The organism is Streptomyces sp. NPDC041970, assembly GCF_055588985.1.
Genome location: NZ_JBVJCD010000023.1, coordinates 4344 through 58262, shown reverse-complemented (window position 1 = coordinate 58262; position 53919 = coordinate 4344). Strand labels below are relative to the sequence as shown.

General features: G+C 74.5%; 58 protein-coding genes (1 of these 58 cut by a window edge). 25 read left to right on the top strand and 33 right to left on the bottom strand.

Translation table 11 applies throughout. The features are described from left to right. The 7 genes from ACZ6EJ_RS14305 to ACZ6EJ_RS14275 all read right to left on the bottom strand — a co-directional run. Positions 1-575: the 5' portion of an FAD/NAD(P)-binding protein gene (locus ACZ6EJ_RS14305; RefSeq protein WP_469267208.1), read on the bottom strand. The gene continues 1387 nt to the left of window position 1, outside the view; the window shows 575 of its 1962 coding nt (coding positions 1-575); its start codon is at positions 573-575; the stop codon falls past the left edge of the window. 68 nt (positions 576-643) lie between these two features. Further along, positions 644-1540, bottom strand: coding sequence for a prephenate dehydrogenase (locus ACZ6EJ_RS14300; protein WP_469267206.1), 897 nt, complete (start codon positions 1538-1540; stop codon positions 644-646). After that, on the bottom strand, positions 1540-2457 hold the full coding sequence (locus tag ACZ6EJ_RS14295; protein WP_469267204.1) for a phytanoyl-CoA dioxygenase family protein: 918 nt from the start codon (positions 2455-2457) through the stop codon (positions 1540-1542). The genes ACZ6EJ_RS14300 and ACZ6EJ_RS14295 overlap by 1 nt, the downstream gene beginning before the upstream one ends. 50 nt (positions 2458-2507) lie before the next feature. Further along, complete coding sequence (gene hppD / locus ACZ6EJ_RS14290; protein WP_469267203.1) at positions 2508-3572, bottom strand: 4-hydroxyphenylpyruvate dioxygenase; 1065 nt, start codon at positions 3570-3572, stop codon at positions 2508-2510. Next, positions 3569-4855 carry a beta-ketoacyl-[acyl-carrier-protein] synthase family protein gene (locus tag ACZ6EJ_RS14285; RefSeq protein ID WP_469267201.1) on the bottom strand — a complete coding sequence of 429 codons (1287 nt, stop codon included), beginning with the start codon at positions 4853-4855 and terminating at the stop codon, positions 3569-3571. The genes hppD and ACZ6EJ_RS14285 overlap by 4 nt, the downstream gene beginning before the upstream one ends. Continuing rightward, on the bottom strand, positions 4852-6501 hold the full coding sequence (locus tag ACZ6EJ_RS14280) for a class I adenylate-forming enzyme family protein (RefSeq protein WP_469267199.1): 1650 nt from the start codon (positions 6499-6501) through the stop codon (positions 4852-4854). Before ACZ6EJ_RS14280 ends, ACZ6EJ_RS14285 begins: the two co-directional genes overlap by 4 nt. Before the next feature lie 163 nt (positions 6502-6664). Next, positions 6665-6928 carry an acyl carrier protein gene (locus ACZ6EJ_RS14275; RefSeq protein WP_469267197.1) on the bottom strand — a complete coding sequence of 88 codons (264 nt, stop codon included), beginning with the start codon at positions 6926-6928 and terminating at the stop codon, positions 6665-6667. An 18-nt stretch (positions 6929-6946) separates the two neighbouring features. On the opposite strand from ACZ6EJ_RS14275, the gene ACZ6EJ_RS14270 reads away from it, so the two are divergent. Then, entirely contained in the window at positions 6947-7615 is a 669-nt protein-coding gene (locus ACZ6EJ_RS14270) for a 4'-phosphopantetheinyl transferase family protein (protein ID WP_469267195.1), read from the top strand. On the opposite strand, the gene ACZ6EJ_RS14265 is transcribed toward ACZ6EJ_RS14270, so the two are convergent. Both ACZ6EJ_RS14265 and ACZ6EJ_RS14260 read right to left on the bottom strand, forming a co-directional pair. Continuing rightward, positions 7585-8925, bottom strand: a complete 1341-nt coding sequence (locus ACZ6EJ_RS14265; protein ID WP_469267194.1) for a class I adenylate-forming enzyme family protein — start codon at positions 8923-8925, stop codon at positions 7585-7587. The genes ACZ6EJ_RS14270 and ACZ6EJ_RS14265 overlap by 31 nt on opposite strands. 391 nt (positions 8926-9316) lie before the next feature. Next, the gene (locus ACZ6EJ_RS14260) at positions 9317-10396 is read right to left on the bottom strand and encodes an alpha-hydroxy acid oxidase (protein ID WP_469267193.1); all 1080 of its coding nucleotides are present in this window, start codon (positions 10394-10396) and stop codon (positions 9317-9319) included. Positions 10397-10546: 150 nt separating this feature from the next. On the opposite strand from ACZ6EJ_RS14260, the gene ACZ6EJ_RS14255 reads away from it, so the two are divergent. The 12 genes from ACZ6EJ_RS14255 (at position 10547) to ACZ6EJ_RS14200 (ending at position 21838) form a co-directional block, all read left to right on the top strand. After that, positions 10547-11191: a TetR/AcrR family transcriptional regulator gene (locus tag ACZ6EJ_RS14255; protein WP_469267191.1), complete on the top strand. Its 645-nt coding sequence runs from the start codon at positions 10547-10549 to the stop codon at positions 11189-11191. A gap of 49 nt (positions 11192-11240) precedes the next feature. Further along, positions 11241-12191: an alpha/beta hydrolase gene (locus tag ACZ6EJ_RS14250; protein WP_469267190.1), complete on the top strand. Its 951-nt coding sequence runs from the start codon at positions 11241-11243 to the stop codon at positions 12189-12191. Positions 12192-12199: 8 nt separating this feature from the next. Then, positions 12200-13531: an aminotransferase-like domain-containing protein gene (locus tag ACZ6EJ_RS14245; RefSeq protein ID WP_469267189.1), complete on the top strand. Its 1332-nt coding sequence runs from the start codon at positions 12200-12202 to the stop codon at positions 13529-13531. A 146-nt stretch (positions 13532-13677) separates the two neighbouring features. After that, positions 13678-14268: a TIGR03086 family metal-binding protein gene (locus ACZ6EJ_RS14240; protein ID WP_469267188.1), complete on the top strand. Its 591-nt coding sequence runs from the start codon at positions 13678-13680 to the stop codon at positions 14266-14268. Positions 14269-14354: 86 nt separating this feature from the next. Beyond that, positions 14355-14615, top strand: a complete 261-nt coding sequence (locus ACZ6EJ_RS14235) for a hypothetical protein (RefSeq protein ID WP_469267186.1) — start codon at positions 14355-14357, stop codon at positions 14613-14615. Positions 14616-14640: 25 nt separating this feature from the next. Further along, positions 14641-15606 carry a ferritin family protein gene (locus ACZ6EJ_RS14230; protein WP_469267184.1) on the top strand — a complete coding sequence of 322 codons (966 nt, stop codon included), beginning with the start codon at positions 14641-14643 and terminating at the stop codon, positions 15604-15606. 4 nt (positions 15607-15610) lie between these two features. Next, positions 15611-15934: a holo-ACP synthase gene (locus ACZ6EJ_RS14225; protein WP_469267182.1), complete on the top strand. Its 324-nt coding sequence runs from the start codon at positions 15611-15613 to the stop codon at positions 15932-15934. Beyond that, complete coding sequence (locus ACZ6EJ_RS14220; RefSeq protein ID WP_469267180.1) at positions 15931-16356, top strand: acyl-CoA thioesterase; 426 nt, start codon at positions 15931-15933, stop codon at positions 16354-16356. Before ACZ6EJ_RS14225 ends, ACZ6EJ_RS14220 begins: the two co-directional genes overlap by 4 nt. Then, positions 16353-17870: an AMP-binding protein gene (locus tag ACZ6EJ_RS14215; RefSeq protein WP_469267178.1), complete on the top strand. Its 1518-nt coding sequence runs from the start codon at positions 16353-16355 to the stop codon at positions 17868-17870. The genes ACZ6EJ_RS14220 and ACZ6EJ_RS14215 overlap by 4 nt, the downstream gene beginning before the upstream one ends. Before the next feature lie 151 nt (positions 17871-18021). Continuing rightward, positions 18022-18234 (top strand): hypothetical protein, encoded by a 213-nt coding sequence (locus ACZ6EJ_RS14210; protein ID WP_469267177.1) that lies wholly within the window; start codon positions 18022-18024, stop codon positions 18232-18234. Between the two features lie 173 nt (positions 18235-18407). Further along, positions 18408-20621: a HelD family protein gene (locus ACZ6EJ_RS14205; RefSeq protein ID WP_469267238.1), complete on the top strand. Its 2214-nt coding sequence runs from the start codon at positions 18408-18410 to the stop codon at positions 20619-20621. 104 nt (positions 20622-20725) lie between these two features. Continuing rightward, complete coding sequence (locus tag ACZ6EJ_RS14200; RefSeq protein ID WP_469267176.1) at positions 20726-21838, top strand: AI-2E family transporter; 1113 nt, start codon at positions 20726-20728, stop codon at positions 21836-21838. 88 nt (positions 21839-21926) lie between these two features. On the opposite strand, the gene ACZ6EJ_RS14195 is transcribed toward ACZ6EJ_RS14200, so the two are convergent. Continuing rightward, a complete protein-coding gene (locus ACZ6EJ_RS14195) occupies positions 21927-23042 on the bottom strand; it encodes an NADH:flavin oxidoreductase/NADH oxidase (protein ID WP_469267175.1) in 1116 nt (371 codons plus the stop codon). 140 nt (positions 23043-23182) lie between these two features. Between ACZ6EJ_RS14195 and ACZ6EJ_RS14190 the strand changes: the two genes are divergently transcribed. After that, a complete protein-coding gene (locus ACZ6EJ_RS14190; RefSeq protein ID WP_469267173.1) occupies positions 23183-23527 on the top strand; it encodes an ArsR/SmtB family transcription factor in 345 nt (114 codons plus the stop codon). 27 nt (positions 23528-23554) lie between these two features. On the opposite strand, the gene ACZ6EJ_RS14185 is transcribed toward ACZ6EJ_RS14190, so the two are convergent. The 3 genes from ACZ6EJ_RS14185 to afsA all read right to left on the bottom strand — a co-directional run bounded on the left by ACZ6EJ_RS14185 (position 23555) and on the right by afsA (position 26519). After that, complete coding sequence (locus tag ACZ6EJ_RS14185) at positions 23555-24244, bottom strand: ScbR family autoregulator-binding transcription factor (protein ID WP_469267237.1); 690 nt, start codon at positions 24242-24244, stop codon at positions 23555-23557. A 311-nt stretch (positions 24245-24555) separates the two neighbouring features. After that, a complete protein-coding gene (locus tag ACZ6EJ_RS14180; protein WP_469267171.1) occupies positions 24556-25458 on the bottom strand; it encodes an NAD(P)H-binding protein in 903 nt (300 codons plus the stop codon). Between the two features lie 122 nt (positions 25459-25580). Continuing rightward, entirely contained in the window at positions 25581-26519 is a 939-nt protein-coding gene (gene afsA / locus ACZ6EJ_RS14175; RefSeq protein ID WP_469267170.1) for a 2-oxo-3-(phosphooxy)propyl 3-oxoalkanoate synthase, read from the bottom strand. 152 nt (positions 26520-26671) lie between these two features. Between afsA and ACZ6EJ_RS14170 the strand changes: the two genes are divergently transcribed. Beyond that, the gene (locus ACZ6EJ_RS14170; RefSeq protein WP_469267169.1) at positions 26672-27310 is read left to right on the top strand and encodes a ScbR family autoregulator-binding transcription factor; all 639 of its coding nucleotides are present in this window, start codon (positions 26672-26674) and stop codon (positions 27308-27310) included. Between the two features lie 25 nt (positions 27311-27335). Here the strand turns inward: ACZ6EJ_RS14170 and ACZ6EJ_RS14165 are convergent, their stop codons facing one another. Beyond that, positions 27336-27947, bottom strand: coding sequence for a LysE/ArgO family amino acid transporter (locus ACZ6EJ_RS14165; protein WP_469267168.1), 612 nt, complete (start codon positions 27945-27947; stop codon positions 27336-27338). 66 nt (positions 27948-28013) lie between these two features. Here ACZ6EJ_RS14165 and ACZ6EJ_RS14160 point away from each other — a divergent pair, with 66 nt between their 5' ends. Together ACZ6EJ_RS14160 and ACZ6EJ_RS14155 are read left to right on the top strand one after the other, a co-directional pair. After that, positions 28014-28934 (top strand): LysR family transcriptional regulator ArgP, encoded by a 921-nt coding sequence (locus tag ACZ6EJ_RS14160; RefSeq protein WP_469267167.1) that lies wholly within the window; start codon positions 28014-28016, stop codon positions 28932-28934. A gap of 86 nt (positions 28935-29020) precedes the next feature. Further along, on the top strand, positions 29021-29875 hold the full coding sequence (locus tag ACZ6EJ_RS14155) for an endo alpha-1,4 polygalactosaminidase (protein WP_469267166.1): 855 nt from the start codon (positions 29021-29023) through the stop codon (positions 29873-29875). 35 nt (positions 29876-29910) lie between these two features. On the opposite strand, the gene ACZ6EJ_RS14150 is transcribed toward ACZ6EJ_RS14155, so the two are convergent. The 4 genes from ACZ6EJ_RS14150 to ACZ6EJ_RS14135 all read right to left on the bottom strand — a co-directional run bounded on the left by ACZ6EJ_RS14150 (position 29911) and on the right by ACZ6EJ_RS14135 (position 32881). Beyond that, positions 29911-30705 carry a VOC family protein gene (locus ACZ6EJ_RS14150; protein ID WP_469267162.1) on the bottom strand — a complete coding sequence of 265 codons (795 nt, stop codon included), beginning with the start codon at positions 30703-30705 and terminating at the stop codon, positions 29911-29913. Between the two features lie 410 nt (positions 30706-31115). After that, entirely contained in the window at positions 31116-31784 is a 669-nt protein-coding gene (locus ACZ6EJ_RS14145) for a lysophospholipid acyltransferase family protein (RefSeq protein WP_469267161.1), read from the bottom strand. A gap of 604 nt (positions 31785-32388) precedes the next feature. Then, positions 32389-32547, bottom strand: coding sequence for a hypothetical protein (locus ACZ6EJ_RS14140; RefSeq protein ID WP_469267160.1), 159 nt, complete (start codon positions 32545-32547; stop codon positions 32389-32391). Positions 32548-32674: 127 nt separating this feature from the next. Beyond that, positions 32675-32881, bottom strand: coding sequence for a hypothetical protein (locus ACZ6EJ_RS14135; protein ID WP_469267158.1), 207 nt, complete (start codon positions 32879-32881; stop codon positions 32675-32677). Positions 32882-33242: 361 nt separating this feature from the next. Between ACZ6EJ_RS14135 and ACZ6EJ_RS14130 the strand changes: the two genes are divergently transcribed. Beyond that, positions 33243-35264: an ATP-binding protein gene (locus tag ACZ6EJ_RS14130; RefSeq protein WP_469267235.1), complete on the top strand. Its 2022-nt coding sequence runs from the start codon at positions 33243-33245 to the stop codon at positions 35262-35264. Positions 35265-35337: 73 nt separating this feature from the next. Here the strand turns inward: ACZ6EJ_RS14130 and ACZ6EJ_RS14125 are convergent, their stop codons facing one another. The 3 genes from ACZ6EJ_RS14125 to ACZ6EJ_RS14115 form a co-directional block, all read right to left on the bottom strand. Further along, entirely contained in the window at positions 35338-36597 is a 1260-nt protein-coding gene (locus ACZ6EJ_RS14125; RefSeq protein WP_469267156.1) for an AAA family ATPase, read from the bottom strand. Between the two features lie 83 nt (positions 36598-36680). After that, a complete protein-coding gene (locus ACZ6EJ_RS14120) occupies positions 36681-37292 on the bottom strand; it encodes a hypothetical protein (protein ID WP_469267155.1) in 612 nt (203 codons plus the stop codon). A 4-nt stretch (positions 37293-37296) separates the two neighbouring features. Then, positions 37297-37824, bottom strand: a complete 528-nt coding sequence (locus ACZ6EJ_RS14115; RefSeq protein WP_469267154.1) for a hypothetical protein — start codon at positions 37822-37824, stop codon at positions 37297-37299. Between the two features lie 194 nt (positions 37825-38018). Here ACZ6EJ_RS14115 and ACZ6EJ_RS14110 point away from each other — a divergent pair, with 194 nt between their 5' ends. Beyond that, entirely contained in the window at positions 38019-38522 is a 504-nt protein-coding gene (locus tag ACZ6EJ_RS14110) for a GNAT family N-acetyltransferase (RefSeq protein WP_469267152.1), read from the top strand. A 92-nt stretch (positions 38523-38614) separates the two neighbouring features. Here the strand turns inward: ACZ6EJ_RS14110 and ACZ6EJ_RS14105 are convergent, their stop codons facing one another. Beyond that, positions 38615-39466, bottom strand: coding sequence for a PepSY domain-containing protein (locus tag ACZ6EJ_RS14105; RefSeq protein WP_469267151.1), 852 nt, complete (start codon positions 39464-39466; stop codon positions 38615-38617). Positions 39467-39637: 171 nt separating this feature from the next. On the opposite strand from ACZ6EJ_RS14105, the gene ACZ6EJ_RS14100 reads away from it, so the two are divergent. Both ACZ6EJ_RS14100 and ACZ6EJ_RS14095 read left to right on the top strand, forming a co-directional pair. Continuing rightward, on the top strand, positions 39638-39898 hold the full coding sequence (locus ACZ6EJ_RS14100) for a DUF6296 family protein (RefSeq protein WP_469267149.1): 261 nt from the start codon (positions 39638-39640) through the stop codon (positions 39896-39898). 42 nt (positions 39899-39940) lie between these two features. Beyond that, positions 39941-40375 carry a protein-tyrosine phosphatase family protein gene (locus tag ACZ6EJ_RS14095; protein ID WP_469267148.1) on the top strand — a complete coding sequence of 145 codons (435 nt, stop codon included), beginning with the start codon at positions 39941-39943 and terminating at the stop codon, positions 40373-40375. A 71-nt stretch (positions 40376-40446) separates the two neighbouring features. On the opposite strand, the gene ACZ6EJ_RS14090 is transcribed toward ACZ6EJ_RS14095, so the two are convergent. From ACZ6EJ_RS14090 to ACZ6EJ_RS14055, 8 genes are all read right to left on the bottom strand, one after another. Beyond that, positions 40447-41130: a class I SAM-dependent methyltransferase gene (locus ACZ6EJ_RS14090; protein WP_469267147.1), complete on the bottom strand. Its 684-nt coding sequence runs from the start codon at positions 41128-41130 to the stop codon at positions 40447-40449. 109 nt (positions 41131-41239) lie between these two features. Beyond that, on the bottom strand, positions 41240-41554 hold the full coding sequence (locus ACZ6EJ_RS14085; RefSeq protein ID WP_469267146.1) for a hypothetical protein: 315 nt from the start codon (positions 41552-41554) through the stop codon (positions 41240-41242). Positions 41555-41802: 248 nt separating this feature from the next. Continuing rightward, entirely contained in the window at positions 41803-42312 is a 510-nt protein-coding gene (locus ACZ6EJ_RS14080; protein ID WP_469267145.1) for a mycothiol transferase, read from the bottom strand. A 125-nt stretch (positions 42313-42437) separates the two neighbouring features. Next, positions 42438-42671, bottom strand: a complete 234-nt coding sequence (locus ACZ6EJ_RS14075) for a hypothetical protein (protein ID WP_469267144.1) — start codon at positions 42669-42671, stop codon at positions 42438-42440. Positions 42672-42677: 6 nt separating this feature from the next. Beyond that, on the bottom strand, positions 42678-43352 hold the full coding sequence (locus tag ACZ6EJ_RS14070) for a TNT domain-containing protein (protein ID WP_469267143.1): 675 nt from the start codon (positions 43350-43352) through the stop codon (positions 42678-42680). Between the two features lie 180 nt (positions 43353-43532). After that, positions 43533-44234, bottom strand: coding sequence for a DUF4230 domain-containing protein (locus ACZ6EJ_RS14065; protein ID WP_469267233.1), 702 nt, complete (start codon positions 44232-44234; stop codon positions 43533-43535). 110 nt (positions 44235-44344) lie between these two features. Then, a complete protein-coding gene (locus tag ACZ6EJ_RS14060; RefSeq protein WP_469267142.1) occupies positions 44345-45445 on the bottom strand; it encodes a winged helix DNA-binding domain-containing protein in 1101 nt (366 codons plus the stop codon). A gap of 153 nt (positions 45446-45598) precedes the next feature. After that, positions 45599-46180, bottom strand: coding sequence for a DinB family protein (locus tag ACZ6EJ_RS14055; RefSeq protein WP_469267141.1), 582 nt, complete (start codon positions 46178-46180; stop codon positions 45599-45601). 98 nt (positions 46181-46278) lie between these two features. Here ACZ6EJ_RS14055 and ACZ6EJ_RS14050 point away from each other — a divergent pair, with 98 nt between their 5' ends. Continuing rightward, positions 46279-47304, top strand: coding sequence for a helix-turn-helix transcriptional regulator (locus ACZ6EJ_RS14050; RefSeq protein WP_469267140.1), 1026 nt, complete (start codon positions 46279-46281; stop codon positions 47302-47304). Positions 47305-47327: 23 nt separating this feature from the next. Here the strand turns inward: ACZ6EJ_RS14050 and ACZ6EJ_RS14045 are convergent, their stop codons facing one another. Then, positions 47328-47966 carry a VanZ family protein gene (locus ACZ6EJ_RS14045; protein WP_469267139.1) on the bottom strand — a complete coding sequence of 213 codons (639 nt, stop codon included), beginning with the start codon at positions 47964-47966 and terminating at the stop codon, positions 47328-47330. Between the two features lie 98 nt (positions 47967-48064). Here ACZ6EJ_RS14045 and ACZ6EJ_RS14040 point away from each other — a divergent pair, with 98 nt between their 5' ends. Further along, positions 48065-48565 (top strand): tetratricopeptide repeat protein, encoded by a 501-nt coding sequence (locus tag ACZ6EJ_RS14040; protein WP_469267138.1) that lies wholly within the window; start codon positions 48065-48067, stop codon positions 48563-48565. A gap of 330 nt (positions 48566-48895) precedes the next feature. On the opposite strand, the gene rpmG is transcribed toward ACZ6EJ_RS14040, so the two are convergent. Next, positions 48896-49060, bottom strand: a complete 165-nt coding sequence (gene rpmG / locus ACZ6EJ_RS14035; protein ID WP_469267137.1) for a 50S ribosomal protein L33 — start codon at positions 49058-49060, stop codon at positions 48896-48898. Positions 49061-49392: 332 nt separating this feature from the next. Here rpmG and ACZ6EJ_RS14030 point away from each other — a divergent pair, with 332 nt between their 5' ends. Beyond that, positions 49393-50796, top strand: a complete 1404-nt coding sequence (locus tag ACZ6EJ_RS14030; RefSeq protein WP_469267135.1) for a PP2C family protein-serine/threonine phosphatase — start codon at positions 49393-49395, stop codon at positions 50794-50796. 112 nt (positions 50797-50908) lie between these two features. Here the strand turns inward: ACZ6EJ_RS14030 and ACZ6EJ_RS14025 are convergent, their stop codons facing one another. Continuing rightward, the gene (locus tag ACZ6EJ_RS14025) at positions 50909-52399 is read right to left on the bottom strand and encodes a DNA-binding protein NsdB (protein WP_469267134.1); all 1491 of its coding nucleotides are present in this window, start codon (positions 52397-52399) and stop codon (positions 50909-50911) included. A gap of 231 nt (positions 52400-52630) precedes the next feature. Between ACZ6EJ_RS14025 and ACZ6EJ_RS14020 the strand changes: the two genes are divergently transcribed. Beyond that, positions 52631-53767 carry an aminoglycoside phosphotransferase family protein gene (locus ACZ6EJ_RS14020; RefSeq protein ID WP_469267132.1) on the top strand — a complete coding sequence of 379 codons (1137 nt, stop codon included), beginning with the start codon at positions 52631-52633 and terminating at the stop codon, positions 53765-53767. Positions 53768-53919 lie beyond the last annotated feature (152 nt).

Below are 53919 nucleotides of genomic sequence, written 5' to 3'. Positions count from 1 at the left end.
CCCTGGGCCAGGACGACGGCGTCGAGTCCGTCGAGGAGGACGCCGTCGTCCAGCAGCACGCTCTGCGCGCCGCCCCCCTCCGGCTCCTCCTCGATCGCGACCGCCCTGGCCCGGTGGACGACCGCGGTCAGCCGGGCGGGAGCGGTCCTGACGACCCGCTGGAAGACCCACTCCAGGTAGTGGCCGTAGAAGGCGCGGGTCGGGTAGGAGTCGGGGCCGAGCGTCCGCGCCTCCTCCAGCACCCGCGGGTCGGGCTGCCGGTCGTCCATGGGGCCGACCAGGGTCAGGAAGCGCGCCCATTCGTAGAGGCTGGGGCCGGGGGCGAGTACGCCGTCGATCTCGACGCTCTCGTCCGTGAACATCGTGACCTGGCTGGCCACGGTGTTCATCAGCAGGTGCTCGGGCTGGTCGGTGCGCCAGACCTGCCCGGCCCCCGCCGGGTACGGGTCGACCACGTGCACGGTGATCGGCGTCCCGTCCTGCGCCGACGCGGCGTTCGCGCACAGCCGTTCCAGGACCGAGAGGCCGCGGGGCCCGGCACCGATGAGGCAGACGTCGAGCCGTCGGCTGGTCATAGTCAGTTGCTCCACTGAATCGGAAGTCGATGTAGGTGCGCGCCCGCGGGCGGCGGGGCGGCCGTGCCTCAGGGACCGGCGGTCGCGCCGCTCAGCCGCAGCCCGCCGGGGGCGCCGACCGGGATGCGGCCGCGGCCCTGAACGCCGCGGACCAGGGCCGCGGTGAGGTGCGCCCGACTGGCGCGGTACCGCTCCGGTGCGTCCGCGCCCAGGTCCAGCAGGGCGTCGACGAGCACGCGGAGGTCCTGCGCGACCTCGGCGAGCACCTCGGCGACGGCGCTCGCGTTGGAGCCGATGATGTCGGTCCACAGCTCGGCGTCCCCGGCGGCGATCCGGGTGGTGTCGCGCAGCCCCTGCCCGGCGAGTTCGAGTTCGCTCTCCTCGCCGTGCAGGAGGCGGGCGGCCAGCAGGCTCGCCACCACGTGCGGGGTGTGGGAGATCAGGGCCACCGCCCGGTCGTGCTCCTCGTGGCCCATCACGACCGGGCGGGCGCCGCAGAGCCCGGCGAGTTCCACCGCCCGGTCGTGGGCCCGCCGGCCGGTGGCGGCGGCGGGTGTGAGCACCCAGGGCCTCCCCCGGAAGAGGTCGCCGCGGGCGGCGAGAGGGCCGGACTGCTCCCGGCCCGCCATGGGGTGCCCGCCCACGTAGCGGCTGAGGTCGCAGCCGAGCGCGGCCGCCTCCGCCTGGGGGCCGGCCTTGACGCTCGCCGCGTCGGTGAAGTCGTGGGCCAGCCCGAGCCGCTGGTGCTCGTGCAGGGCTGAGGCCACGTGCTGCGGGGGCACCGCGAGGATCGCCAGGTCCACGGGCGCGGCCGGCACGGCCGCCACGCCGGCGCCCATGCCGGCCGCGGTGCGGGCCGCCTCCGGGTCCCGGTCGATCAGGTAGGTGGTCACGCCCCGGCCCCGCAGGGCCAGGGCGATCGAGGTACCGATCAGGCCGGTCCCCACCACTGCGGCACTGCGCATCAGCGGCTGCTCCACAGCACCGGCAGGTACTCGGGGTCGCTGTAGTCCGGGGCGCCCTCGGCGGTCCTGCGCACCAGCACGTCGTGGTTGTAGGCGACCTTCGTGCCGTCCGAGCGGAAGAACTCGCGGTAGCGGTTCTCGCCGTCCTGGAGGTGGAGGGAGATCGCGCGGCGGGGCCGGTCGCTCACGTTCGGGCCGCTGCCGTGGTAGGTGCGGCAGTGGTGGAAGTTGACGTGGCCCTTCGGGATGCGGACGGGTATCTTGCGCACCTCGACGCCGTTGTAGCGGGCGTTCTCCTCCAGCATGACCTCCAGCTCGTCGCGGTCCCGCTCGGCGAAGTGGAGGGTGGTGGCGTCGTTGTCCGCGGTCTCCTTCCAGGCGTGGCTGCCGTCCACCATGGTGATCGTGCCCATCTGCTCGTCGCAGTCGTGGAAGGGGATGAACGCGGTGAGCATCCGCTCGGAGGTGGACGTGGACCAGTAGTGGCGGTCGAAGTGCCAGGGCACGATGTTCGACGTCTCTTCCGCGACCGGCGGCTTGTAGATCAGCGTGGACTGGAAGATGCGGATCTCCGCGGCCTCGGCGAGCCGCGCGGCCACCGCGCCGAGCAGCGGCTTGCGCAGGATGCGGCCGATCGTGTCGTCCTCGTAGTGGATGTAGTCGTTGTGGCGCTGCACGTCGCCCTGGTCCGGCGTCCAGTAGGCGAGCTTGGCCGGGCGCGCCGGCAGCGTGCGGTCGCGGTGGCCGGCGTAGAAGCGCTCGCTGGCCGATTCGAGGAGGTCCACCTCCTCGTCGGTGAACAGCTTCTGCGAGAGGTACCAGCCGTGCTCGGCGTAGAAGAGGACGTCATCGTCGGTGGGGAGGAGCGCCTTCTCCTCCTCGGTCAGGGTGAAGGGCGCGGTTTCCTGTGCAGTCACGGTCTTCCTTCGGTGCGAGGGTGGTTGCGCGTACGGAGGCCGGGCGGAGGTCAGGCGGTCGCCTTCTCGCGGGCCACGGCCTCGTAGAGGGCCTTGATGTTGCCGCTGCCGAACGTGCGGGCGCCGTGCCGGTCGATGACCTCCCAGAAGAAGGTCTTCCGGACGTGGAGGGACTGGGTGAAGATCTGGAAGACCTGGCCCCAGTGGTCCTGGTCGACCAGGACGTTGGTGCGCCGGAGGTCCTCGATCGTGAGGTCGGGGCGGCCCATGCGGGCCTCCAGCTCCTCGTAGTACGTGTCGGGCGTCTCCAGGAACCGCACCCCGCGGGCCTCCAGCGCCGGCACGGTGGTGACGATGTCGTCGGTGAGCAGGGCCAGGTGCTGGACGCCGGCGCCGTTGTGGTTGGCGAGGAAGGTGTCGATCTGGCCGGGCTTGCGGTCGGTCACCGGCTCGATGAGGGTGAAGGTGACCTGCCCCGAGGGGCTCTGGACCACCTTGGAGTCCATGGCCTGCTCACCGACCTCGATGAACTCCTCGAAGATCTGCCGGAAGCCGAAGACCTTCTCGTAGAAGGCGACGGTGGGGCCCAACTGGCCGGCGGGCAGGCAGATCGCCGCGTGGTCCACGGTGCTCAGCAGTCCGTCGGTCCCGTCGGGGTCCTCGGCGAAGATGTCCATGACGCCGGGCAGGAACTGCTCGCGGTCGCCGGTGCGCTGCACGAAGCGGTGGGCGACGTCGCCGAAGCCGAGCACGGAGGCGGTGACCACCTCGGCGCCGTCCTTGCTGTACGTCCGCGGCTCGTCGACCGCGGTGGCGCCCCGCTCGACGGCGAGGGCGAACGCCTTGGCGGCGTCGGTGACCTCGAACGCGATGTTGGCGACCCCGTCGCCGTGCTGGGCCACGTACGCGGCGGCCGGGTGGCCCGCGGTCAGCGCGGAGGTCAGGACGACCTCGATCCCGCCCTGGCGCAGCAGCAGGGAGCGGTGGTCGGCCTGGCCCGTCTCGGGGCCCGCCTGGCCGCAGACGCGGAATCCGAACGCGGCGCAGAGGAAGAACGCCGACTGCTGTGCGTCCCCCACGTAGAACTCGACATGGTCGACGGCTCCGATGTTCACGGCTGTTGTCCTATTCTCTGGCGCTTCTCACGCGTGCTCGCGGCACCGAGCAGCAGGCTGACGTTGTGGCCGCCGAAGGCGAACGAGTTGGAGATCGCGGCGTCGATCCGCTGGTGCCGGGCCTCGCCCCGGACGTGGTCCAGGTCGCAGGCCGGGTCGACCTCGTCGAGGTTGTGGGTGGGTGGGAGCCGGCTCTGCGCGATGGCGAGGGCGCAGATGGCCGCCTCGACCGCGCCGGACCCTCCCAGCAGGTGGCCGGTCATCGACTTCGTGCTGCTGACGGCCGGCGCGTGGTCGCCGAAGACGGCGTGCACGGCCTTGGTCTCGGCGACGTCGCCCAGCTTGGTCGCGGTGCCGTGGGCGTTGACGTAGCCGACGTCCCGCGGGACGAGCCCGCCGGTGGCGAGCGCCCCGCGCATACTCTGCGCGGCGCCCTCGCCGTCCGGGCGCGGGGCCGTGGGCCGGTGGGCGTCGGTGGTGACGCCCCAGCCCAGGAGGTCGGCGTAGCCCGCTGCTCCCCGCGCGTCGGCGTGCGCGGCGCGTTCGACGACGAGGACGCCCGCGCCCTCGGCGAGGACGAAGCCGTTGCGCCGGCGGTCGAAGGGGCGGCTGGCCGCCTCCGGGTCGTCCCAGCCCTGGGCGAGCGCCCTGGCGTGGGCGAAGGCCAGCGCGGAGGTGGGGTTGAGGGGGGCCTCGGCCCCGCCGCAGACCACCACGTCGGCCTCGCCGTACCGGATCAGCCGGGCGGCCTCCGCCACGGCGTGGGCGCCGGCGGCGCACGCGGTGGCGATCGCCGAACTCCAGCCGCGGATGCCGTACTTGATGGCGATGCGGGCGGCCGCCATGTTCGGCAACATGCCGGGGAGGAGGTAGGGGCTGACGGCGGTGGGGCCGCGCCGGCTGCGGGCCTCGGCCTGCGCCTCGTACGTCGTCAGTCCGCCCGCGCCGCTGGAGACGACGACGGCGACCCGGTGCGGGTCGGCGTTCTGCCCGACGACGATGCCGGCGTCGAGCAGCGCGTCGTCCGCGGCGGCCAGGGCCATCAGGGCGTAGCGGTCGACGAGGCGGCCCTCGCTGGGCGGCAGCACCTCGCGGGCCTCGATGTCCGGGGCGATGCCCGCCACGTCCACGCTGCCGTGGAGGAGGTGCCCGACGGGGGGCCGGCGCAGGCCGGACTTGCCGTGGCAGAGGGCGTCGAAGGTGTCGGCCGCGCCGCGGCCGAGGGGGGTGAAGACGCCGAGTCCGGTGACGACGGCTCTGTTGTCCGCGGTGGGGCCGGTCATGCCGCCACCTGCCCGGCGGTGGCCGGGGCGGCGAACAGCTCGCCGTTCAGGAAGCGCTGGCGCAGCAGGATCTTGCGGACCTTGCCGGTGGCGCCCAGCGGGATGAGGTCCGGGCTGACGGCGACGACGCGCTCGACGGTGCTCGCGACGTGCGGGTCGAGGGCGGCCAGGACCTCTTCGGTCCGGTCGGCGTCCTGGTCGGCCTGCGGGTCGAGGAAGAGCAGGACGGAGGTGGCGACGCGGTCCTCGGTCCGCACGGCGACGACGGTGCATTCGAGCACGTCGGGGCAGTGGGCGAGGACCTTCTCCTCGCAGAGCATGGTGTAGAGCTTTCTGCCCTCGCCGAGGTCCACGGCGTCCACGGCGCGGTCGACGTGGTAGTAGTACCCCTCCTCGTCGCGGTAGACGAGGTCGCCGGTGAGGAAGTAGCCGTCCCGGCGGGTGCGGTAGGTGGTGACGGAGTCGTTCCAGTAGCCGAGCGAGAGGGTGGGGGCGTCGATGGCGAGCTGGCCCACCTCCCCCACGCCGAGCTTCTCCCCGTCGTCGTCGACGACGGCCACGTTCGAGAAGGCGTGCGGCTTGCCGATGCACCGGCCGTAGCGGACGGTCTCGGGGGCGTGGGTGATGAAGAACTGCGAGTGCCCCATCTCCGAGGAGCCGAGGCCGTCCACGAAGAACGAACCGGGGCGGCGGGCGCGGCCCTGGGAGGTGACGGTCTGGCGCGAGCCCGCGGCGATGAGCTTGCGGATGTGCGCCTCGTGCGCGCAGTCGCCGGTGTTCCACCAGGTGCTCACGGAGTCGAGGTCGCGCCGGGAGAGGTCCTCGCCGGCCAGTTCGGACCACGTGGCGGCGAAGCCGAGGACGCTGTGCGGCTGCCAGGACTCGATCGCGTCCAGCACCGGGCCGCCGGTCTGCTGGGAGAGGACGGCCAGTTGCGCGCGGTGGGTCAGCGCCAGGTTGACGGCGATGACGGTGGCCGCGTGGGCGGACGGGAGGGCGCCCAGCATCCGGTCGACGCCCTGCGCCTTGGGCAGCGTCAGGCGGTGGCGGATCGCCGCGAAGAGGCTGTGGTGCGAGTGGATGACGGCCTTGGGCAGGCCGGTGGTGCCGGAGGAGTGGGTGATGACGGCGGGCTCTTTGCCGTGGTGCCGGTAGGGCTTGGGCGCGTCGGCCGGGTCGCCCTTGCCGAGGTCGGCGGGGTCGGCGAGGACCGGGGTCGCGCTGCCGGCGGCGTCCAGGGCGTCGCGGTGCGGGCCGTCGGCGATGACGCCGACCGCGCCGAGCCGCTTGATGTACTCGGCGGCCTGGTCGGCGGAGAGCCGGCCGTTGACGAGGGCCGGGATCGCGCCGAGGCGGACCAGGGCCAGATAGCTGAGCACCTGGTCGGCGCCGGCCGTCACGAAGACGGCGACGGGGTCCCTCGGCGCGACTCCGAGGTCGTGCAGGGCCGCCGCCCGGGCCGCCACCCGCTCCCCCAGCGCGGCCAGCGTCAGGGGCTGCCAGGCCGGGTGGCCGTCGACCTCGGTGTCGAAGGTCAGCGTGGGCCTGTCCGGGTCGGAGCCGCGGGCGAGCAGCTCCGTCAGCACGTTGCCGACGCCCAGTCGCTGGTCCGCCGCGAGTTCGGCGCGCTCGTTCTTGGGATTCATTCCCCGATGTCCCTACTTCCTGGTTCGAACTCTCTGCGTACGGCGGGTGGTACGGCCGCCCGGCCCGCCCCGCGTCAGCGGCGCCGGGCCGCCCTTCCCCGCCCGTGCCCGAGGGCGCGCGGCCGGGAAGGGCGTGCCCGACGGGCCGGCGCCGGCCCTGGCGTCACTTGGCCGCGGCGGAGGCGGAGGCGCGTTCGACGATCTCCTTGACGAGGCCCGCGACGGTGAAGAGCGCGACGGTCTCCATCTCGTCCTCCTCGAACTTGACGCCGTAGGTGTCCTCCACCTGGATGGCGATCTCGGCGACGGAGAGGGACTCCAGGTCCAGACCGGCCGGGCCGAGCGGGGTGTCGCCGGTGACGTCGGTCACGTCGTAGTTCATGTTCTTCAGCGCCTCGATGATGAACTTCTCGACTTCGGTGGTCATTTGATTGACTCCTCTTTCATGGACATGCAGCCGGGAGTTGCCCCGGACACGGTGACGGTGCGGTGGTGCACCACGGAGGGGGACGAGCGGCGGAAGGCGCACACCTTGCTGGTGCGTACCGCGGCCGACATGCTCGGCGTCCCGGTCTCCGAGCTCTGGTTGGCGCATGAGGAAGGCGGCCGCCCGCTGCTGCGCGGAGCCGGGGAGGCTCTGCGGGTCAGCGTCACGCACGGGCGCGGAGCGCTGGCGGTCGCGCTGACCGGCGGGGCCTTCGTGGGGGTGGACGTGGAGGTCGTGCGTCGGCTGCGGGCCGAGGCGATGGCCAGGGCGTGGCTCGATCCGGTCGAGGCGGCCTGGGTGGCGGGGCTGGCCGAGGAGGACCGGTCGGCCGCGTTCCTGTGGTTGTGGACGCAGAAGGAGTCGGTCGGCAAGGCGCTCGGCCGGGGGCTGCGCCGGGGCGGTATGAGCCGGCGGGTCCCGCTGCCGGAGGCGTGGCCCCCCGGCGGCGGTCTCCCGCCGGTCCTACGGCCTCTGCCGGGCGAGAGGGAGGTGGCGTCCGCGGCCGTCCTCGTCGACGGCGGGCGCCGCGTCATCGGTGTGGCCCAGTGGGCGGGGCCGGGGGGCTGCGGGCCCTCCCCCGCGGCGCGGGTGGAGGTTCACCGGGTCTCCCCGGCGGAGTGCGCCTGAGCCGGTCGGGCGGCGGCCGCGGACCGCACGGCGGCGCGGAGGATCTCCGCGTTGCGCACCGGCTTGCCGGTGGCGGTGCGCGGCAGCTCCACCAGCAGGTTGAGGGTGCGCGGCCGCTTGTACGCCGCCAGACGGGCCGCGAGGGCGCCGGCGAGGCCGTCGAAGGCGGCCGGTTCGTCGACCGTCACGAAGCCCTCGATCCCGGTGCCCTGGACGACGACGGCCTCGCGGACGCCGGGCAGGGCGGAGAGGGACGCCTCGACCTCGGAGAGGTCCACCTTGAGCCCGCCGACGGAGACCTGGGAGTCGAGCCGGCCGCGGACGGTGAGCAGGCCGGCGGCCTCGTCGTAGTCGCCCGCGTCCTTCGTGTGCAGCCAGCCGTCGACGTAGCGGGTCGGGTCCGTCAGCCCCACGTAGGGGTTCTCGGGGAGGCCGAGCAGGATCTCCCCGTTCTCGACCCGGACGCGCATCCCCGGCGCCGGGGTCAGCCGGGGGCGGTCGGCGCCGGTGATGTCGGTGGCGATGACGCCGGCCTCGGTCATGCCGTACATGACGCCGAGCTCGGCCCCGTAGCCCTGGGTGAACCGCTCCCAGACCTCCGTCCGGACCAGTTCGCCGCCGGTGATCATCCGTCGCAGTTGGGGCAGCCGGGGCGGTGTCCGGGCGGCGGCGAGGACCGCCGCCTGGGAGGGGACCCCGAGGATGGTGGTCGGCTCGTCCCCCGCCGCGACGGCCTTGAGGATGCCGTCGACGGTCTGCCGGGCGGGCAGGACGACCTGCGATCCGGCGGCGAGTCCGTGGAGCAGCCCTCCGACCAGGCCGAGCACATGGACGATCGAGGCGAGGACGACGGTGCGTTCGCCCCGGCCGGGGAAGCCGTCCAGCCGCCCGTACCGCTCCAGCTCGGTACGCAGGCTCTCGGCGGTGCGGCCGATGACCTTGGAGGGGCCGGTGGAGCCGGAGCTCAACTGGAGCAGCACATGGTCCGTGGCGGCCGGCCGGCCGCCGTGCAGCGGGGTGACGCGGGTGTCGACCTCGAAGAAGCCGCGCAGTGTGCCGCTGACGTCGGCGACCGGTTCGAGGACCAGTTGCGGCGCCAGCCGCGCGATCGCCTTGCCGACCTCATGGGTCGTCAGCCGGTAGTCGAGCAGTGCCACCTGGGCTCCACTGCGCCATCCGGCGAGCATGGCGACGATGCAGCTCAGCGAGGGCGGCAGCCGGACGGCGACCGTGCCGCGGGCGACCAGGCCGGCCGCCGCGAGGCGCCGCTGCTGCTCGACGACGAGCCGGCGCAGTTCCGCCCGGCTCACCGGCCCGTCGAGGTGCAGGACGATGTCGCGTCCGTCCCCCCTCAGTAATACGTCGTCGACCCAGGCGCCCTCGGCGCAAACGGGCCCGTCAGGCGCCGTTTCCCCCACCGGAATCCCCACCCATCCAAGTTCTCGAAAAGATCCGACGTGCCGCCGGACAACCCTGTCCCCGACGTATCGGCCATTCATTGCCGCGCTCGTATTTCCGCGCCGGCAGATCCATCGTCACGCACTACCCTCCGGTAATCAAGCGAAAACCTGTGCCACTTCATACTTACGAGTAGCACCCGGATCAGAAATACCGGATTCCGCTTGCGGGCCAGGCGAAATCGCCGCCCATCGACAGAGGGACGGCGATTGCGAATCGGCCCGGATCACATGGGGGTCGAATTCACGAATGAACAATTCCTGAACTCTGGAAATTCTCGACGCGCGGGGCGCCCATGAGCGCCATCACCTCGGCGAACTCGTCCAGCACGGTCCGCAGGACGGCCGACACCCCGTCGGCGCCGGAGTGCGCCAGCCCCCAGAGCGCGGGCCTTCCGACGAATACCGCGTCCGCGCCCAGACACAGCGCCTTCGCGATATCCGCGCCGTAGCGGACGGACCCGTCCAGGACCAGGCGGCACCGGCCCGCCACCGCCTCCGCGATCTCCGGGAGGGCGTCGGCGGCGGGTCTCGCGCCGTCGAGCTGCCGGCCGCCGTGATTGGAGACGACGAGCCCGTCGACCCCGTATTCGACGGCGAGCGCGGCGTCCTCGCCGCTCAACACGCCCTTCAATACGAGCGGCAGCGACGTGCGCTCCCGGAGCCACGCGAGATCGGCCCAGGTAATGGAGGGGTCGAACTGCTCCCTGGAATGCCGCGCAATAGCCGACTCCCCCGCCTTTCCCTCGTGCGAGGCGGACATCACGGAAGCGTCGAGGTTGACCGCCCGGATTCCCTCCGGGAGGGCGAAACCGTTCCGTGCGTCACGCGGCCGGTACGCCACGCGGGGCGCGTCGACCGTCAGGACCAGCGCCCGGTAGCCGGCGTGCTCCGCCCGGCGGATCAGCTCCAGCATCGGCTCCCGGCGCCTGAGCCAGTAGAGCTGCAGCCAGAGGGGTCCGGTCGCGGCCGCGGCGATGTCCTCCAGCGTCCGGCTGGCGAACATGCTCACGGTCAGGAGCAGGCCCGCCGCGCCCGCCGCGCGCGCCGTCGCCACCTCGCCCTCGGGGTGGGCGAGCCGGTGGTAGGCCATGGGCGCGATGCCCACCGGCGCCGCCAGCCGCGCCCCGAGGAGCGAGACGGCGGGTTCGCACACCGAGACGTCGACGAGGCACCGCGGGCGCAGCCGCACCCGGTCGAGCGCCTCGCGGCCCGCCGACAGCATCGACTCGGTCCCGCTCCCGCCCGCCAGGAAGTCCCACACCGGGCGGGGCAACCGCTCCCGCGCCGCAGCCTCGTACTCGTCAAGCGTCAACGCCGCCATCCCGCTTCCCCCGCCGATCGTCGAACCCGCGCGCCAAGCTAACCGCACGACCGTACGCTTACCGTACTCTCGCACAATGACAGCACGGTCGTCCACTTAGTACAGTGACCGCGCCCCGCCACGGGCGCCTGGGAAGACGGAGGAGGTCGCGTGAGTGCGACGCGCACCGACGGACGGATCGAACGCGGCGATCGGACAAGGCGGTTGATCCTGCGGCACGCTGTCGACGTCGCCTCGGTGGAAGGCCTCGAGGGACTGTCCCTGGGCCGACTGGCGAGCGATCTGAACATCAGCAAGAGCGGGGTGTTCGCCCTGTTCGGCTCCAAGGCGGCGTTGCAGCTCGCCACCGTGCGCACCGCCATCGAGGTCTACATCCAGCATGTGGTGCAGCCGGCCCGAGGGCTGCCGGCGGGGCTCGGACGGGTCTGGCTGCTGTGCAGCAACTGGCTCGTCCACTCCGAGCGGCGCGACTTCCCCGGCGGCTGCTTCTTCTACTCGGTCTCGGCCGCGTACGACACCCATGACGGCAAGGTCCACGATACGGTCACCGGAGCGCACGGCAGTTGGTTCGCCCTCCTGGAGCGGACGATCGACGACGCCCGGCGGGCGGGCGAGGTGCGGGACGAGACCGACATCCCCCAGCTCGCCTTCGAGATCGTCGCCCTCCTGGAGATGGCCAACGCCGAGTCCGTTCTGCACGGCGACCACACCTGCTACGGCCGGGCGGCCGGCGGCATTCTGAACCGCCTCAGAGGCGTCGCGACCGACCCCTCGCTGCTGCCCGACACCCCCTGATCCCTTTCGTCGCGGTCCGGTCGACCGCGCACCACGGCCCGGAGACACCATGCCCTTCGATCCACAGTTCCAGGCGCTGTACGACCGGCGCGCGGCCCAAGACGTCCGGCCGCTCTACACCATGACGCTCGAGGAGGCGCGGGCCGCCGACCTCGCCGCCATCCAGGCCGGCGCGGGGACCCCCGAGCCGGTGCGACAGGTCGTCGACGTGTCGATACCCGGCCCCGGCGGGCCGCTCCCGGTCCGCGTCTACCGCCCGGCCGGCGAGGGCCCGCTGCCCGTGCTCGTCTACTTCTTCGGCGGCGGCTGGACGCTGGGCTCGATCGAGACCGGCGACGCGGTCTGCCGGAGCCTGGCCAACGCCGCCGGCTGCCTCACCGTCGCGGTCGGCTACCGGCTCGCTCCCGAGCACAAGTTCCCGGCCGCCCCGAACGACTGTTTCGCGGGCCTGCGCTGGGTCGTCGAGAACGCCGGACGGTTCGGCGGCGACGGCACGCGGGTGGCCGTCGGCGGCGACAGCGCCGGCGGCAACCTCGCCGCCGCCGTGACGCTGATGGCGAAGGAGGCGGGCGGCCCCCGTCTAACGGCCCAACTGCTCGTCTACCCCAACACCGACCAGCTCGCCGACACCCCCTCCCACCGGGAGAGCGACGATCCGCTGCTCTTCAACGCCAAGTCGGTGCAGTGGTACTGGGACAACTACCTCACCTCCCCCGAGGACGGTGCCCACCCCCTCGTCTCCCCCCTGCGGGCGCCCGACCACACCGGGCTGCCGCCCGCCCTGGTGATCACCGCCGAGTACGACCCGCTGCGCGACGAGGGCGAGCAGTACGCCGAACGGCTGCGCGCGAGCGGGGTCCCGGTCGAGTCCACCCGCTACACGGGCATCGCCCACGGTTTCTTCACCATGGTGGGGACCCTGGACGCGGGCCGCCGGGCCATCGAACAGGCCGCGGAGTACCTGCGCGCGTCCTTCACCGCCGCGACGACGAGAGGCTGACCCCATCCATGCGTGACACCACCACCGCGACGGCGCGCCCGCTCGACCTCGCGGACCTGCACGCCTCCCTCACCGACCCGGTGCTGGACGCGATGAACTTCCTCAACGAGGTCGTCTCCCGCTTCCCCGACGCCCTGTCGTTCGCCCCCGGCAGGCCGGCGGAGGGCTCCTTCGCCACCGACGACCTGGCGCGCCACCTGCGCACCTACACCGACCATCTGGAGCACGAACGCGGCTGGTCCCCGGAGCGGGTGCGCACCCAGCTCTTCCAGTACGGGCGCACCAACGGCATCATCCACGACCTGATCGCCCGCACGCTCGCCAACGACGAGGGCATCCACGTCCCCGCGGAGTCGGTGGTGGTGACGACCGGCTGCCAGGAGGCGATGCTGCTGACGCTGCGGGCCCTGTTCGCCCGGCCCGAGGACACGCTGCTCGTCAGCTCGCCCTGCTACATCGGGGTCACCGGCGCGGCCCGGCTGCTGGACATCGCGGTGCACCCCGTCCCGGAGGGCCCCGCCGGCCCCGATCCGGAGGCGGTGCTGGAAGCCGTACGACGTACGCGGGCGGCCGGGGGGCGGCCCCGCGCGCTGTACGTCGTACCGGACTTCGCCAACCCCTCCGGCGCCAGCATGACCCTGGCCGCCCGCGAACGGCTGCTGGAGATCGCGGCCCAGGAGGACCTGCTGATCCTGGAGGACGACCCCTACGGCTTCTTCGTACGGGTGGGCAGCGCCCGGCCCACGCTCAAGGCGCTGGACCGCGAGCGGCGGGTGCTGCACCTGGGCTCGTTCGCCAAGACGGCGCTGCCGGGCGCCCGCGTCGGTTACGTGGTCGCCGACCAGGAGGTCGTCGGGGCGGCGGGCGAGCGGTCCCTGCTGGCCGACCAGTTGTCCAAGATCAAGAGCATGACGACGGTCAACACCTCGGCCATCGGCCAGGCCGTCATCGGCGGCATCCTCATCGAGTCGGGCTGCCGGATGCGGGAGGCCAACGCCGGGGCCATCGCCCACTACCGCACCACCATGGACGCCCTGCTGGACGCGTTGGACCGGCACTTCCCCGCCGACCGGCGGCGCGCGCTCGGCGTCGACTGGAACCGGCCGGACGGCGGCTTCTTCCTCGTGGTCACCGTCCCCTTCCCCGCGGACGCCAAGGCGCTGGAGGACTCGGCACGGAACTTCGGCGTGCTGTGGACCCCGATGGGCGACTTCTACCTGGACGGCGGCGGCGAGAACCAACTGCGCCTGTCGTGCAGCTCCCTGACGCCCGAGCAGATCGTCGAGGGCGTGAGCAGGCTGGCCGCGTTCGTCGAGGAGCGGGCGGCGGCGGGCCGGTAGCCGGGGCGGAGGCGCCCGGCCCCCTCGGCCGGGCGCCTCTTTCCGCGCCGCACCCAAAACTGAACGTACGGTCGTGCTATTGTTTCTCCGTTCGCGCACTCCGCCCTGGGGACGTCTGCGCGGGCCCACCCGCCGAAAGGTTCCGTATGGACATCCGGAAACTGGACCGAGTCGCCGTCCTGGAGACCGTACGCCTCCTGGAGCAGGCCGAACCCTTGAGGTGGGACCTGCCCACCCCGTGCGCCGACTGGAACCTGCGCGAGCTGGTGGCCCACATGGCGGGCCAGCACCGCGGCTTCGCCGCCTCCGCCGAGGGGCGGGGGGCCGAGGACTCCGTGTGGGAGCCCGGCGCCCTGGGCGACGACCCGGTGAAGCACTACCGCGCCGCCGCCGAGAACGTCCTCGACGTCTTCGCGGAGCCGGGCGTGCTCACCCGCGAGTTCGCCCTGCCGGAGATCAGCGACACCCTCCGCTTCCCCGCCTCGATCGCCATCGGCTTCCACTTCCTCGACTACGTGGTCCACGGCTGGGACCTGGCCCGGACGCTGGGCGTGGACCTCGAACTGGACGAGGAGACGACGGAGGCCGCGCTGGTGTTCGCCCTGCGCGTGCCGGACGACGAACGCAGGACCAGCCCCGCGGCGCTCTTCCGCCCGGCGCTGCTCGCCCCGCCGGGCGCGGACGCGCTCGACCTGGTGCTGACCGCCCTCGGCAGGTCGCCCCGCTGGACCGCGTGAGCACCCCCGTGACCCGCGCCCACCGGCTGCCGCCCGCGGCCGGGCCCGGCGACCGCCCCCCTACCGACATCCACAGGGAGACACCCATGCTCGCCGACCTCAGGAAGAACGTCGCACGCCGTCTCGGCCTGCCCGAGGAGGAGGTGTTCGCCGACCGGCCGCTCTCCGCCGTGCTGGTCGCCTCGCCGACCGCGATCAACTCCATCGACCTGCTCGACGCCTTCGCGGGAGCGCTCGCCGACGTGGGCGTCGACGACGACGTCGAACTGCCGACGATGACCCTCGACCACACCGCCGAGGACGTCGTCTCGGCCCTCGGCAAGCAGCTCGCCACCACCTCCTCCTGACCGGAAGGCGCGAACCGTGCTGATCATGACCGACATCGTCAAGGAGCTCCGCGCCGGAGCGACCCTCACCGACGTGCTGCGCGTCCAGCACAGCTACCACGAGCAGCGCCGATGGGGCACGGACGCCATCTTCGACGGCCGCCGCCTCGACCGGCCGCGGGCCGGGGACCGGGCCGCGCTGTGGCACGCCTCGCGCGCCGAGCTGACCACCCAGCCGGCCGGCCTGCGCCTGGCCGTCGACGGCGTCAAACTCGCCAACGAGATACGGGACTCGAACCCGCTGGGCTCCAACGTCCTGCACATCGCCGCCGCCTGGTCCGCGCGCTACTGGCTGGAGGAGGAGGCGCACCACGAGATCGCCTTCGGCCGGCTCATGGAGATGGCGGGCATCGACCCCATCGAGGAGGAGGAAGTGGTCGAGTGCCGGGGCCCGCTCCCGCTCGACAACTACGTGCGCGTCTGTATGCTCCAGGCCTGCGTGGAGATCGAGGCCTGCGTCTCCTACGGCTGGCAGGCCCGCGCCACCGAGGACCCGCTGGTGCGGGACGTCTTCCACACGGTCATGAAGGACGAGGTGCAGCACCGCCAGTACTTCGCCTCCTTCGCCAAGGCCCTGCTGGAGTCCGGCGTCTACCCCGTCAAGGACGCCCTGTCGATGGCCTACACCTGGGTCCGCCCGGACGGCGGCGAGACCTTCGGCGCCGCGCGCGAGGCCCAGACCGAGCGCCAGGGGCACGTCAACTGGTGGGAGCGGACCCGCTCCGGCGACGAGGAGTTCGCCCTCGCCGACGAGGCGCTGCACGAGGGCTCGGTGCACGCCAAGAAGCTGACCAGCGTCTTCGCCCTGGTCCGCGAGGTGACCGGTATCCAGATCACGTCGTACGAGGACCTCAAGCGTGCCTACTTCGCCAGTCTCCGCACGAACGATGTCGACCGGATTCGATCTGCAGTCCGTGCCGGAGCTGCGCGCGAAGCCGCACTTGCTCGCTAGCGGCGTGCTGTTCACCGCCGGCGAGCGGGCGCACTGCCGCTCCCGGCCCGACCCCTACGCCTCCCTGGCCGGGCTGTTCTGCGCCAAGGAGGCCTTCGTCAAGGCGGTCAGCTCGATGGGCGGCGCCCCCGAGCACACCTTCCCCGAGGTCGAGGTGGTGCACGGCCCCGCCGGGCAGCCCCGGATTCGGCTGCACGGGCTGATCGCCCGGTGGCAGCGGCAGCAGTGCCTGGCCATGGACGTCTCGATCAGTCACACCGGCGATCTGGCCGGTGCGGTGGTCGTGCTCCTGGCCGGGCCGACGAGGAGCGGAGGGCAAGCCCCGTGAACGCCCGCACACCGCACGACTTCACGCACACGTGCGAAGTCGCGCTGCGACCCAACGACTTCGACTGGGCCGGACACCTGAACAACAGCGTGCACGTCCAACTCCTGGAGTCGGGCCGCTGGCAGTGGGGGCTCGCCCTGGGCGTCGACCTGCGGGACAGCCCCCTGGTCGCCGTGGTCCTCCAACTCCAGTTGGACTACCTCAAGACGGTCGACTGGGACCCGGTGGGCCGGGTCGTCGTCCGCACGGCGTTCGCCGAGCAGACCGCGTACAGCTTCACGCTGACCCAGGACGTCGAGCTCCCGGACGGCACCGCGGTCGCCCGCGGCCGGGTGCGGCTGGGGCTCGTCGACCGTCACACCAAACGCGTCCACCGGGCCGATCTCCTGGCGATGGCGGGCCTGCCGGGGAGAGCCGCATGAGCGCGAGCACGTTGCAGGAGGCCGTCGCCGCACAGGCCCACCGGCAGGACGCGGCCGTCACGTTCGGGACCTCGGCCCGGCGGGAGCGGTTGTCCTACCCCGAGTTCGCGGAGCAGATCGCGGCGGCGGCCGGGGGCTTCGCCCAGCAGGGCGTGCGCCCCGGCGACCGGGTGATGCTGCGCATCGGCAGCTCCCGCGAAGGGGTGCTCGCGCTCCTGGGCCTGATGCACCTGGGCGCGGTCCCCGTCTCGGTGAAGCCGCGCGTGCCGGGCGCGATCCTCGGGCAGTACCTGTCGATGGTGGTGCGGCAGCAGGGCGTGCGCCACGCCTTCCGCATCTCCGGGCACGGTCCGGACGAGCTGCGGCTGGTGCTGCGGCCGGGCTCGTCGCCCGAACCGGCGCCGGGCGACCGGGACGGGCTCGCCTTCGTCCAGTACACCAGCGGCTCCACCGGGATGCCCCGGCCCATTCCGCTCAGCCACCGGGCGGTGCTGGGCAACGTGGAGGCGATCGCCGCCGTCGCGGGCATGAAGCCGGGCCACGCCGGGCTGATCGCCCTGCCCCTCCACCACGACATGGGGCTCATCGGGGTGCTGACCTCGCTGGTCAAGGGCATCGACCTGGTGGTGGAGGAGCCGGGGACCTTCCTGCGCCGGCCCATGGCGGCGCTGCGGCTGCTGAGCGACGCGGAGAGCGTGCACAGCGCCTTCCCCGACTTCATGCTGCGCTACCTCGCGGCGCGGATGACGGAGGCGGCGGCGGGAGCGCAGGGGCCCGACCCGCGGCTGCTCCGCGCCTGGCGCACCGTCTTCTGCGGGGCCGAGCCCATCCGCCCGCAGTCGGTGCGCACCTTCCTCGACGCCGTGGAACCGTGGGGGTTCGACCCGACGGCCCTGGTGTTCTGCTACGGGCTGGCCGAGGCGGCGTTGATGGCCACGTCGCACCGCTACGTGGACGCCGCCACCGGGTTCCGCACGGAGGGCCCCGTCACCACCGCGTGCCTGGGCTCCACCATGCCGGGCCTGGACCTGCGCGTCGTGGACGAGTCGGGCGCGGTGTGCGCGGACGGCGAGGTGGGCGCGGTGCAGTTGCGCGGGGAGACCCTGTTCGACGGCTACGACGGGGACGTGGACCACCGCACCACCTGGTTCGACACGGGCGACCTGGGATCTCTGCGCTCGGGCCGCCTCCATCTCAGCGGCCGCCGGGGCGACCGCGTCTCCGTCAACGGCGTCAACGTCTTCGCCACGGACGTCGAGCAGGTGGCGGCGACGGTCGCGGGGGTGGCCGAGTGCGTCGTCCTGCCCTACGGGGAGTCCTTCACGGTCGTCGTCGTGCCGGAGCGGGGGCGGAACGTCGCTTGCGACGAGGTCGCCACCCTCGTCGCCGGCGAGTTCGGCGCGGCGCCGGAGCGGGTGGTCGAGGTGGCCCACAGCGCGGTCGCCCGTACCGCCAGCGGGAAGCCGGCCCGCGGCCACATGGTCGCGCAGCTCGAACAGGGGACGCTTCGATGACCCGTTGACCCGCGCCGGCCCCGGCGGGCGCGGTGCGCCGCGCGCGCCCGAGACGTCCCGACACCCGAGGGGGAAGCCGCCGCACGCGCTCGTTCGCCGCGTGTGCCCCTATGCTTCCCCTTCGGTCCGTCAGTCCGTTTCGGGAGGTTTCATGCCGGTTCGCGCTTTGTACTGCTGCACCTGTGATGCCGACGGGCCGCACCGTCCCCTGACGTCCGACGAGAAGGCGTGGCTGAGAAGGCGGACCGGCCGGCGCGGCGTCGAGGAGTTCTTCGTGTGCACGGTCCCGCTCTGCCGCAATGTGCGCAGCGGCTTCGACAAACGGCCTTTCGCCCCGGCGATCCGCGCGCCCCTGCCCGGCTGACGCCGCGAACGCCCCACCGGCGGGAACGGCCCCGGTCCGCGATTGCGGGCCGGGGATCGCCCCGCGTATATTGGATTCTTCGTGCGCTCATGCAGAAAGGCCCCACTCGGGGGCCTTATGAGGACGAATATATCCGGCGGGGAGCCACTTTGTCAAACAGGGAAAGCGACGAATTGCGGGAAGAGCAGGAATTCGTCGACCGTCTCCACGCCCGCGTCGACGCCCTGCGCGGCGCCGCGGCGCGTGGCGTCGAGCGCGCGCTGACGCCGGTGGGGACGGGCCGGCAGGCGCGCGTCGAACGCGACGTCCTGGTGGCGGAGCGCTCGGGCCTGCTCGCCGCGCTGAACGCGGTGGACGGTTCGCTGTGCTTCGGCCGCGTCGACCGCTCCGACGGGCTCACGCACCACATCGGCCGCATCGGCGTCCGGGCGGACGACGCCGACCGCACGCCGGTGCTCATCGACTGGCGCGCGCCGGTGGCCCGCCCCTTCTACCTCGCCACCGGGCACACCCCGATGGGGCTGCGCCGCCGTCGCCACATCAGCACCGAGGGCCGCGCGGTCACCGGGCTGCACGACGAGATCCTCGACCTCCGGGACGACGAGCGCACCGGCCACGAGGACCCCAACGGCGACGCCGTCCTGCTCGCGGCGCTGAACTCGGCCCGCACCGGGCGCATGGGCGACATCGTGCGGACCATCCAGGCCGAGCAGGACGGCATCATCCGCGCCCCGCACCGCGGCGTCCTCGTCGTCGAGGGCGGGCCCGGCACGGGGAAGACGGCCGTCGCGCTGCACCGGGCCGCCTTCCTGCTCTACGAGCACCGCGAGCTGCTGGCCAAGCGCGCCGTGCTCATCGTCGGCCCCAACCCGGCGTTCCTCCGCTACATCGCGGAGGTGCTGCCCGCGCTCGGCGAGACCGGGGTGCTGCTGGCCACGCAGGCCGAGCTGTACCCCGGCGTGCACGCCACCGGCACGGACACGGCCCGCGCCGCGGCCGTGAAGGGCGGCGCGCGGATGGCCGGGGCGCTGGCCCTCGCCGTACGGGACCGGCAGCGACTGCCGGAGGCCGACGCCCCGCTGGTCGTCCCGCACGAGGACGGAGGCGACCTGGTGCTGGACCGGGAGATCGCCCGCGAGGCGCGGCAGGCGGCGCGCGCATCCGGCCTGCCGCACAACCTCGCCCGTCCGCATTTCGCCTTCCGGGTCATCGACGCCCTCACCGCGCAACTCGCCGAGCGCATCGGGGCCGACCCCTACGGCGGCCCCAACTTCCTCGGCCCGGACGACATCGCCCTGCTCGGCCGGGACGTCGCCCGCAGCGCGGAGGTGCACGCGGCCGTCGACGAGCTGTGGCCGCCGCTCACCCCGGAAGGGTTCCTCGCCGACTACCTGGCCGCCCCCGCCCACCTGCCGGACGAGGACGCCGACGCCGTCCGGCGCGCACCCGCCGACGGTGCGTGGACGCCCGCCGACGTACCGCTGCTCGACGAGGCCGCCGAGCTGCTGGGCGTCGACGACAGCGCCGAGCGGGCCGCGGCGGAGGCCGTCCGCCAGGAGCGGATCGGTTATGCGCAGGGCGTCCTGGAGCTGTCGCGCGGCTCGGAGAGCTTCGAGTTCGAGGACGAGGAGTCCGAGGTCCTGGCCGCCCACGACGTCATCGACGCCGAGCGGATGGCGGAGCGGCACGAGGAGGCCGACCACCGCACCGCCGCCGAACGGGCCGCCGCCGACCGCACCTGGGCGTTCGGCCACATCATCGTCGACGAGGCGCAGGAGCTGTCCCCCATGGCGTGGCGGCTGCTGATGCGCCGCTCGCCGACCCGCTCGCTGACCCTGGTCGGCGACCCGGCCCAGACCTCCGACGAGGCGGGGGTCGGGTCCTGGGAGGAGATCCTGCGGCCGTACGTCGGCGACCGCTACGAGCACGTGGCGCTCAAGGTCAACTACCGTACGCCCGCCGAGATCATGGAGCTGGCCGCCGGGGTCGTCCGGGAGAAGGACCCCTCCTTCACCTCGCCCGTCTCGGTGCGCTCGACCGGCGAGCGGCCGTGGACGCGCGCAGCGGGGGCCGACCTGGCGGGCGCGGTGGCCCGAGCCGTCGCGGAGCTGACGCCGCGGGAGGGGCGCCTTGCGGTCATCGCTCCCCGCGCGCTGCACGAGGAGGTCGCCGCTCCGCTGGAGGGGGTGGCGGCGGGCGGCGAACCCGACCTCACGCGTCCGGTGGTGCTGCTCGACCCGCGCCAGGCCAAGGGCCTCGAGTTCGACCATGTGCTGGTGGTGGAGCCCGCACGGTTCGCCACGAGCGACCTGTACGTGGCGCTGACCCGCGCCACGCAGCGCCTGGGGATCGTCCACCGCGAGGAGCTGCCCCGAGCGCTGCGCTGAGGGGGTCGGCCGCGCCGCCCCGCCCCGTCGTCGCACCGCGGGGCGGGCGGCTGCGCGGGGGCCGCCGTGCGGGAGCGGGTGGGGCGAGCCCATAGGGTGACGCCATGTCTTCGCCTTTGAGTTCGACAAAGACAGCCGCCGCTCTGCGCACGTCGGCCCGTGCCTCCGCCCAGTCGTTGCTGGTCCTGGTGATGGCCTGGGTCGCGCTGTGGCTCCTCGGCCGGATGTGGTCGGTCGTGTGGCCGCTGATAGTGGCGTTGTTCCTCACCACGCTGACCTGGCCGCTGGCCCGCTTCCTGCGGCGGCGCGGGTGGCGGCCCGCTCTCGCCGCCTCGGTGGTGACCCTGCTCTTCCTGGTCGCGGGGGCGGGCATCGCGGCGCTGATCGCGGTGCCGGTGGCGTCCCAGTCCGGCCAGTTGACCGACGGCGTGGTCGCCGGCATCCAGCAGTTGCGCGAGTGGGCGGCCGGGCCGCCGCTGAACATCGGCGACGACGAGATCACCCGCGCCTTCGACAGCGCGACGGCCAAGATCCAGGACAGCGTCGGCAGCATGGTCACCACCGTCGTCAGCGGGGTGAGCACGCTGGTCAACGGCCTGGTGACGGCCGTCCTCGCCGTCTTCCTGATGTTCTTCTTCCTCAAGGACGGGCCCCGGTTCCTGCCGTGGCTGACCCGTCAGCTTCCGGGCCGGCTCTCCCGCCACGTCCCGGTCGTGGCCGAGCGGGGCTGGAACACGCTGGGCTCGTTCGTGCGGTCCCAGGCGTTCGTGGGTCTGCTGGACGCGGTGTTCATCGGGCTCGGCCTGTGGATCCTCGGCGTGCCGCTGGTCCTTCCGCTGGCGGTGCTGACCTTCGTCTCCGCTTTCGTGCCGATCGTGGGCGCGCTGTTCGCGGGGCTGGTCGCGGTGCTCATCGCCCTCGTCTCGAACGGCGTCACCGACGCGCTGATCACGCTGGCGATCATCGTGGTGGTGCAGCAGCTCGAGGGCAACGTGTTCCAGCCGATGATCCAGAGCCGGGGGCTCGGCCTGCACGCGGCGGTGGTCCTGCTCGCGGTGACGCTGGGCGGCAGTCTGGCCGGCGTCGTGGGGAGCCTGCTGGCCGTGCCGGTGGCCGCCGTGCTCGCGGTCGTGTGGAACTACCTCCGCGAACAGCTCGCCGAGGAACCGGAGGAGCCCCGCGAGGGCGAGCCGGCCACCGGCTCGACGGCCGTCTGAGGACCCTCCCACCACGTCGGTACGCCGCCGCCTCGCCCGCGCCCCGAGCGCGGGCGAAGCGGTTTCCGCCCCCGTGCCCCGGCGGCGGTCAGTCCTTGGCGGTGCGGCGCGACAGGACGTAGCCGTACTGCTCGGGCCAGCGGGGGGCCACGCCGAGGGCGTCGGCGGCGTGGTGGGCCCAGTGCGGGTCGCGCAGCATCCCGCGGCCGATCATGACCGCGTCGGCCCGCCCCTCGGCGACGACCTCCTCGGCCTGGGCGGGGTCGAGGATCAGGCCCACCGCGGAGGTGGGCACGCCGGCGGCCCGCCGGACCTGCTCGGCGAACGGCGTCTGGTAGCCGGGGGCCGCCGGGATCACGGCGTCGCGCACCAGGCCGCCGGTGGAGACGTCCAGCAGGTCGACGCCGTGGGCGGTCAACTCCTTGGCCAGGCGCACGGTGTCCTCCGCGCTCCACCCCTCGCGCGGGTCCGCCGGGTTCTCGGCCAGCCAGTCGGTGGCCGAGGTGCGGAAGAGGACCGGCAGGCCGTCGGGCCACACGGCGCGTACGGCGTCGACCACCTGGAGCGGGAAGCGCAGGCGGTCGTCCCAACCGCCGCCGTAGGCGTCGGTGCGGTGGTTCGCCACCGGGGAGAGGAACGAGTTGATCAGGTAGCCGTGGGCGCCGTGGATCTCGACGACGCGGAAGCCGGCCGCCAGCGCGCGTTCGGCGGCCGCGGCGAAGTCGCGCACCAGGCCCTGGATCTCCTCCTCCGTCAGCTCGTGCGGAACGGGCAGGCCGTCGAAGGCGACGGGGCTCGGCGCGACGGCGCTCCAGCCGCCCTCGGCCTCGGGGACGTAGCGGTCGCCGCGCCAGGGCTTGTCGGTCGACGCCTTGCGGCCCGCGTGGGCGAGCTGGATCGCCGGGATCGAGCCGTGCGCGGTGATCGCCTCGGCGACGCGGGCGAAGGCCTCCTGCTGCCGGTCGTTCCACAGCCCCAGGTCCCAGGGGCTGATCCTGCCGTCCGGGCGCACGCCGGTGGCCTCCACCATCACGAGCCCCGCGCCTCCGGCGGCGCGGCTCGCGAGGTGCGTGAGGTGGAAGTCCGTGGGGACGCCCGTCTCCGGCCCGTCGCAGGCGGCGGAGTACATGCACATCGGAGACATCCACACGCGGTTGGGTATCTCCAGGGACCGCAGGGTCAGGGGTGTGAACAGAGCACTCACCGGTAAGTCTCCTCATTCAGGCTCGGGGCGCCGCCGCCGGACGCCGGCGGCGGCTCAAGTACGGTAACCATCGTAGTACGGCGATTGTCAAACTACGAGGATGTTCGTACTTTGGTACGCGAGACCGTGAGGAGCCGCCCATGCCCACCACCGAGCGCCCGGCCGCGTCCGGACGACAGCTCGCCCACCCGCCGCGGGAGGAGATCCGCCTGGAGGCCGTCCTGCACGCGCTGGCCGACCCCATCCGGCTGCGCATCGCCCGCGAGCTGGCGGACGGGCACGACGACATGGCGTGCATCGCCTTCGACCTCCCGGTGAGCAAGTCCACCACCACCCACCACTTCAAGGTGCTGCGCGAGGCGGGGATCATCCGCCAGCACTACGAGGGGACCTCCCGCCTGAGCCGGTTGCGCGAGGAGGACCTGGAGGCCCGCTTCCCCGGCCTGCTCCCCGCCGTCCTGGAGGGCGCGCGGCGGACGCCCTGAGCGCGAGCCCCCGAGCCGGACGGCCGATCAGGTCCGGGCGGCCGGACGCGGCTCCCCGGCCGCCGGGGCCGCCTGGCGCGCGACGCGCCCCAGCGGGGCCGACGCCTCGGTGCCGGACGGGTCGACGAGGCCGAGGGCGCGGGCGACGGCGAGCCGGGGCAGCAGCAACCGCCAGAAGCCGGCGAGCGCCTGCGGGGCCAGCCAGTCGGGGTCCTGCCGGCCGAGCACCTCGAACCCGGTGGTCGCCGCGACCAGCACGGCCGCCGCGTCCTCGCGGGAGACGTCCGGGGCGAGGGTTCCGGCGGCGGCCGCCTCCTCCAGCAGTTCCCGTACGCACTGGTGCCACTCCACGCGCAGGTCCGGCGCGGCGGCCCTCCCCCCGTCGCAGCTCAGCCGGAATCCGGCCCGCGTGACCGGGTCCTCCCGCAGGAGTCGGGCGAAGGCGTGCGAGGCGTCGACGAGGGCCTGCAGGGGGGCGCCCGTACGGCGCCGGATCGCGTCGGTCATGTCGTGCAGCCCGCGCGACGCCTCCACCACCACGGCCTCCGCGACGGCGGCCTTGTTCTCGAAGTGGAAGTGCAGTGCGCCCGTGCTGACGCCCGCACCGGAACTGATCAGCGCCAGCCGCGCCTCGGCGTACCCGTACCGCTCGAACACGAGGGCGGCGGAGTCGATCAGGGTCCTGCGGGTGCGGGTGGCACGCTCCTGCTTGGTCACCGGAGCCTCCAGCTCGGGGGAGAACCGGCCGGGGACGGCCGGGAGGACGACGCCCTCCGGCCCGCTCCGGGCCACGGCCGACGTCATGGGGTATCAAACCAACTTACCGGTATCTTTTCCAGCGCACGACGGCCCCACCCTCTTCCCGCCCCTCCCCGCCGCCTTTCCGCGCTTCTCCCTGGCGTCAACAGAGTCGAAATCGGCATTGATAAACATATGATCCGCCTTTCCGCTCCAGCGGATACGGCCCGCGACGCGTTTTCGCCCGCGCCCTCACCGCCACCGCGATGTCATCGCGGACCGGCGGGCGGCTAATGCGCGGAATTCCGCTCCGGCCCCGCGTCGGGGGCGCTGTGCGGAACGGGCCGGCCCGCCGCGAACGCGTCGGCGTGGTCGGCCGCCCAGGCGCGGAACGTCCCGGCCGGTGCGCCGGTCAGCTCCCGGACCGTGGGCGCCACCGCCGCCTTCACACCCGCCCGCTGCCGCTCTGCGCTCTCCAGGAACGCCTCGGCCACCGGCGGCGGGTACGCGGCCAGCAGCGCCGCGCGCGCCGCGTCCAGGCCCGACTCCTCGAAGCGCAGCGGCCGACCCAGCACCTCGGCGAGCTGGGCCGTCTGCTCCCGCGCGGTGATCGGCTCGGGGCCCGAGACGGCGTACGCCCTGCCCTCGTGCCCGGCGCCGGTGAGGACCGCGACCGCGACCGCCGCGACGTCGCGCGGGTCGACGCACGCGACCGGGGCGTCGCCGTACAGGGCGCGCACCACCCCTCGGGCACGGATGTCCGGGGCCCAGGAGAGCGTGTTGGACATGAAGGTCCGCGCGCGGACGAACGTCCACGGGACGCCCGACTCCCGGACCGCCCGCTCGTTCCTCCGCTGCCACCGGGTGATGAAGTCGTCCGCGCCGGGCTCCTCCACCGCCATCATCGACAGCTTGACCAGGTGGCCGACGCCCGCCGCCCGCGCCGCCGCCGAGACCCTCTCGTCGTCCGGATCGGTGGGGCTGTTCGTCACCAGGAAGACCGAAGCGACGCCGCGCAGCGCCCGGTCCAGGGCGGCCGGGTCCCCGTACTCCCCCGTGACGACCTCGACCCCCGGTCCCCGCACCGTCAGCCGCTCCGGCCGCCGTACGAGCACCCGCACCGGTCCGGCCGCCGCCAGCCGTGCGGCGACCTCGCGGCCCACCGGCCCGGTCGCACCCGTTACGAGAATCACTCGCCAACCCCTCACACGCTCGCTCGTCAGGGACGGCGTCCGCCGGACGCCGCCCGCCCCGGCGCGGGCGCGGACGCGCGCTCCACCGGGCTTCGCCCCACCGCCTCGCGGCCCCGCCCGCGTCAGCCCGCGACGCGCGGGCCGGACAGGAGGGTGGAGAAGACCGGGTGGCCCTCCTGATGCCCCGTCACCCGCACGCTCACCGCATCCCCGGTCGCGCCGGGCACGACCACGGCCCCGATCGAGCAAGGGCTGCCGAACTCGGCGTACCGGTGGAACCGGGTGCTTGCCTCCACCGGCACCACGCCGCCCCCGGCCACCAGGCACGCGGCCTGCCGGGCCGCCTCCAGCAGCAGCATCCCCGGCACGTGGTCGTTGGGACGCTGGAACAGCGTCGGGTGCCGAGTGTCCACGCGCAGCTCCCACAGGCCCTCGCGCGCGGTCGGCGACAGCACCACGTCCTCGGGCCGGCTCCGGCCGGCCCGGACCGCGCTGACCGGCGCGGCCTCGGGTATCGATATCCCCTCCACCGGGGCGGCGCCGCGCATCCGCCGGTACACCTGCGGGCTGGTGAACCGGGTCGCGCCCGTCCCCGTGGCCGCCAGGCCGCCGCCCCGGTGCACGGCCCAGCCCACGCGGCCCTGCACCGGCAGCCCGCCCCGCCACGTGAGGTCGGAGCAGAACACCTCCACGTCGACCTCGGTGGGCGCGCCGTCCACGGCGAGGTGGTCCGGGTGGCAGACGTAGTCCAGGTCCGCCATCAGGAAGTGGTGGCCGAGCGGGACCCCGTACCCCGCGTGGAAGGCCAGCATCGCCGCCTGCCGCATCGCCTCCGCGACGAGCAGCGGATCGTGGCGGCCGGCCACGGGGGCGAAGAAGGGGTGGTCGTGCGGGAGCACGGCCGTGACCGAGAACCGGTCATGCCCCAGGCGGACCCAGCTCCGCGGGAAGGCGTCCTGGGGCCGGGTCCGGTGCACCATGTCGATGTCCACGGGATGCGCCACCTCGACCTCCGCGTCCACGGCCGGCACCGGATCGATCAAGACTGCTGCTTCGGGCATAACTCCCCCCAGGGGTCATGTGATGGCGAGCCGTTCCTGCGATGCACCTGCGCTGATAAGATACAGACTAAGCGGTTTTTTTTCTATCCCAGCCAGGGCGGCCTCCCCACAGCGACCCGGCCCTCACCGGCCCGCCCAGTAAAGGAGACAGGATGGCCAAGCAGGACCGGGCGATCCGCACCCGCCACACGATCCTGATGGCAGCAGCCCAGGCTTTCGAGAAATACGGCTATCAAGCCGCCACCATCACCGAAATACTGAAAAGCGCCGGGGTGACGAAAGGCGCTCTGTATTTCCATTTCCCGTCGAAAGAAGATCTCGCGCTCGGGGTCCTCGACGCCCAGACTCCGCCGCGGGCGGCGCCGGACCAGACGCTGAAACTCCAGGAACTCATCGATGTGGGGATGCTTTTCAGCCATCGCCTGCAGACGAGTCTCCTCACCCGCGCGGGCGTCCGGCTCTCGATGGACCAGCAGGCCCAGGGCCTCGACCGCAGCGGCCCCTTCCTCCGCTGGCAGGAGGCGACCCACGACCTGCTCGCCCTGGCGAAACAGAACGGCGAGTTGCTTCCGCACGTCAACCCGACCGAGACGGCGGACCTCTACGTCGCCGCCTTCGCGGGCACCCAGGCGGTCTCCCAGACGCTCAGCGACTACCGGGACCTCCAGCGCCGCCACATCACGCTCCAGCAGCACATCCTCCCCAGCATCGCCACCCCCTCGATCCTCACGGCCCTGGACCTGACCCCGGAGCGCGCCGAGCGGCTGAGCCTCCTCGACCCCGCCGACTGAGCCGGCGGGGCCGAGGTCCCGGCGCTCAGGCGCCCAGCACCAGCTTCACGCCCAGGCCGGTCATCGTCAGGGCGACGAGGCCGTCCAGCACCCGCCACGACGACGGGCGCGCGAGGACGCCGCTCAGCAGCCGGGCCCCGTACCCGAGGGCGGCGAACCAGCACAGGCTGGCGAGGATCGCGCCGAGCCCGAAGCTCCAGCGCAGCTCCCCCCGGTCCGCCGCGACGGAGCCGAGCAGGAACACGGTGTCCAGGTACACGTGCGGGTTGAGCCAGGTCATCGCCAGGCAGGCGAGCACGACCCCGCGCCGCGACGCGGCGGGGGCGTCGTCCGCGCGCAGCGCCGAGGGGCGCAGGACGCGGCGCGCGGCGAGCAGGCCGTAGCCGATGAGGAACACGCCGCCGAGCAGGCCGACCGCGGTCAGCGCGGAGGGCCAGGCCGTGACGACGGCGCCGACCCCGGCGACGCCCAATGTGATGAGCACCGCGTCGGAGAGCGCGCAGATGCCGACCACCGCGAGCACCCCGTGGCGGCGGACGCCCTGGCGGAGCACGAGGGCGTTCTGCGCGCCGATGGCGACGATGAGGGAGAGGCCGGTGCCGAATCCGGCGGCCGCGGTGGTGAGGGCGTTCGTCATGGGGCCGACGGTACGGAGGCGCCCGCCCTGCGTACAGCTAATGATTCTTACGTACCATGAGCTTCCATGATGTCCGAACTCCCCCTCGACCAGGTGCGGACCCTGCTGGCCGTCGTCGACGAGGGCACCTTCGACGCGGCGGCACAGGCGCTGCGGGTGACGCCGTCGGCGGTCAGCCAGCGGGTCAAGGCGCTGGAGCAGCGCACCGGCCGGGTGCTGCTGATGCGGACGAAGCCGGTGCGGCCGACCGGGTCCGGCGAGGTGGTGGTGCGTTTCGCCCGCCAGTTGGCGCGGCTGGAGGGCGACGCGCGGACGGCCCTCGGCATGGCGGGGCCCGGCGAACCGACGCGGCTGGCGATCGCGGTCAACTCCGACTCCCTGGCGACGTGGTTCCTGCCCGCGCTGCGGCGGCTGCCCGAGGACGCGGACCTCTGCTACGAGCTGCGCCGGGAGGACCAGGACCATACGGCCGCGCTCCTGCGGGAGGGGCTGGTGATGGCGGCGGTGACGTCGTCCCCGGAGGCGGTGTCGGGCTGTTCGGTGCGCGCTCTGGGCCGGATGCGGTACGTGCCGGTGGCCGCCCCGTCCTTCGCGCGGCGGTGGTTCGGCCGGGGAGCGGGCGGGGACCCGCGCGCGCTGGTCGCCGACGCTCCGGTGGTGGTCTTCGACCGGCGGGACGACCTCCAGGACGCCTTCGTGCGCGGACTGGGGCACGGTGCCGGGGCGAGCGCCCGGCGGCATCTCGTCCCCAGCCCCGAGGGGTTCGTGGAGGCCGTCGCGGCGGGCATGGGGTGGGGCATGGTCCCCGACGTCCAGGGGGAACCGCTGCTGCGCACGGGCCGGTTGGTGAACGTCGTCCCGGACCGCGTCGTGCACGTCCCGCTGTACTGGCAGCAGTGGAAGCTGGACTCGCCGGCCCTGGCGGCGGTGGCCGACGCGGTGGCCGCGGAGGCCGCCGAGGCCCTCGGCGGCGCGCGGTCCGCCTGAGTCCCGCGCACCGGCCGCCGGGTGCGCTCGTGGCCCCGTCATCCATGATGAGCGGGCAGCCGTACGACCGACGCGCAGGAGCACGCATGACCCAGCCCCCCGCCCCTCCTCCCAGCCGCCGCCGGGGCGTGCTCGCCGCCCTGGCGGGCGCGGTCCTCGTCGCGGCCGGTGCGGGGCTGCTCCTGTCCGACGCCTTCGCCACCGACCCCGCTCCCCCGCCCGCGGCCGTGCCGCCCGCGGCGAACGCGCCCTTCGACTACCAGATCGGCGGGGCGTACCCGCCGCCCGCCGGGGTGCGGACCGTCGTCCGCGACCGGGGCGACGAGCCCGCCGAGGGGTTGTACAACGTCTGCTACGTCAACGCCTTCCAGGCCCAGCCGGACGCCCTGGGCTGGTGGCGGAAGAACGAACCGGACCTGCTGCTGCGCGACCGGGACGGCGGCGTGGTGAACGACGAGGCGTGGGGCGAGGCGCTGCTGGACACCTCGACCCCGGCGAAGCGCGCCCGGCTGGCCGGGATCGTCGGGGACTGGATCGACGGCTGCGCGAAGGACGGCTTCCAGGCGGTGGAGCCGGACAACCTGGATTCCCACGAGCGCTCCGAGGGCCTGCTGGACCAGGCGCACAACGCCGCGTTCGCCGAGCTCCTCGCCGCCCGCGCGCACGCCGCCGGGTTGGCGATCGGCCAGAAGAACACCGCCGAACTGCTCGGGCGGCGCGAGGAGATCGGCTTCGACTTCGCGGTGGCGGAGGAGTGCGGCCGGTACGGCGAGTGCGCCGACTACGCCGCCGCGTACGGCGACCGGGTCCTCGTCGTCGAGTACGCGGACCGCGACTTCGTCCGGGCGTGCTCGTCCGCGGGCGCGGAGCTCTCGGTGGTGCTCAGGGACCTCGCAGTCCGGCCGGCGGGCCGCGCCGGCCACGTGTACCGCGCCTGCTGACGGAGGCGGCGCGTGCGGCGGGGCGGGGCGGGGGCTCAGGCGGGCGTCCGGCGGGTGCGGACGGTGAAGATGCCCCCGTCCGGGTCGGTGATCACCGATTCGGTCCCGTCGCTCGGGGAGCCGACCGGAGGGCAGACCGCGCCGCCCTCCCGGCGTGCCGCCTCAATGACCTCCGCCAGGTCGTCGACCTCGAAGCGCACGTGCCACCGGGGGCGCAGCCGGGGGTCGGCGGACGCCCCGTCCCCGCCGCCGCGCAGGGTGGCCACGGTGCGGCCGCCCTGCCGGACGACGACGGCGTCCTGCTCGTACGCGTAGCCGACCTCGCAGCCGCCGGGCTCCCCGGAGGCCCACCCGAACACCTCGGCGTAGAAGATGGCGGAGTCGAAGGCGTGGCTGGTCCGCAGTTCGAGGGAGGCCGGGGTACGGTCGCTGCCGAGCGACCAGGGAGGGGTGCGGCCCTCCCAGAAGCCGAATCCGGCGCCCTCGCGGTCCGCGCCGACCGCTCCGCGGCCGCGGCCCAGCCGGATCGGGCCCACGGCGATGGTGGCGCCGCGCTCCCGGACCCGCGCGGCGGCGCCGTCGGCGTCGGCGACGGCGAAGTAGGGGGTCCAGGACACCGAGGTGGGCAGGCCCGGCGCGATCTGGCCGAGCCCGGCGACGGGCCGGGCGCCGACGTGCGCGACGGAAAAGCCCTTGCCGAGCGTGCCGGAGCGGAAGGTCCAGCCCAGCACGTGCGCGTAGAAGTCCTCGGTGGCCCGCAGGTCGCGCGTCATGAGGCTCACCCAGCACGGGACGCCGTGCACCGGAGTGCGCTGCTCTGCCACCGCCATCGGAACCCGCCTCCTCGCCCCGGTCCTCGCCGCCGTCCGCCGTCGCGGCGGGCCGCCCTCGCGGCCGTCGGCCGGCGGCGGACCGAAGCGCCCGGCCGCCCTGGAGCGGCGCTCCCTCCATACGTACGCCGCCCCTGTCGCCGCCGCCACCCGGCCGAGGCCCCCACGTCGGCGCGGGGGCGGGCCGCCCGCGCGGCCGAGGCGAGGGCCGGGCTTCTGCGGCGCTCTCGCCAGGCCGCTCACGTCGTCTGCCGCCCCCCGGCACCGACCGCCGGGGACTGGTCGGACACGCCGCCGGGGTGGAGCCGGCCCGCGTCGGCGAGGCGTTCGGGGCGGCCGCGCGCCGAGGCGCCGCCCGCCTGCGCGCACGACGCGGAGGCGGAGGGACGGGGCCCCCGCTCAGGAGGCCGTCACCGGGCGGTGAGCTCCGCCGCGGGCTCGCCCAGGCGTCGGGCGGCGGTGCGCCAGGCGGTGGTGACGGCGGCGCGGGCCGCGGCGGTGGCGGCCTCCACGTCCGGCGGGAGGCGGACCGGAGCGCCGATGTGGACGTGCAGCCGGGGGCGGCGGGCCGGGGCGGTGAGGAGGCCGGAGACCTGCTTGGCGCACCGCCCGGAGGTCACCCGGCGTGCTCCCGCCTGGCCGAGCGGCACGATCGGCGCGCCGGACCTGAGCGCCAGGCGGGCCGGGCCGCTGCGGAAGCCCTCCGGCGGGGCCTCGGCCGCGTCCGTGCGGAGGGGCAGCCGGCCCTCCCCGTAGACGAGTACGTGGCGGCCGTGTCCGAGCGCGGCGACCGCCGCGTCGAGGGCGTCGGCCGCCCGGCGGGTGCCGCGGTGCACGGGCACGTGGCCGCCGCGCTCCAGGAGGCGTCCGAGGACCGGGACGCGCCAGAGGCCCGCGGCGGCCAGGACGACGGGTTCGACGTCGAGGCGCAGCAGCGCGGCGAGGACGACGCCCGGATCGGCGAGCGAGGTGTGGTTGGCGACGATGATGCTGCCGGCGGCCGGGGCGGCGGCGTGGTCGGACGTGACCGTGAGGCGTCCGAGGGCGGGGACGACGGCGGCTGCGATGCGGCTGAGCACGGTTCTCCTGCGGTCCGGTGGCTGGGCGACCCGTGAGACGGCGTTCGCGCCGTGGGGGCCGCCTGCGCGCCGTCCCGGTCGTCGCCCCATCGTCGCGGCGGGGCGGGCGGTGGGCCTGAGTGCCCGTACTCAGGCCCACCGGGCCGGGTGCTCGGCCGCGGCCGGTGGACGGCGGCCCGTGCGGGGCGGTCGCGGGCCGCCGGCCGCACGGCGCCCTGCCGGTTCGGCGCGGGGCCGGCCGGAAGCGGTCCCGTGTCGCGGGCCCGGCCCCCGCCGGAGCCGGACGCGGCCGCGCCGCTCGGCGGGCCGTCGTGCCGCAGGGCGTGAGGACCGGGCAAGAGTTGCCGGACGGTTGCGGAGCCTTCACCGCTCCGTGATCGACGCGCCCGTTCCCGGCGGCCGCGGACCGGCACGCGTACGCCCGCCGGCACCGGCGTCCGGGGGGTGTCCGGCGGATCAGGGCCGGGCGGGCCGCGGTGTCCGGTGCGGTGCGGCGCACGGCGCTGGAACGCCTTCGTCGCGGAGCGATTCGGGCGTTTCGGCAACGCCGCGAGGCGCCGTGCCAGGCGCGCCGTGGACCCGGTCACGATCCGCCGGACGCCCCCTAGCGGGCGGCGGCCGTCCGCACCATGCCGAAGTCGATCGCGCGGCCCGCGTCGCGCAGGACTTCCTCCGCCACGCGCCGGACCTCCGCGGGAACGTCACCGTGCTCCTCCACGAGGCCGGCGTAGATCGGTGCTTCGGTGGCGTCTGCGGAACTCATACGGAATATTTCCCGTCTGTCTGTGCGCGGAGCCCCCACCGGTCGGCGAAGGCGGGGGCGAGTGTACGTGGTGCGCGGCGGCGGTCGCGATGGCGGCCCGGCGCTCCCCGCGCCCGGCGCGCGCCCCTCACCGGCGGCGGCGCGGGGCGGTGGGCAGGGGGCGGTGGCCCTCGGTCCACGCGTTGACCCAGCCGCAGCCCGAGCAGGCGTACCGCCCGTCGAGGCCCGCGATCTGCGTGCCGCACCGGGTGCACCCGATGGAGGTGATCTCCGGGTGCTCCGCCGCGGTCCCGGCGGCGTCCGCCCGTCCCTCCGGGGCAGGTGACGTGCTCATGGCCATCCCTCCGTATCGGCGGCGGATCCGGCGGACCGTCCGTCCACCGGCCCGGCCCGCGGCGGTCGGACACCGCGCCCGGCCGCCGGCCGGGCGGGCGCACCGTCACTCCACGCGCCCGCCCGCGCGGCGCGCCGCGTCCTTCCGGCAACGTAGCGCAGGAGGGCGACGGCGCGCGCCGCCCTCCCGCCCCGCGCGAGCACGCCGTCGCGGTCCGGATCGGAGCGGGCCCCGGCGGTGTCCGCCACCCTGTCCCTTCGAGCCGCCTATCGATCGCGCAGGGTGCATTGTCGGCCGTTTCTGACTGCTTTTCGCTATGAACGGAGGCCGCGGGGCACGGAGGTGCAGGATGGCGTCCGTGATGGGCAACCTCCCCGTCGTGACGACCAGCTTCGTCGGCCGCGACAGCGAACTGGTCAGCATCGAACGGGCACTTCGAGACCACCGTCTGGTCACGCTCACCGGCAGCGGCGGGGTCGGCAAGAGCCGGCTGGCCCTGCGCGTCGCGGAACGCGCCCAGGACCGGTACGCGGACGGCGTGTGGTGGGCCGACCTCTCCCATCTGCACGACGACGAACTGCTGACCACCACGGTCTGCGACGGCGTCGGGCTCCTGGACCACAGCGCCCGGCAGCCGGTGGCGGCGCTGCGCGCGTGGCTGTCCGACCGCCGGCTGCTGCTCGTCCTCGACTGCTGCGAGCGGGTCGTCGGCCCCTGCGGGCGGCTCGTGGCCGAACTGCTCGCCGCGGTCCCCGGCCTGACGGTCCTGGCCACCAGCCGGGAGCCGTTCGGCACGCCGGACGAGCACCGCGTCGAGGTGGCCCCGCTCTCCGCCGGCGAGGAGGGCGACGAAGCGGTCCGGCTCTTCCTCGACCGCGCGGCCTCGGTCGTGCCCGGCCTCTCCTTCGACGCCCCGGCCAGCGCGGCCGCCGTGGCGGAGATCTGCCGGCGCGTCGACGGCATACCGCTCGCCGTGGAGCTGGCCTGCGCCCAACTCCGCAGGAACAGCGCTCAGGAGATCACCGGGCGGCTGGCCTCCCGGATGGACGCGCTCACCGACGACACCCTCTGGCCCCGCCGCCACCGTGCGCTGCGCACCACGATCGGCTGGAGCCACGAGCTCTGCGCGCCGCTGGAGCGGCTGCTGTGGGCGCGGCTCTCCGTCTTCCGGGGCGTGATCACGGCGCAGGACGCTGAGGCGGTGTGCGCGGGCGGGCCGCTCGGCGCGGACGCGGTCGCCCCGGCGCTGGAGCGCCTGGCCGACCAGTCCGTGCTGCGGCGCACCGAGGGCGGTTACCGGATGCTGGACACCCTGCGCGAGTACGGGGCGATGTGGCTGGCGGAGCTGGCGGAGGACGCCCTCCTCGCCGACCGGCACGCCCGGCACTTCGCCCACGTCTGCGTCCAGGCGTACACGGGCTGGTTGGGGCCCTCGCAGGTCGCGTGGTACCACCGGATCGCCGACGCCCACGCGGACCTGTGCGCCGCGCTGGACCACCTGGTGGCCGAGGACCCGGAGAAGGCGATGGAGATGGCCGGGTGCGCGGGGCTGTTCTGGAGCTGCTGCGGCCACCTGCACCAGGCGCGCACGTATCTGGAACGGGTGCTGGCCCTGCCGCTCTCCGCCGGCCCCCACCGCACCCGCGCGCTCTGGGCCCTGGGCGTCACGCTGGCCCTCCAGGGCGACCACGAGGCGGCCCTGCGGACCGGCGAGGAGTGCCGGGCGGCGGCCCGCCGCGACGAGGACCCCGAGGCGGTCCTGCTGGCGGCCCACTCGGTGAGCTTCACGTATCTGATGGCGGGCGAGCCGCGCACGGCGCACGCGGTCAGCGACCACGCGCTGCGCGAGCATCCGGGGGACCCCGCCGACGCGCCGTCGCAGCTCCGCTGCCGGGTGATACGCCTCTTCGCGCTCTCCGCGCTCGGCCGGCTCGACGAGGCGTACGAGGAGGCCACCCGGCTCCAGAAGATCAGCCTGCGCTTCGGCGAGTACTGGGCACGGGCCTACGCCGACCACCAACTCGCCCTCATCCACCTGCTCCGGGGCCGCCCCCGACACGCCGAGAGCCACGCGCGGGCGATGCTCGCCGGCAAGCACGAGCTGCACGACAGCCTCGGCATAGCGCTCGGCCTGGACCTGCTCGCGGGGGCCATCGCCGCGCGGGGGGACGGTGTGGCGGCGGCCCGTACGTCCGGCACGGGGCACACGTACTGGCGCATGATCGGCCACCCCCACCGGGGCACCCCGGAGTTGGCGGCCATCCGCGAGCAGTGGGAGCGCCGGGCCCGGCAGGCGGCGGGCGACTCGGCGTACGAACGGGCCTACCTGCGCGCCTCGGCCGACGACGCCGAGCGCGGTCTGGCCCGCGCGCTGGAGGGCTGAGGCCGCCCCGCGGCGCCGGGCGGGGAGGACCGGACCGCCGGGCCCCGGCCGCGGGCCCGCCGGTGGCGGGGTCTCACTCCCGAGCGCCCCCTCCCCGCCCCACGGCCGAGGTCGCCACCGCCCGGCGGGCGAGGTCGTGCAGGCGCGCCGGTCGCAGCGGCCGCCCGGCGGCCGCCGCCTCGCGCACCCCTCGGGCGACGACCTGGTGGATGACGTCCGCGGCGGTCAGCGCGGGCCCGTCGGTCCGCTCCAGCGCCTTGTTCAGGGCGGCGAGGTCGTCGTCGCCCACGGCGCCGTCCAACGCGTGGGCCAGCAGGGTCCCGCGTCCGGCCGCGGACGGCCTCGGGAAGTGGTGGACGGTGGCCCGGCGCAGCACGGCGGGGTCGACCCGCTCGACGAGGTTGGTGGCCATGAGGAAGACCAGGCGCGCGTCGTGGTGCGCCCGGATGCGGTCCAGGCCGACGATCAGCGCGTCGACGACCGCGGTGTTCTCGAGCGCGCCGGAACTGGTGTCGTGGGCGCTGCGCAGTCCGCCGACCGCCTCCGCCTCGTCGAGGAACACGATGAGGGGCAGGTTCAGCTTCCCCGCGAAGTCGCCGAGGCCGGTGAGGAAGCCCACCGCGTCGCTGCCGGCCCGGCCCTGGATGCCGTGGCCGCGCAGGCGCTGGTTGAGCTGGACGAACGCGACGTCCTCGCGCAGTTCGGCGGCGGCCATGGCCGCCAGGCCGTGGGCGACCGCCGACTTGCCCGTGCCGGGGTCGCCGGTCAGCAGGAGGCACGGCGTGGAGGCCGCGGCCTCCGCCGCCGCCTGGATGACCCGGCCGTAGTGCTCAAGGCTCCACGCGTCGAGCAGGCCCTCCGGTCGGAGCCGGCCGACGACGTCGGCGAGCACCTCGTGCTGGGGGACATCGACGAGCCGGTCGAAGCGGGCGGCCGCGGCGGGGTCGGGGCCGTCGGGGGAACCGGTCCAGACCGAGGCCAGGCTCACGTACTCGCTCAGGTCGGCGGGCACCTCCAACCGCCGTTCGCGCTCCGTCCGCCGCGTGGGCGGTCCGCCGGAAGCGTCGGGGGCCTCCGCGGCGGGGGCGTGGGGGTCGACGACGAGGATGCGGGTCGCGCCGGTCAGTCGCGCCGCCTCGGAGGCTTCCGACAGGCGGACGCGGGCCGCCCCGTGTCCGTCCAGTTGGACGTCGAAGCACGTGTCCAGTGCGGCGGGCCCGAGCAGCAGCCCGGACAGTTGCCGGCGCAGGCCGGCTGCGAGGGCCGGGTGCAGTCGGCCGTCGAGCGTCCGGCCCGCGGAGGGTTCCAGGGTGAAGGTGAGCGTGTGCGGCATGGCGGTCGCGGTCTCTCTGGTCGACGTGCTCGAAAGGAGGTCGGGGGTGTGCGCCGACCGCCCGGCGGATGCCTGGCGTGCCGTCAGGTGATGACGCGCAGCGCCCCGTTCAGCGTCGTGCGGACGATGTCGGCCAGCGGGATGCCGAGCAGCTCCGTGACGAGCGCGCCCATCATCGTGGTGCCGAGGAAGCGCAGGACGGTGTCGCGGTGCCGCTCCCAGACGCCGCGCTCGGCTTCGACCGCCTCCTCGAGCCCGTGCACGAGCTCGTTCTCGTTGGTGCGCCGCCGGCCGAAGGCGTAGTCGGGCCCCTCGGACAGCACGGTCTCGGCGGCGCGCAGGGTGGGCGGGCGCAGAGCGGACACGGACCGCAGCGCCTGGAGGTCGCTCCGCGCGCTGACCGAGGCCACCTCCAGGGGAAGTGCGGCGTCCGACCAGCGGTCGGCGGGGACCGGGAGGAAGTACTTGTTGACCAGTCCCGCGATCTTCTGCGCCTCCTCGGGATCGGACAGGGCGAGCCCGAGGTCGGCGAGGCGTCCGATGATCCGCTCGACGGTGAGCAGCGTGGGGAGCTTCGACGGCGCCCCTCCCACGTGCAGCGTCGTGGACACGACGTCGGTCGCGAGCAGGGGCAGGACCAGGTCTCGGTCGAGGCCGGGACCGCGCGGGGACAGCAGAATGTGTGCCACAGCCATGACGTCAGCTTCCCTCGTACTGAAGTACGCGTGTTTCCAGCACGCCCGAGCCGTACCGGCGCTCCTGCCAGCTCCCTTCGCCGTACGTGAAGGCCACGCTGCCGCCGCCGCCCGGCGGGGACCACCGGGTGCCGCTCACGACGTCCCGCTGCCGCTCGGGCGGCAGCGCCCGCATCGTCGCGCTCCAGGAGACCGCCTCGGTGAACCTCGCCGTCGGGGGCAGCGGGCGGGCGCTGACCGGGGCGCCGCCGAGGCCCACCCGCGCGCCGCTCCCCGAGTAGGAGATCTCGTAGCGGAGCTGGTGGTAGACGTGGTGCGAGGCGCGGGGGTCCTCGATCGTGTACCACAGGCAGGTCACCGCGTCGTTCATGACGAACGTGCACGCGTCGTCGTAGCAGGTGTAGACGACGTCCTTGCTGAGCAGTGCGGGGTAGGCCTCGCTCAACGCGACGAGGTCCTTCTTGATCTGCTGGACGACGTAGAGCACGTCGGCGTGGGTGACCGTTACGGTCAGGACGTGCGAGGTCGTCACGTTGCCCTCCGGGCGGGCCGTCAGGAGCACGGTCGATCCGACTGCCTGACGTCGCCTGGGAGGAAGAGTACGGCCATCTCCCCCAAGAGGCGATGAAACGGCGGGAGTTGCCGTTGCGCCGTGGGGCGCTCCGGCAGCGCGGCGAGACACCGTACGCCCGCCGGGCAAGGCGGGGCGGCCCTTAGCATCCCGGTATGACGATCATCAGCCGGCTCCGCCCCGAGCACGCCGCGGCCCTGCTCGCGTTCGAGCGGGAGAACCGGGCGTACTTCTCCGCCTCCGTCCCCGACCGGGGCGACGAGTACTTCACCGACTTCGCCCGGCGCCACCGCGAGCTGCTCGACGAACAGGACGCCGGACTGCACCACTTCCACGTCGTCGAGGGCGCCGAGGGGGCGGTCCTGGGCCGGGTCAACCTCCTGGAGGTGGAGGGCGGCTCGGCCGAGCTGGGGTACCGGATCGCCCGGCGTGCGGCGGGGCGCGGGCTGGCCACCTGGGCGGTCGGGCAGGTCTGCGCGCTGGCGGTCCGGGAGTACGGGCTGACGGTGCTGCGGGCGCGGACGACGCTGGACAACGCGGGTTCGCGCGCGGTGCTGGCCCGCACCGGGTTCGCGCCGGTGGGCAACGCCGTGTTCGGCGACCGGCCGGGGCTGCGGTACGTCCTCGACCTCCGCGAGGACGCCCCCGCGGCCCCGTGACCGCTCCCGGCCGGGAGGACGGGGAGAAGGGGTGCGCCGGCTGTCCGGCGCACCCCTTCTCCCCGTCGTACGGCGGCGGTCGGCCGCGGCGGTCAGTCCTTGTCGGTCTCCTCGCGGACGATCGTGTCGTTCTTCGCGTCCACGTCGAAGGCGGTCTTCTTCCAGTCGGAGCCGACCACGTCGATCGACCAGACGACGCCCTTGCCGTCGTTGTCGTCCAGGCTGATGGAGGTGACCGTCCCCTTCTTCTTCTCCGTGGCGACCTTGGCCGCCTGCTCGGGCGTCTGGGTGGCCTGCGACAGCCACTGGGCCGTCCGCTTCTTCTCGTCGGCGTCCTGGTCCGCGTCGACGCGGGCCTCGATCACCTTTCCGTTGACCGCGTCGATGCGCACGGTGTGGACCGTGCCGTCCTTCTCCGCGACCTCCGCGAGCCAGACCGGGCCCGCACCGCTCGCGCTCGCGCTCGGGCTGGACGTTCCGGTTCCGGACGGGCTCGCCGAGCCGGTGGGGCTGGACGTCCCCGAGGGGCTGGAGGAGCCGCTGGGGCTGGAGCTGCCGGACGGGCTGCCGGACCCGGACGGACTGGGGCTCTGCTCGCGGTCGTCGTCGTCCACCCCCTCCAGGTCCAGGTCGACCAGCTTGCTCCCGGCCACCTCGCCGGTCGCGGTCGCGGCGGCGTCGTCGAACGTGACCTTCGTGGCGTCGAGCACCTTCTTGCGCTGCTTCTGGTCCTCGGTCATCCGAGCGGTGGCGGACGGGGTCGACGTCCGCTGCGGAACGACCTTCGCGGCCTCCGAGGTGGTCGCGGCCGTCGAATCGTCCGTGCTCTGGCCGCATCCCGTGATCAGGACGGCCGCGGCGGCCGCCACACCGAGGGCGCCGACCATCCGGAGGTTGCGGGAGCGGGGGGAAGCGCTGTTCTTTGGTCGAGGCTCAAGTCTCATGCCCCCATGCCTAGCCCTTCGGGCGTCCGGTCATGTTGCCCTCCCCGGCGGAGTCACCCGATCGACCGGGCGGGTCCGCCCGTTGGCCGCCGCTCCCCGAGCGGCATCCGCGCGGATGCGGAACAATGGTCTCCGGGGCCGCATCCTGACGCGGTCCGGCCGGAGGCCGTCATGGATGACACGGTTGACACCGAGCGCTACGAGCTCATCTTCCAGATGTCCGGCGCCGCCGACGACGTGGTGACCGTCCGGCGGACGGACCGCACGGGCGCGGGCGGGTCCCCCGTGTACGAGGACGAGACCGGGATCGTCCGGGCGGAGATCAGCGACCGGGGCGAGGTGCGGATGCTCGCCAGCGGCGGACACCAGGCGCCGGGCGCTCCCCTGCTGGCCCGCCCCCTGCCCGACGACGGGTCGCCGGACCCGCGCTGAGCGCCTGGACACCGCCGCGCGGACGGTCCTACGGTGAGGCGCGTGAACGAGACCTGGGACCCGGCCGACCCGGCCGTCCTGGCCCTTCCCTCCGGACGGCTGGTCCGCGGCAGGGGCCTGCGCGAACCGGTGCCCGCGGGCCCGGAACCGGACTTCGCGCTCCATCTGCTGGGGCGCACCCCGCCGCCGACCGCCTGGGAGTCGCGATGGCTGCGCTGGCCCGACTTCCGCCTCCCGGCGGACCGGGAGGCGGCCGGGCTGCTCCTGGCGGAGGCGTGGCGCCGGTCCGCCGTCGAACGGGTCGAGGTGGCCTGCGGCGGCGGGATGGGCCGCACCGGGACGGCGCTGGCCTGCCTGGCCGTGCTGGACGGGGTCCCCGCCGGGGAGGCGGTGCGGTTCGTGCGCCGCGGCTACCACCCGCGCGCGGTCGAGACCCCCTGGCAGCGCCGCTTCGTGCGGAACTTCGCCCCGCGCTGAGGACCCGGTGGCCCCGCCCCCTCGCCGGCTCGGCGTACGGCGCCGGGCGCACGGGGGACGGGGGCGGGCGGTCAGCCGGTGCGCACGGCGCGGAGCACGGCGTCCCGGACGACGGTCTGCCGGCCCTCCGGGTCGGGGCCGAGGCGTTCGGGCGCGGACGCCTCGATGACGACCCACTGGGCGGGGTCGAGGACGGTGGCCATCTCCTCCCCCGTGGCGAACAGGTCGGCGCTTCCGGGCCGTCCCACGCCGGGTGCGCGGTCGGCCGGGTGGTGGCTGACGACGAGGAGGGTGCCGCCGGGCCGTACGGCCGCGGCGAGCCTGCGGTGCAGGGCGTGGAGGTCGGTCCGGGGCAGGTGCATGAACTGCGCGGAGACCAGGTCGAAGCGCTCGGGGGCCGGGTCCCAGGTGCGGACGTCGGCCTGGCGCCAGGTGATCCGGTCCGCGATGCCGGCCCCGGCGGCGGCCGCCGTGCGGGCGGCGGACCCCAGGCCCGCGGCCGACCAGTCGGCGCCGGTGACCCGCCAGCCGCGTCCGGCGAGCCAGATCGCGTCGGCGCCCTCGCCGCTGCCGACGTCCAGGGCGGTGCCGGGGTCGAGGGGGGTCGCGTACCGGACGAGGACCGGGTTGGGGTCGCCGCTCCAGGCGTCGCCCTCCCGGTAGCGGTCCTCCCAGAACTCCTGGGTGAGGAAGCGCTCCGCGTCGCTCTCGTCGTGCCGGTGGCCGGGTGCGTGCTGATGCGCGTGGTGGGTCATGGGGACACTGTGCGGCCCCCGCCCGCCGACCCGCCGACTTCTTTGCCGGACCGGCAACTCCCGTGCGTCGGCGCACCGCCGAGACGCCCCGCGCCGGGCGGCGGGGGCGTCACCGGGCGGGGGCGGGCGGTGCGACGGACCGCGCGGCCGCGGGCGGGGGCACGGTGGCCCCCGCACCGGCCCGCACGGCCTCGACCACGCTCTGGTGGAAGGCGCGGCTCTCCTCCTCCGAGGGGCACGGCACGGGGCTGCCCGCCAGGGTGCACCAGTCGGAGGAGCCGCTGTACTGCACGGCCACCGACGCCTGCCCGTCGGACCAGGTCGTATGCACGGTGAGGTCCCCGGTGAGGATGCCCGCTTCCACGGTGCGTACCCCGCCGGTTCCCGCGTACACACCGCTGGTCGTCCATGATGCCCAGCTCATGACGCGCCGCCTTTCGGACACTGGCAAGCCTGTCTGAAGGGAGTCCCGTGGTCCCTGGCGGCCCGGTGCGCCGCGGGCCGAAGGGGCGTCCGCGGGCGACCGCGCACGGGGTGTTCCGACAGCGCGGCGAGGCGCCGCGGCTGCCGCCGCACGCCCGCCGGGGAGGACGGGACGGCCCATAGCGGACTGCTTCCGAGTATGGCACCGCCGGTCGGGGTCCGCGCAAGGCCGAGCGGCGGCCGCCCGTCTCAACCGCGTTCCAGCACGCCCCGGACGAAGGCTGCCTGCCCCGCGTGCTGGAGGTCCTCGGCGACGACGCTGATCAGCCGGACGCCCAGGGTCACCGGAGGCGACCAGGACCTGTCGACGATCCGGTCGAGGGCGTGCCCGTCGAGTCCGCGGACGAAGTCCAGGGTCCGCCCGTGCACGGCGTCGTAGTAGCCGAGGAGGGGCGCGGCGGAGTCCACGCGGACGGCGGCGACCTCGTCGGCGCTCTGCCCGTAGCCGGTCGCCGTCTCGTCGAACGGCAGCCCGAAGCGGTCGGCCCAGCCCTCGGTGAGCCAGACCTGCTCGGCGCCGGCGGCGTCGGCGATGTGGTCGTCCTGGACGCGGGTGAGATGCCAGACCAGCCAGGCGATCGAGTTGGCCCCCGCGTCCAGGCGGGCGTGGAGATCGTGGGGCGGAAGCCCCTCGACCGCCGCGTGGACCGCTTCCCGGACCCGTTGGAACGCCTCGGTCAGCATCGTCGCACTGTTCATCCGTTCACCTTCGCCACTCCGGCGCGCGGGAGGGGGCTGCGACACGCGGGGGCCGCCGACCGGCGCGTACGCGGCTCGGTGCGGGCCGTGGCGCCGGTCGGCGGGCTGTCCGGGTGAGGCGGGGGTCAGACGAGGAGGCTCAGCAGGTGCGCGCAGGCGGCGGCCTCGTCCGGGTGGCGGGCGATGACGTCGTACGCGCCCCGTTCGTACGCCCCGGTCTCCCAGCCGCCGCCGTCGGACCGCCGCAGGACCAGGAAGTCGGGCGGGGTGGGCACGGGCTCGTGGACGCCCTCGATCCGGTAGTAGCCGCCGGGGATGCGGGCCTCGACGAGTGCGGCGCGCAGCGCCCGGCGGTCCATGGGTCGCTACGCTCCGGCGGGTGTCAGGTAGCCGTGGTCCAGCAGCCACTTCACGTTGAGGCGCTGCCCCTCCCCCGGATTCAGGAACACCGCGTCCAGCTTGATCTGCCGGCCCCCGCCGGGCTGCTCGAACCACGGGGCGACGCTGCCCTGCCAGACCCAGAAGGGCTTGGCCACCTGGTAGACGCGGTAGTCGCACGGGGTGGAGGCTTCGCGGGTGTTGAGGTTCTGCGGCGGCAGGGCGCGCTCGGCGTAGGCGTCACCGGCGGGGGCCAGATAGCCGCCGTACTCCGAGCCGAAGCGGTCCAGGCGCCGGCCGGTGCGCAGCTCGACGGGCTTCTTGTCGATCTCGCCGTTCACCTCGGCGAAGCCGTCGTTGGGCGGGTACTTCCAGCTTCCGGTGTCCGCGGGCCCTTCCCAGTACTTCTTGAGGAAGTCCCTCGGCGACAGGTCGCCGGTGCGGTCGTATCCGTTCAGGAGCGGGCCGACCGGGGCGAGCCGCTTGTTCGGCAGCCACTTCGGGCCGAGGCGGGCGTCGCCGCGGAACTCGCCGGTGCACGGTTCGTGGCGCTCGGCGGCGGGCGCCGGGCGAGCGGACTGCGGGGCGGCGCTCGCGGTGGGCGCGGTGATGAGTCCGGCGCTGACGCCGAGCGCGGCGAGCACGGTACGCATACGGTTCATTCCAAGGTCCCCTCGGACACGGACGGGCGATCGGGTGACCGACGCAGCGTAGCGGCTCGGCTACACCGCGCGCCCGCACCCTGGCCGCTTTCCGACCGCGCCGAAGGGTTGCCGCGCCGTCGGCGGCGGCTGTTCCGCGTGTTCCCGGCGGACGACGGCGCAGGTGCGCGCCGTCCGCCGTCACCGCCGGCCGTCGCCGTAGTGGACCGTGACGCGCTCGAAGCCGAGGGAGCCGAGCAGCCCCTTCAGCATGTCGGCGGTGTTCTTCTCCGCCCGCGCGGTCAGTCCGCTCTCCCGCGCCGCCTCCGCGATGTGCTGGGCGGCGAGTCGGTTCACCGCCTGCTCGCTGCCGGGGTTGTCGGAGAAGAGGTCGCCCAGCCGGTCGAGGAGGCCGCGCTGCTTGGACACGGCGTAGGAGCGGTCGGGGTCCAACGCCGGCTTGCCCAGCACCGCGTGCGGCAGCCGGATCTCGGCGGTGGTGCGGTCCTCGTTCACCACGACCCCGTTCTCGGTGACCTTCCCGAGGTCGACCGAGGCGCCGACGGCGCCCGCCCCGACGAACAGGGTGCGGGTCCCGCGCACCGCGTCGGGCAGGAACTCGGCGTCCTTCTGGAGGTCGACGACGACCTGGAAGTTGCCCGAGGCGGCCTCGTACGCGCTCATGTCCTGGATCGACTTGAGGACGGCGGGCCCCGACCGGTCGCGGGTCTCCTGGGCGAAGAGGCCGTCGAGCCCCGGCAGCAGGCCGAAACGGCCGCCGAAGAAGAGCAGCGCCGGTACGAGCGCGCAGATGCCGAGGGCCTTCCACCAGGCGCGGGAGGACCCGGAGGGGCGTTCGCCGCCGCGCGGGGCGGGTTTGGTGGTTACGTCGCTGGACGTCATGGTCTCCATGTGACCCGTCCCCGGCGCTTTCACTCCATGTCCGGTGCGGAATGGGCCAGTTCCGGTAGACGGGAGCAGACGCGGCCGGGCGCCGGGGGGGGTCGCGGGGCTCAGCGCGGCGAGGGGTCCACGCGTACGCGGTCGCTCGCGCCGTCGGTGAGGAACGACGCCACCGCCCGCCCCTCGTCCGCCACGGCGGCGCGCTCGGACCGGGAGAGCGCCCGCAGCGGGACCGCGGTGACGCCGTCCCCCCGGGCGCTCCAGGTGGCGGCCACCCTGCCGTCGACCAGCACGACGCGCTCCCCGGCGACCGAGAGGCCGCGGTGGGCGTCGTCGATGATCCGGCCGCGGTCGTGGTACCCGAGGATCGCGTTGTCGAAGGCCGGCAGGAACCGCACCGGGGCGGGGGTGGCGGGGTCCGGGCGGGGCGCGTCGGGGAGGTCGAGCAGTTCCCGGCCGCGCTCGTCGCGGAAGGCGACCAGCTCGTCCCGGAGGGCGGCCACCGCGGCGGGGAGGCCGGCCAGCCCGGACCAGGCGCGCAGGTCGGCCGTGGCGGCGGGGCCGTAGGCGGCCAGATAGCGGCGGACCAGCGTGCGGCCGACCGGGTCCGCGCCGTCGGGCGCCGGCGGGTCGACCGGGCGGCCCAGCCAGCGGGAGAGCGCGACGTTGCGCACCCCCGCCTTCGCCCGCCACAGTCCGCGGGGCGGCGCCTGGGCCATCGGCACGAGGGCGGCGACCACCATCTCCGCCAGGGGCCTCGGCCCCAGGCCCGGTCGGCGCGGGGCGAGCGCGGCGACGATCTCGGCCGCCGTGCGGGGCTCCCCGTCGGCCATCAGCGCCTTCGCCTCCCGGGCCAGTGCGTCGAGGTCGACGCCCGCCAACTCCGCGCGGTAGACGCCCAGTACGCGCTGGCGCAGCATCAGGTCGTGGCGGGCCCGCCAGGCGAGGACGTCGTCGGCGGCGACCAGGTGCACCGTGCGCCGCATCAGATGCGTGCGCACGACGCTCCGCCCCGTCAGCAGGCCGGAGAGGGTCGCCGGGTCGAAGGCGGCGAGCCGGGACCAGAGCCCGATGAAGGGCTCCTGCGGCTCCTGCGCCTGGAGGCCGCAGAGGTGCGCGACGGCGTCCAGGACGGGCAGGTCGCAGCGGTCGAGCAGCAACTGCCGGGCGAGCGTGGCGCGGTTGAGCGCGCGGTCGTCGAGGACGGTCATCGGGCCGTCCCGCCGTGCTCGGGGAGCGGACCGGGCGGAGGCGGGTCCGCCGCCGCCCGCGCCGTCCGGCGGGGCGGCGGCTCGTGCGTGTTCACGGTGCGGTCGTTCCTTCCACTGCTGCGCGGAGGTCTGGCGGGACGGTCGCCTGCCCGATCAGGTCGCCCGGCGTCCGTCCAGCGTCTCGCGCAGGATGTCCGCGTGGCCGGCGTGCTGGGCGGTCTCGGCGGTGACGTGGAGCAGGACCCGCCGTACGCTCCAGGTCGCGCGGGGCCCCTCGCTCCAGGGCGCCTCGGGGAGGAGGTGTGCCGCCGACAGGTCGGGGACGGCCGCGATGATCTCCGCGGTGCGGGCGGCGGTCCGCTCGTAGTCGCGAAGGACGCCGGCCAGGGTCTCGCCCGGCAGCATCCGGAACTGTCGCTCCCGCTCGATCGCCCACCGCGGGAGCTCGCGGGCCGTGCCGGCCGTCACCTCGTCCCAGGTGACGCCCTCGGGCAGGGCGAAGGACATCGCCGACGGCCCTTCGGTCGCGAAGCGCAGCCAGCCGCTCTCGACCGCCGTGACGTGCTTGATCAGGCCGCCCAGGCACAGGTCGCCGACCGCGGGGCGCACGGCCGCCTGCTCGTCGTCGAGCCCGCTGACGGTGGCGGTGAGGGCGGAGCGGGCCTGCGCCAGCGCGGCGAGGAGTTCGGTGCGCTCGGCGTCGGGCTGCTGGGCGGGTGCGGCGGGGGTGTTCACAGGGATCGGGTCCTTCCGGTGGCGCCGTCGTTCGGCAGGGCCAACCATCACAGCGGTAGCGGACAGGGTGTGGCCTCTTCCGCGCGGATACTGGCGCCATGCCGAAAACCTCCGCACGACTGCTGTCGCTGCTCTCCTTGTTGCAGGCACGCCGGGACTGGCCCGGCCGGGCGCTGGCCGAACGGTTGGAGGTCAGCCCGCGCACCGTGCGCCGCGACGTGGACCGGCTGCGCGAACTGGGTTACCCGATCACGGCGTTCAAGGGGCCGGACGGCGGGTACCGGCTCGACGCGGGGGCCCGGCTGCCGCCGCTCCTGTTCGACGACGACCAGGCCGTCGCGCTCGCCGTGGCCCTGCGGACCGCGGCCGCCACCGGGGCGGGCATCGGGGAGGCCGCGATCCGCGCGCTGGGCACGGTGCGGCAGGTCATGCCCGCCCGGCTGCGCCACCGGGTGGACGCCCTGCGCGTCGTCACCGTGGACCGTGCGCCGGGCCGGCCCGGCACGCAGGCCGATCCCCGCGTCCTCATGGCGGTCAGCGCCGCGGTCGAGGCCCGCGAGGTGCTGCGCTTCGACCACTCCCCCGCGCACGCGGCGGCGGACGGGGCCGAGCCCGCCGCCGCCCGCCCGCGCCGGACCGAGCCGCACCACCTCGTCACGTGGGGCGGCCGCTGGTACCTGGTCGCCTGGGACCTGGACCGGGAGGACTGGCGGACCTTCCGCGTCGACCGGATCACCCCGCGCACCCCCACGGGCCCCAGGTTCGCCCCGCGCGAGGTGCCCGGCGGCAGTGTGGCCGCCTTCGTCGCCGCCCGGTTCCGGGGGGACGACGGAAGCGGCCCGCCCTGCCGGGGCGAGGTGATCCTCGACCTGCCCGCCTCCGAGGTGTCCCGCCACCTCCACGAAGGGCTCGTGGAGGAACTCGGCCCCGACCGCTGCCGCCTTGTCGCGGGCGCCTGGTCGTGGGCCGGCCTGGCCTCCCTCGTCGGCCGGTTCGACGCCGACTTCGAGGTCGTGGGCCCCGCCGAGTTCCGGGACGCCGTCGCCCGTCTGGCACACCGCTTCGCCGGCGCGGCGGCCGGGCGCGGCGCCGCGTCTCCGTACGAGGAGGGCCCTGCCGACTGAGGGGGAGGCCGCCGGGGCGCGGGTCAGCGCCCGCGCAGCCGGTCGGCCAGGGAGCGGCCGCCCGCCTTCGCGAAGGGGGCCCCGGCCGCGGGCCGGGGCTCGGTCCGCGGCCGGGGTCCGGCCTCCGCCGCCGGCTCGTCGGCCGCGTCCGCGGGGGCGGTCCCGCGGCGGGGGCCGTCGGCGTACGTGTAGTAGCGGTGGCTGATCCGGCGGCCCAGCAGGAAGTAGCCGAGCAGGGCCCCGGCGGTGTTGAGGATGACGTCGTCGATGTCGAAGGCGCGCCCGGTGACCAGGGACCCCTGGATCAGCTCGACGACGGCCATGACGGCGGCGGTCAGCAGCGTCATGCGCAGCATCCGCAGGCGGCGCGGTACGAAGAACGGCAGCAGGATGCCGAACGGCACGCCGAGCAGCAGGTTTCCGCCCGCCTGCTTGCACGCGGCGAGGAACGTGTACTCCTCGGCGTACTGACGCAGCGAGCGGCCCGGACGCAGGTTGGCCGTGACGAGGTCCTCGGAGGCCGGGGAGGGCGTCAGCGTCACCTTGGCGAGGAGGACGGAGAACGCCACCAGCCCCAGCAGCACCACCGTCAGGATCGCTCCGCGCACCAGCACCCGCACCCATGTCCCCCGGTGCGCTGGGGGGTTCGTCTCCGCAGTCATGGCCGACGGGTGCCCCCGACCGGTCGGGGGCACACCCCGGCGGCGGCGCGGGGCGCGGGCCCGTCCGGCGGTCCTCCGCCACCTGCGACGATGAGCGTATGAGTACACCTGAGAAGAAGGATCTGCTGGACGAGGCCGAACTGTCGCGCGCGCAGGGCAGGCCCGAGGAGGCCCGCGAACGGCTCCTGGCCCTGACCGCCGCCTACCCGGACGACGCGGAGGTGGCGTACCGGACGGCGTGCGTCCACGACGCGCTGGGCCTGGAGGCGGAGGCGGTTCCGTACTACGAGCGCTGCCTGGCCGGGGACCGACTGGGCGCGGAGGACCGGCGGGGGGCGCTGCTGGGCCTGGGCAGCACGTACCGGGTCCTGGGCCGGTACGGGCAGGCGGTGGAGACCCTGCGCCGGGGGGTCGAGGAGTTCCCGGACGACGGGGCGCTGCGGGCGTTCCTGGCGATGGCCCTGTACAACACCGGCGAGCACCACGAGGCGATGCGGCTCACGCTGGAGCTGGCGGCCGCGACGAGCGACGACCCGCACGTCCGGCGATACCGGCGGGCGATCGAGCACTACGCGAAGGATCTCCACGCGACGGCGTGACCCACTCCCGCCGGACCCCCGCCGCTCCGGTGGCCGCCGCGAGGCGGCGCCGGGAAGCGGCCGGGGCCGGGGGCGGGCAGAGGGAAGCCCCGGCCGGATCGGGGGAATCCAGCCGGGGCGGCTCAGATGCGGAGGTGAAGGCGGTCGCCTCTCGGCGTCAGCTCCAGAGGGCTTCCGACGGCGCGGTCGCTCCCCGTGGGCCGCGGGACGACTGGCTGCTTCACACTCCGTGTAGATGAACGATAAACCACTCCGCGCCGTTCCGGGGAACCCGCCCCCCTGGATGTGATCCACCGCACGGAGAGGCGGGCCGCCCCCGGCCCGCCCGGTTCAGCGGGTCTCGCGGAACAGGACGTGCCGCCCGGCGGCCGGATCGAACTTGCGCAGCTCCAGCCGGTCGGGGGTGGTGCGGCGGTTCTTGCGCGTCACATAGCTCCGGCCGGTGCCGGCGGTGGAGCGGAGGGTGACGACGGGCCTGAGTTCACTGCGCGCCATGGATGCCTCCCGTAAGTGCTGCCGGTCCCGACCTCTATCGGGAACGACATTCGTTGTCGTGTCGATCAGGACAACACGGCCCCCGCCCACGGCATTCCCGCCTCACCCCCGCCGCGGAGAGCCGCGCCACTCCGCGCCCACAGGAGCGCCAACTCGCCCCGCACGCACGCCCGTTCGAGCAGGCGATGCGACGAGGAGCCGCTGGCATATGCCAGAAGCAACATCGCGCCTGGTGTCGCCAAACGCCTTACGGACCGCCCCGGCCTGTGCCAGAGTCGGTGGCGGTCCATCTGAGAAACGGCCGTGACCGCGCGCCTGTATCGGAGTACGAGATGCCGCCCCCCCTGTCCGCGGACCGCCCCGCGCCCCAGCCCCCCGCGCACGACGCCGTCGACGCCCTGATCCACCGGGCGCGGCGGCTGCGCGGGGATGTGGACGCCGTGCGGCGGGACGCCGTCCTGACCGACGAGGACGACCCCCAGCGGCGCTGGCAGCGCGCCCTGTGCGAGCTGGCCGTCCAGCACCTGGACGACCTCGGTGCGCACCTGGGCCAGCTCAGGGCGGGGCTGCCGGCGCCGCGGGACGGCGAGGAGGCACCGGAGGGGCCGCGGGCCGGCTCCCTGCTCAGCCGGGTGGGCAGCGCCGAATGGAACCTGCTCACCGACGAGGTGAGCTGGTCCGACGAGCTGTACGGCATCTTCGGCCGCCCGCACGGGTCGCCGGCGCTCTCGCTGGACGAGCTGCCGTCCGTGCTGGTGCCCGAGGACCAGCCGCTGCTGACCGCCATGGTGACGGACTGCCTGGTCGACGGCCGGCCGATAGACGGCGAGTTCCGCATCGTCCGCCCCGACGGCCGTACGCGCACCCTGCACATGACCGGCGAACCCGTCCTCGACGCCCACGGGGGCACCGCCTCCATGTGGGCCGTTCTGCGGGACGTCAGCGAGTTGCGGCGCAGTGAGCAGGCGGTCAGCCGGAGCCGCGAACCGGCGCGGCGCGAGGAGCACGCCGAGCACCGGGCGGCCGTGGCGCTCCAGGAGTCCGTCCTGCCGCCGTGGCGCGGACCGCTGCGCCTGTCCCGGCAGGGGCCCGTCGCCCTGGACGTCGCCGCGCACCGCCTCCCCGCCGACGTCGGCGGGCGCGTCGGCGGCGACTGGTACGACGCGATGGAGCTTCCGGACGGACGCACCCTGCTGACCGTCGGAGACCTCGGCGGACACGGCGTCCCCGCCGCCTCGGGGATGGCGATGGCGCTGGGCGCGGTGCGCGGCATGGCGGTCGCCGGCATCGAACCGGGCGCGCTGCTGGGCCGCCTCGACCACCTGCTGGCGTCGTCGGTGCAGCCCGCGCCGGGCAGCGCCCTGTGCTGCCGCTTCGACCCCGAGGGCTCCATCCTCTCCTGGGCGCAGGCCGGGCACCCCGCGCCGCTGCTCTTCCGCGGCGGGTCGGGACGGCTCCTGCCGCCGCCGGACGGGGTGCTGCTCGGCGCCGGCGCCCGGGTCGCCCACGAGCAGGACGAGGTGCGCCTCTTCCCCGGCGACGTGCTCGTCCTGCACACCGGCGGCCTCGCACCGCGCGGCGACCGGCGTGCGGACCCCGAGGCGCTGCTCGCCCTCGCCCCCCGCTTCGCCCGAGCCCGTACGGCACAGGAGTGCGTGCGGAGCGTCGTCGAGGAGTTCGGCGGGGCCGAGGGCCCGGACGGCGCGTGCGTCCTCGTCGCCCGCGTGGGGGCGTGACGGCGGGCGCGGCGTCAGGGCGTGCGGGGGTGGGGTGCGGCGCGGGACGGGACGGCGGTGCGGACGGGCGACGGGCCGGTCGGCGCCCGTTCTTGACGGGGGCGGGGCCTGGTCAGATCCGCGTGCCCTTGGCCTTCCTCCACTCCGGCGGCATCGACAGCTCGATCTGCTCGCGCAGGTCCTGGATCGTGGCGTGGCCGGCGAACCGGCCGGTGAGCCGGTGCATCTCGCGGAGCCGGTCCCAGGTGCGGTGCGAGGAGGTCTCCCCCATCGACACCAGCGCGAGCCGGGCGTAGCGGTCGGCCTGTTCGGGATCGTCGGCGATGAAGCAGGCGGAGGCCAGGGAGATGTAGTCGAAGATCTTCGCCCGCTGCCGCTCGTTGATCCGCAGCTCCAGCGCCCGCTTGGCGTGGCGCTGGGCGACGGCCGCGGCCCCCGGATCGTGCTCGGCCAGCGTGCGGAAGGCGAGCGCCTGCATCCCGTGCAGGTCGGCCTCGTCGAACATCTGCATCCAACTGGGCGCGGGCACATCGCTCCGGTCGGACACGAACAGCTCCTCCGCCTCGCCGAGGGTGCGCCGCATGGCCTGGCCGCGGCCCATGGACGCCTGCGCCCACGCCTCGATGGTGAGCAGCATCGCCCGTGTGCGGGGCAGCGCCTCGTCGCCGACGCCGGACGTGGCGAGCTTCATCAGGTCCAGCGCCTCGTCGGGCCGGCCGAGGTGCACCATCTGGCGTGCGGCGCGGGAGAGCGCCTCGCCGGCGCGCGGCCGGTCGCCGCCCTCGCGGGCCGCGTGGGCGGCGATGAGGAAGTACTTCTGCGCCGTCGGTTCGAGGCCGACGTCGTGGGACATCCAGCCCGCCAGGACGGCGAGGTTGGCGGCGACGCCCCACAGGCGGCGCTGGAGGTGCTCCGGGTGGCGGTAGGCGAGCATCCCGCCCACCTCGTTGAGCTGGCCGACGACCGCCTTGCGCTGGAGTCCGCCGCCTCGGGCGGCGTCCCAGGCGCGGAACACCTCGACGGAGCGCTCCAGCGCCTCGATCTCCTCGGAGCCGACCGGCGCCGCCTCGTACCGGTCGAAACCGGCGGGGTCGGCGTGCAGGGGATCATGGACGCGTGGAGCGTCGGCCGCCGCAGCGGGACCGCTGTGCAGCCAGTCGTACATGGGGCCGGCGATGGTCGAGCCGGCGGCGAGCGCGGCGCCCGCACCCACCAAGCCGCGTCGGTTGAGCATGAGGTCCATTCCCGTGAATTCGGTGAGGACCGCTGCCGTCCGCTCGGGCGCCCACGACAGGTGATCGGGATCGTTCTCGGTCCCGGAGTCACGCCGCTTCCCCACACGCCCGCGTCGGCCGAACCCGAGGTCCTCGATGGTCACGACACGGCCGAGCCGCTCGGTGAACAGAGCCGCCAGCACCGCGGGCACGGGATCGCGGGGGGACTCCCCCATGTCGATCCAGCGCCTGACCCGCGAGGTGTCGGTCGCCAGCTGCGGATGGCCCATGGCCGCCGCCTGCCGGTTCACCATTCTCGCGAGTTCGCCCTTGGACCAGCCGGCCAGGCCGAACAGGTCAGAAAGGCGGGTGTTGGGTTCTCCGGACACGTCAAGCCCCCAGGTTCTCGGCTGACTTGACACTAACCCCCTGTCAGATGCGCTGTGACTATTCGCCAGGCTTCGCCAGGGTCCGCCAGATGGTCTGCCACCCGCGCCGCGGTGTCAGGTAGGAAAGCGCCACCCCGCCCGGCAGCCCTCGGTACTCCCCAGGGTGCCGAACGGCCGTCGGCCGGGTTGGCGCACGTACCTTGTCGGCGCGCGAAGGGATTTGTCTCGCCCATGTACACAGCCTCGTCCTCCGTGTCCGCCCCGCCCCGTCCGCTCCGTCCGACGGGAGCGGGCGGCGGGCCCTATCTCGCCCCGCACGCCGACGGGCCGGCGCAGGGGACGGGCCGGGCGCGGCGGGGCGGGGGGCCGGGCGCCGGACCGCTGAGCGGGCGGATCGACCTGTCGGGGCCGCAGGGCGCCCAGGTGCGGATGGCCATCGCCTCCGTGCAGCGCGTCTGCCCCGAGTTCAACCCGGTGCAGGTGCTCCGCCGCAGCGGCCGTTCGGTGCTGATCGTCGGCTCGACGGGGCGGGCGACCGCCGTGGCCAAGTGCTTACTGGACCACTCCCCCGCGTGGACGGAGCGGTTCCGGCACGAAATAGCGGCATACCGCGCGTTCGTCCGGCACCGCCCCCCCGTGCGGGCGCCCCGGCTGATCGCGGCGGACCCGGAGAACTGCACGCTGGTGATCGAGCGCATGGCCGGCCGGGTCGCCGCTCTCACCCGGCACCCCGCGGAAGCGCCGCCGCGGGCGGACATCCGTGCGGCGCTGGGCGCGATCAGCCGGGTGAACGCCTGGCGGCCGCCGCCCGGACTGTTCGAGGCGCCGCTCGACTACGCCTCGCGGATCGCGCGCTACCACGAGCTGGGCCTGTTCACCGACCGCGACCTCGGCGACCTCCAGAAGCTGCTGCACGGCCTGGCGCTCGCGGGCGGCAGGCAGAGCATGGGGCAGTTCTGCCACGGTGACGCGCTGCTCTCCAACATCCTGCTGTCGCCGACCGGCCCGGTGCTGGTCGACTGGGAGCACGCCGGCTGGTATCTGCCGGGGTACGACCTGGCGACCCTGTGGACGGTGCTCGGCGACGCCCCGGCGGCCCGCCGCCAGATCAGCCAGTTGGCGCAGGCCAGGGGCCCTGCCGAGCGGGACGCGTTCCTGGTGAACCTGATGCTGGTGCTGACCCGCGAGATCCGCAGCTACGAGACGGCGGTGCAGCGCGCCATGCGCGACGCGCCCGCCGCGGGCACGGGGCAGGCCCGCCCCGGCGCCCTCTCCTCGGGCGAGGAGCAGCGGTTGCTGCTGCGCAGGCTGCACGACGACTGCGCGATGGCGCGGCGGGCCGTGCGGGCGGCGGTCGGCACGCGCTGAGTCCGCGCCGGGCGGCCGGACCGCACGTCCGCCGAAGGGCTCTGTGCGCGAGCCGCCGTGGAGAGGGAGCGGGGGGGGGGGGGGGGGGGGGGGGAAAGGAGGCCCCCCCCCCCCCCCCCCCATTGTGGTGGGCTGCGCGAGCTATAGCGAGC

What these genes read in the sequence shown, in the direction of transcription:
- ACZ6EJ_RS14300 (WP_469267206.1), bottom strand. Translation starts at nt 1,540, where the DNA reads ATGCGCAGTGCCGCAGTGGTGGGGACCGGCCTGATCGGTACCTCGATC.
- ACZ6EJ_RS14285 (WP_469267201.1), bottom strand. Translation starts at nt 4,855, where the DNA reads ATGACCGGCCCCACCGCGGACAACAGAGCCGTCGTCACCGGACTCGGC.
- ACZ6EJ_RS14280 (WP_469267199.1), bottom strand. Translation starts at nt 6,501, where the DNA reads ATGAATCCCAAGAACGAGCGCGCCGAACTCGCGGCGGACCAGCGACTG.
- ACZ6EJ_RS14275 (WP_469267197.1), bottom strand. Translation starts at nt 6,928, where the DNA reads ATGACCACCGAAGTCGAGAAGTTCATCATCGAGGCGCTGAAGAACATG.
- ACZ6EJ_RS14270 (WP_469267195.1), top strand. Translation starts at nt 6,947, where the DNA reads ATGGACATGCAGCCGGGAGTTGCCCCGGACACGGTGACGGTGCGGTGG.
- ACZ6EJ_RS14260 (WP_469267193.1), bottom strand. Translation starts at nt 10,396, where the DNA reads ATGGCGGCGTTGACGCTTGACGAGTACGAGGCTGCGGCGCGGGAGCGG.
- ACZ6EJ_RS14250 (WP_469267190.1), top strand. Translation starts at nt 11,241, where the DNA reads ATGCCCTTCGATCCACAGTTCCAGGCGCTGTACGACCGGCGCGCGGCC.
- ACZ6EJ_RS14245 (WP_469267189.1), top strand. Translation starts at nt 12,200, where the DNA reads ATGCGTGACACCACCACCGCGACGGCGCGCCCGCTCGACCTCGCGGAC.
- ACZ6EJ_RS14240 (WP_469267188.1), top strand. Translation starts at nt 13,678, where the DNA reads ATGGACATCCGGAAACTGGACCGAGTCGCCGTCCTGGAGACCGTACGC.
- ACZ6EJ_RS14235 (WP_469267186.1), top strand. Translation starts at nt 14,355, where the DNA reads ATGCTCGCCGACCTCAGGAAGAACGTCGCACGCCGTCTCGGCCTGCCC.
- ACZ6EJ_RS14230 (WP_469267184.1), top strand. Translation starts at nt 14,641, where the DNA reads ATGACCGACATCGTCAAGGAGCTCCGCGCCGGAGCGACCCTCACCGAC.
- ACZ6EJ_RS14215 (WP_469267178.1), top strand. Translation starts at nt 16,353, where the DNA reads ATGAGCGCGAGCACGTTGCAGGAGGCCGTCGCCGCACAGGCCCACCGG.
- ACZ6EJ_RS14210 (WP_469267177.1), top strand. Translation starts at nt 18,022, where the DNA reads ATGCCGGTTCGCGCTTTGTACTGCTGCACCTGTGATGCCGACGGGCCG.
- ACZ6EJ_RS14200 (WP_469267176.1), top strand. Translation starts at nt 20,726, where the DNA reads ATGTCTTCGCCTTTGAGTTCGACAAAGACAGCCGCCGCTCTGCGCACG.
- ACZ6EJ_RS14190 (WP_469267173.1), top strand. Translation starts at nt 23,183, where the DNA reads ATGCCCACCACCGAGCGCCCGGCCGCGTCCGGACGACAGCTCGCCCAC.
- afsA (WP_469267170.1), bottom strand. Translation starts at nt 26,519, where the DNA reads ATGCCCGAAGCAGCAGTCTTGATCGATCCGGTGCCGGCCGTGGACGCG.
- ACZ6EJ_RS14170 (WP_469267169.1), top strand. Translation starts at nt 26,672, where the DNA reads ATGGCCAAGCAGGACCGGGCGATCCGCACCCGCCACACGATCCTGATG.
- ACZ6EJ_RS14165 (WP_469267168.1), bottom strand. Translation starts at nt 27,947, where the DNA reads ATGACGAACGCCCTCACCACCGCGGCCGCCGGATTCGGCACCGGCCTC.
- ACZ6EJ_RS14160 (WP_469267167.1), top strand. Translation starts at nt 28,014, where the DNA reads ATGATGTCCGAACTCCCCCTCGACCAGGTGCGGACCCTGCTGGCCGTC.
- ACZ6EJ_RS14155 (WP_469267166.1), top strand. Translation starts at nt 29,021, where the DNA reads ATGACCCAGCCCCCCGCCCCTCCTCCCAGCCGCCGCCGGGGCGTGCTC.
- ACZ6EJ_RS14150 (WP_469267162.1), bottom strand. Translation starts at nt 30,705, where the DNA reads ATGGCGGTGGCAGAGCAGCGCACTCCGGTGCACGGCGTCCCGTGCTGG.
- ACZ6EJ_RS14140 (WP_469267160.1), bottom strand. Translation starts at nt 32,547, where the DNA reads ATGAGTTCCGCAGACGCCACCGAAGCACCGATCTACGCCGGCCTCGTG.
- ACZ6EJ_RS14135 (WP_469267158.1), bottom strand. Translation starts at nt 32,881, where the DNA reads ATGAGCACGTCACCTGCCCCGGAGGGACGGGCGGACGCCGCCGGGACC.
- ACZ6EJ_RS14130 (WP_469267235.1), top strand. Translation starts at nt 33,243, where the DNA reads ATGGGCAACCTCCCCGTCGTGACGACCAGCTTCGTCGGCCGCGACAGC.
- ACZ6EJ_RS14125 (WP_469267156.1), bottom strand. Translation starts at nt 36,597, where the DNA reads ATGCCGCACACGCTCACCTTCACCCTGGAACCCTCCGCGGGCCGGACG.
- ACZ6EJ_RS14120 (WP_469267155.1), bottom strand. Translation starts at nt 37,292, where the DNA reads ATGGCTGTGGCACACATTCTGCTGTCCCCGCGCGGTCCCGGCCTCGAC.
- ACZ6EJ_RS14110 (WP_469267152.1), top strand. Translation starts at nt 38,019, where the DNA reads ATGACGATCATCAGCCGGCTCCGCCCCGAGCACGCCGCGGCCCTGCTC.
- ACZ6EJ_RS14105 (WP_469267151.1), bottom strand. Translation starts at nt 39,466, where the DNA reads ATGAGACTTGAGCCTCGACCAAAGAACAGCGCTTCCCCCCGCTCCCGC.
- ACZ6EJ_RS14100 (WP_469267149.1), top strand. Translation starts at nt 39,638, where the DNA reads ATGGATGACACGGTTGACACCGAGCGCTACGAGCTCATCTTCCAGATG.
- ACZ6EJ_RS14090 (WP_469267147.1), bottom strand. Translation starts at nt 41,130, where the DNA reads ATGACCCACCACGCGCATCAGCACGCACCCGGCCACCGGCACGACGAG.
- ACZ6EJ_RS14085 (WP_469267146.1), bottom strand. Translation starts at nt 41,554, where the DNA reads ATGAGCTGGGCATCATGGACGACCAGCGGTGTGTACGCGGGAACCGGC.
- ACZ6EJ_RS14080 (WP_469267145.1), bottom strand. Translation starts at nt 42,312, where the DNA reads ATGAACAGTGCGACGATGCTGACCGAGGCGTTCCAACGGGTCCGGGAA.
- ACZ6EJ_RS14075 (WP_469267144.1), bottom strand. Translation starts at nt 42,671, where the DNA reads ATGGACCGCCGGGCGCTGCGCGCCGCACTCGTCGAGGCCCGCATCCCC.
- ACZ6EJ_RS14070 (WP_469267143.1), bottom strand. Translation starts at nt 43,352, where the DNA reads ATGAACCGTATGCGTACCGTGCTCGCCGCGCTCGGCGTCAGCGCCGGA.
- ACZ6EJ_RS14065 (WP_469267233.1), bottom strand. Translation starts at nt 44,234, where the DNA reads ATGACGTCCAGCGACGTAACCACCAAACCCGCCCCGCGCGGCGGCGAA.
- ACZ6EJ_RS14060 (WP_469267142.1), bottom strand. Translation starts at nt 45,445, where the DNA reads ATGACCGTCCTCGACGACCGCGCGCTCAACCGCGCCACGCTCGCCCGG.
- ACZ6EJ_RS14050 (WP_469267140.1), top strand. Translation starts at nt 46,279, where the DNA reads ATGCCGAAAACCTCCGCACGACTGCTGTCGCTGCTCTCCTTGTTGCAG.
- ACZ6EJ_RS14045 (WP_469267139.1), bottom strand. Translation starts at nt 47,966, where the DNA reads ATGACTGCGGAGACGAACCCCCCAGCGCACCGGGGGACATGGGTGCGG.
- ACZ6EJ_RS14040 (WP_469267138.1), top strand. Translation starts at nt 48,065, where the DNA reads ATGAGTACACCTGAGAAGAAGGATCTGCTGGACGAGGCCGAACTGTCG.
- rpmG (WP_469267137.1), bottom strand. Translation starts at nt 49,060, where the DNA reads ATGGCGCGCAGTGAACTCAGGCCCGTCGTCACCCTCCGCTCCACCGCC.
- ACZ6EJ_RS14030 (WP_469267135.1), top strand. Translation starts at nt 49,393, where the DNA reads ATGCCGCCCCCCCTGTCCGCGGACCGCCCCGCGCCCCAGCCCCCCGCG.
- ACZ6EJ_RS14020 (WP_469267132.1), top strand. Translation starts at nt 52,631, where the DNA reads ATGTACACAGCCTCGTCCTCCGTGTCCGCCCCGCCCCGTCCGCTCCGT.